Raw genomic sequence first — 57671 nt, 5'->3', positions numbered from 1 at the left:
CTGGCGGGCAAGACCTTGGCCTATCGAGACCAGGAGCTGACGCTTCATCGCCATGGACGCCCCGAACAGGTGTTCATGGATCTCGACTACTCGCCGGTGCTCGACGAAGACGGCAAGCCGGTCGGGGTTATCGCCATCGTCGTCGAGACGACCGAGAAGGTGATGGCTCAGCAGCGCATCCGCGGCGAAAGCGAGAGACTGCGGCGGATGTTCGAGCGCGCGCCCGGCTTCATGGCGACGACGTCCGGCCCCGATCACGTCTACGAAAGCGCCAACGCGGCCTATCTCGCTTTGATCGGCCGTCAGGACCTGACCGGCCGTCCGGTTAAAGACGTGCTGCCGGAGGTCGTCCAGCAAGGGTATATCGACATTCTGGACGATGTGTTTGCCAGCGGCCGGCGGTTCGTGGGCGAAAATGCGCGCGTCTTCTTTCGTCCCGTCGGCGAGGGTGAGGCTCAAGAGCGGTTCGTCGACTTCGTTCTCGAACCGCTTCAGGACGATCTCGGCGTGACCACCGGCATCTTCATGCAGGGCAATGACGTCACGCATCGCAAGCGCGCCGAAGACGAATTGCGCGAGAGCGAACTGCGCTTCAGATTGATTGCCGACAGCGCCCCGGTGATGTTGTGGATGGGAGACAAGGACGGCGCATTCGTCTACCTCAACGCGGCTCAACGGCGTTTCCTCGGCGTGTCGGAGGACGAACTGCCAGCTTTCGACTGGAAGGCGAGCATCCATCCGGATGATCTGGAGGCGATCAATCCCGAATATTCCGCCGCTATGGCGGAGCATCGAAGTTTTACGGTGGAAGCGCGATATCGCAACTCCGCCGGCGCATGGCGGCTTATTCAGACCAACGCCAAGCCGCGTTTCGATGCGACCGGGGACTTTCTCGGCATGATCGGCGTCAATGTCGACGTTACCGACCTGCGTAACGAGGAGCGGCGGCGGCTGGCGCTGATCGAGTTGAACGATCGATTCCGTCGACATGACGATCCCGCCGACATCGCTTACGCCGCGGGGGAAATTCTCGGCAAGACGCTGAAGCTCAGTCGCGCCGGATATGGAACCATCGACCCGGTGGCGGAAACCATCGTCATCGAGAGGGCCTGGACCGCCGACGGCGTGCCTTCTCTAGCCGGCGTGGTGCATTTCCGCGACTACGGAGACTTCATCGAAGACCTCAAACGCGGTGAGGCGGTCATTTTTTCCGATGCCGCCGCGGATCCGCGCACCCGCAACCACGTCGAGGCTCTCGAGGCGATCGGCGTCCGCTCCATGGTCAACCTGCCGATCAACGAACAGGGTGGCGTCGTCGCGCTTCTCTATGTCAACGACCGCAATGTGCGGGAGTGGACCGCCGACGAGATCAGCTTGATCCGGGATGTCGCCGAGCGGACCCGCACCGCCGTCGAGCGTCGGCGCGCCGAGATGGCGCTGGGAGAATTCGCAGAATCGCTGGAACGCCAGGTGGAGCAACGCACCGCCGAACTCGATCGCGTCTGGCGCAATTCGCAGGACATTCTGCTGATCACCGACGAGAGCGGAATCGTGCGCGCGGTCAATCCGGCCTGGACCTCAATTCTCGGCCATAGCGGAAGGCTGGTGAACGCCCATCTTCTCCAGAGTTTCGTGACGGCGGAGCATCGCGCCGCCTTTATCGCGACATTCGCCGACGTCAAGACCGGGCCCTACACCAAGGTGATCGAGGCGCGGATGCGCCATATCGACGGCTCGCCGCGCTGGATCGCCTGGCGATTGTCGTTCGAGGATAATCTCGTCTTCGCCTATGGCCGCGACGTCACGGCCGAAAAAGAGCAGGCTTTTGCGCTCAAGCAGGCCGAGGAGCAATTGCGCCAGGCGCAGAAGATGGAGGCGATCGGCCAGCTGACCGGCGGCATCGCGCATGATTTCAACAACCTGCTTCAGGTCATTTCGGGCAATCTGCAGATGCTCGCCCAGGATCTGCAATCCGACGACAAATCGGCGCGGCGCATCCAGAACGCGCTGGCGGGCGTGCATCGCGGCGCGAAACTCGCCAATCAGCTTCTGGCTTTCGGGCGCCGGCAGCCCTTGGAGCCGAAGGTCGTCAACATCAGCCGATTCCTCCAGGGCATCGGGGAAATGCTCCGCCGGACGCTCGGTGAGACCGTGGAGGTGGAAACGGTCACCAGCGGCGGTCTCTGGAACACATTCGTTGATCCGACACAGATCGAGAACGCGGTTCTCAACCTCGCGATCAACGCGCGCGACGCCATGGACGGGCAGGGCAAGCTGACGATCGAAGTGGGCAACGCCTTCATCGACGAAGTCTATTGTCGCAACCACCCCGAGGTCGAGCCCGGGCAATATGTCATGCTGGCCGTAACCGACACCGGCGTCGGCATGCCGCCGGAGGTGCTGGAACGGGTGTTCGAACCGTTCTTCTCCACCAAGCCGGTGGGCAAGGGCACCGGGCTAGGCCTTTCGATGGTCTATGGCTTCGTCAAACAGTCGGGCGGCCATGTGAAGATCTATTCCGAAGTCGGACACGGCACGACGATCCGCATCTACCTGCCGCGATCGATGCAGGCCGAGGACCTGTTGACCGACATGGAGCACGGTCCGCCGCGCGGCGGCACCGAGACCATCCTCGTCGCCGAAGACGACGACGAGGTGCGCGCCACCGTCGTCGATATTCTCGGCCATCTCGGCTATCGGGTGCTGAAGGCGCGCGATGCGGCCAGCGCGCTGTCGGTGATCGAAAGCGGCGCGCCGATCGATCTCCTGTTCACCGACGTGGTCATGCCGGGCCCGCTCAAGAGCACCGAGCTCGCGCGCAAGGCCAAGGAGCGGCTGCCGGATATCGCCGTGTTGTTCACGTCCGGCTATACCGAGAACTCCATCGTCCATGGCGGGAGGCTCGATCCCGGCGTCGAACTGTTGTCCAAGCCCTATAGCCCCGAGGCGCTGGCGCGGCGCATCCGGCATCTGCTCGGCAACCGCGCCCAGATGATCGACTCTCGCCGGCGTCTGGAAAAGATTGCGCCCGTGCCCATCGGCGGCCCCGAGCCGGTCGGGACCCCGGCGCCGCCCGATCCGCAACCGGTCGAGCCGGCGCAGAAATCGGTGTCGCTCCGCATCCTCGCCGTGGAGGACGAGCCGTTCATCCGCCTCGACCTCGTGGACATGCTGACCGACGACGGCCATTTCGTGGTGGAAGCCGGTTCGGGCGAGGAAGCGCTCGAACAAATGGAAAAAGGGCGCTTCGACATACTTCTGACCGATCTCGGCCTGCCCGGCATCAGCGGCGAAGACCTCGCGCGGCGCATCCGGGAGGTCGATGCGGGCATCGGCGTCGTCTTCGCCACCGGCAACAATGCCGCGCCCCCGCTCGAGACGGGGCGCCCGCCGGTGCTCCTGCGCAAACCTTACGATCCCAAGGATCTGGCCCGAGCCGTCGAAGAAGCCGCGTCGACGACCTGATTTCGGCGCCGACCGCCGGCGCCGTCAGTCCAGAATGTCCTGACAGAGGATCGCCGTGAGATGCGCGACGTTGCGCGCCTTGTAGCGATCCTTCAACTGGCTGATGCGGTGCTCCACCGTTCGGTGCGAGACCGCCATCTCGCGGGCGATCTCCTTCGCCGTCAGCCCCTCGCGCAGCATCTGGCTGATGATCGATTCTTCCACACTCAAATTTTCCAGCTGCGGAACCGGCTGCCGGACCGTGCGGATGTTTTCGAGACACAGCGCCCAGCGCGGCGCGGTCGCGCTCTTCTGCGGCAGTACGATGCGGTCGAGCGACAGGCGAAATCCGCGCAGGAACGTGACGCAGCTCTCAATGATCGGTTGTCCACTTGTTCGACTTTTTTCGATCGACGGAAGGAAATGTTCGCGCAAATAGACATGGTCTTCGAAGGCGCCGAGCGGGCCTGATTGCGGAAGATCGGTCTCCCTCAGGAAGGAGGAGAAAGGTCCGGCCCCGCGTATCATCCGCAGGTTCCAGAGGAGGGGGTCCATTCCCTCCAGCATGAGCACAAACAGGCGCATTTTCAGTGTCATGCGCGCTTCGATCCCGATGAGAACGCTCTCGGGATCCTCCGTCTGTGATGGATAATTTTCGACCCATCGGTCCATCAGACTCCGGCTGATGTCTCGAAAAAAAGCGTCCCTGATCATTCCCGTCCGCCTGGAATTGATTTTTGTCAAATTAGGAAAATCTACTTCTAAAATAGGCTGTAGAGTTTTTCCTAGTATCTTATTGGTTCTTTATAGGAATTCAATCTCCGGTTAAAGCGTCTTGTATGGATCGATTGCGGATAAATGTCGGGAAAATCATGATATTCGCGCCGAGGCTTGAGCAGACGCGCCCGCGTCGGGCCTGAGAGAAGGCGATGCGAAATATTTCCATTTGTTTGCGGCATGCTCTAAAGGTCGGGGCTCCAAAGACGGGATTCGAATTGATGAGCGAAAACAACCCCACCACGCCGCAGCAGCTTCCGGCTTCGGCCGATCTCGCCGAGCAGGCGCTGTTCTTCCACCGCTATCCGCGTCCGGGTAAGCTCGAGATCCAGGCCATCAAGCCGCTCGGCAACCAGCGCGACCTCGCGCTCGCTTATTCGCCGGGGGTGGCCGCGCCCTGTCTCGCCATCAAGGACGATCCGGCGGCCGCAGCCGACTACACCTCGCGCGCCAATCTGGTGGCGGTGGTTTCCAACGGCACGGCGGTTCTGGGGCTCGGTAATATCGGCCCGCTCGCCTCCAAACCGGTCATGGAAGGCAAGGCCGTCCTGTTCAAGAAGTTCGCCGGCGTCGACGTTTTCGACATCGAGATCGACGCGCCCGAGATCGACGAGATGGTGCAGGTGATCTCTGCGCTCGAGCCGACCTTCGGCGGCATCAATCTCGAGGATATCAAGGCGCCGGAATGTTTCGAAGTCGAACGCCAGCTGCGCGCCAAGATGAATATCCCGGTGTTCCATGACGACCAACACGGCACGGCCATCATCGTCGCCGCCGCCATCCTCAACGGATTGGAACTGGCCGGCAAGGACATCGCCAAGGTCAAGATCGTTGCGTCGGGCGCGGGGGCGGCCGCGCTCGCCTGCCTCAATCTGCTGGTGGAACTCGGCGCGCAGCGCGAGAATATCTGGGTCCACGATATCGAGGGTCTCGTCTACAAGGGCCGAGAAGTCCTGATGGATCCTTGGAAGTCCGTCTATGCGCAGGACAGCGACAAGCGCGTGCTGGCCGATTCCATCGGCGGCGCCGACGTGTTCCTCGGCCTGTCCGCCGCCGGCGTGTTGAAGCCGGAGCTTCTCAGCCAGATGGCCGAAAAGCCGCTGATCATGGCGCTGGCCAATCCCAATCCGGAAATCATGCCGGAAGAGGCCCGCGCCGTCAGGCCGGACGCGATGATCTGCACCGGGCGCTCGGATTTCCCCAACCAGGTCAACAACGTCCTCTGCTTCCCCTATATCTTCCGCGGCGCTCTGGATTGCGGCGCCCGGACGATCAACGAAGCCATGAAGATGGCGGCGGTGAAGGCGATCGCCGGCCTTGCCCGCGAAGAGCCCTCGGATGTCGCCGCCCGCGCCTATTCGGGCGAAACGCCGATCTTTGGGCCCGACTATCTGATCCCGTCGCCCTTCGACCAGAGGCTCATCCTGCGCATTGCGCCGGCCGTCGCCAGGGCCGCCGAGGAAACCGGCGTCGCAGCCCGGCCGATCCAGGATTACGAAGCCTATCTCGATCAGCTGAACCGCTTCGTGTTCCGCTCCGGTTTCGTCATGAAACCGGTCTTCGCCGCCGCCAAGGCCGCGCCGCAGACGCGGGTGATCTTTGCGGAAGGCGAAGACGAGCGCGTGCTGCGCGCCGCCCAGGTGATGAAGGAAGAAAACATCGCCCGTTCGGTGCTGGTCGGCCGCCCGCAGGTCATCGAGACCCGCCTCAAGCGCTATGGCCTGCGCATCCAGCCGGGCGAAGACTTCGACATCGTCAATCCTGAAAACGATCCGCGCTTTCGCGACTATGCGGATCTCTATTTTTCGCTGGTCGGCCGCCAGGGCGTCAATCCGGAAGCCGCGCGCACCACGGTGCGCACCAACAACACGGTCATCGGCGCGCTCGCCGTCAAGCGCGGCGACGCCGACGCCCTGATCTGCGGTCTCGAAGGCCAGTTCGACCGCCATCTGCGCGATGTCGAGCAGATCATCGGCCGCAAGCAGGGCGCCTGCGCCTTTTCCGGCCTCAGCCTGCTGATCACCGCCCAGAGCGGCGCGCTGTTCTTCGCCGACACTTTCGTGACGCATAATCCGACGGCGGCGGAAGTGGCTGAAATGACGGTGCTGGCGGCCGAGGAGATGCGGCGCTTCAACATCGCGCCCAAGGCGGCGCTGCTCGCGCATTCCAATTTTGGCTCGCGCGATTCCGAAAGCGCCAGCAAGATGCGCGAGGCCCTGGCCCTTGTGCGCGAACGCGCCCCCGATCTCGAAGTCGATGGTGAAATGCAGGGCGGCTCGGCGCTTAACGAAGCGCTGCGCAAACGCGCCATGCCCAATTCGACCCTGACTGGCGAAGCCAATCTGCTGGTCTTCCCCAATCTCGACGCGGCCAATATCTCGCTCGGCATCGTCCGGACCATGATGGACGCGCTGCATGTCGGACCGATCCTGCTGGGCGCGGCGCTGCCCGCCCATATTCTCTCGACCTCGGTGACCTCGCGCGGCGTGGTCAACATGGCCGCGCTGGCGGTGGTTGAGGCGACGAACAAGGGATGATGGAGTGTGAGGGCGCCGCGCGAGCGGCGTCCTCGATGGCGCGCGGTTGCAATCGGCTTGTTTTGCGCGTTGAACGGCGTCATCATGTCGAGATGGACCGATTAAAGAGCAACGCCCTAAAATTCACCATCCGCAATCCAGAGACCGGGCAAGTTGTTGTCGTGGAGGGCGCGGGGGCTCTAGCAGACTATCGCCTGTCTCTTCGGGACGATATTGACCTTACCAAACCTATCTTCGAACAAATTTTGAGACGTGAAGATGGTCGGAAGCGCTGTTAGCGATGAAGGATGTCCACCTGATGACAATACCGACCAGCTTGCCGGCTCTAATTGCCTGCGTCAGGCGTTCAGTCGGCTTTTCCTCGAAAACGCTTCTACTTAAAAGGCTCGAACATGGGTTTTAGGATTTGCTGGATCGCGCTGGAATCTGAGGATCGCCAGCGTTGCCTCCAAACATTTGGCATGGTCGAAACCGGCAGATCGGATGAAGAACTTGAGCTGCCTTTCTCTCTGGCAACCTTGCCCACCGGCTGGACAATCCTGTTCAGCAATGACGAGAGCAATCCTTCAGAGGCGCAGGCTGGCGTATATTCTCGGGCGGCGAGGGTCATACGGTGTCAGGTCAATGAAAACGAGATGACATCGGCTGTCACGTGCTACGCAGAGGGCGAACTGCTGTGGAGCTTGACGCATAATTCCGAACTCGGCTTCTATCATATCGCGCCAGCGGGCGCGGCGCCGTCATTCGTTCACGAGATCATTGCTCGCCTGACGGCCGAGCAGGACGCCAATGGCGGAGAGAAATCGGATGTCGATTTTCTCTTTGAGGCCCCGATCGAGCTTGCGGCTGAATTGACCGGGTTTCGTCATGACGAATCCGAGTTCGACTGGGGCGAAGCGAACTTCGTGGAAGTCAGGCCAATCGGCAAGAAGGCTGATCTCGGAAAAAAGTCTTTGTGGCGGCGCATTTTTTCCAGGGATCATGTCGGCTGATGCGGCGCGGTCTCTTTGTCGGGAAGCGATCAATCCGGATGAAAGGTCTACCCATCCGACCAACTTCGCATTGACCCCCGCTCTCCCAGGCGCGACACTCTCCCGCAAAGCATGAGAGGAGGACGTCATGGAGGCACTTGATCGCTGGCGGCATATGCGGAGCGCGCCGAGGGATGGCAGCCGCATTCTGGTGACCATTCGCGCCACCGAGCAGGGGCCGGGCGCGGTCGATCTCGCCTATTGGTCGAAGGGTGATCAGTATGGCGGCGAAGCCTGGCGGTCTTCGGACTCCGCGCCTGGCCGGATCATCGAATATGCCGAACCGGAATTGAAATGCTGGATGCCGTTGCCTTCGGCGGAGCTCGACAGTCTCGCTTTTCCTGCGCCCTGGAAGGGCAAGGATGACGAGGAACTGGACGGGTCTGGCATCTGATCGGCGCGGCGCTATGATCGGAGCCGGAATTTCCGGCTCCGCGCCAGCCGCCCGTCACTCGCCTGCCTGCAGCTCAAACCCCTCATCGATCCAGCCCGTCAGGCCGCCCGCCATGATCTTGACTGGCAGGCCAAGACGCGCGAGCCGGAGAGCGCCGCGGGCCGCGCCGTTGCAATGGGGGCCGGCGCAATAAGTGACGAAGATGGTCCCCTCCGGCCATTCGGCCATCTTGTTGCGGGTGATCTTGCCATGCGGCAGGTTGATTGCGCCGGGCACATGGCTCTTGGCGAAGAGGGCGGGCGAGCGGACGTCGAGCAGCACGAAATCGGCTCCGCGCGCCAGCGAGTCGTTTACGTCCCAACAATCGGTCTCGAAGGTGAACTCCTGGGAGAAATGGGCGATTGCGGCCTCGGGGGACGCGGGCGGGATCTCGGTCACGGCAGTGGTCATGGGTAGCTCCTTTCGTTGACCGGAACATGCCCGTTTCCCCATGAGGCTTGCAATTGGCGTGATTGACAATATACGTAAAGATCATGCCAAACCCCTCGGGTCCTCTCGTCGTCGCTCTTCTTTATGATGGTCTCTGCACCTTCGAATTCGGCATCGTGGCCGAAATCTTCGGGCTATCACGGCCGGAAATGGGCGAGGGCTGGTATCGTTACGCCAGTTGCGCCATCGAGCCGGGGCCTCTGCGGGCCCATGGCGGCTTCGTCATCCAGACCGAGGACAACAGCCATCTGATCGACGAGGCCGATCTCATCATCGCGCCCGGTTGGAAAGGGGCGGGGGTCCCCGTTCCGCAGGATCTGGTCGAACGGCTGAGAGCGGCGCATGCGCGCGGCGCGCGGCTCGCCTCGATCTGCTCGGGCGCCTTCGTGCTCGCCGCCACCGGGCTTCTCGACGGCGGCGTTGCGGCGACGCATTGGCGCTATGCCGAGGCGCTGGGCAAGGCCTATCCCGAGATCGAGGTCGACGCCGCCTCGCTCTATCGCGAACATGGCCGTCTGTTCACCTCGGCCGGCAGCGCCGCGGGCATTGATCTGATGATCGAGATCGTCCGGCGGGATTTCGGCCCGGACGCGGCCAATTCCGTGGCGCGGCGGCTTGTGATGCCGGCGCATCGCAGCGGCGGGCAGGCGCAGTTTCTCGAACGGCCGGTGCCGCGGCGCGAGGGCGCCGAGATCGCGCCGCTGCTCGACGCGATCAGGGCCGATCCGGCCTCCGCCTGGACGATTTCCCGCATGGCCGAATATTGTCGGATGAGCGAGCGGACCTTCGTCCGCCGGTTCCGCGACGCGACGGGCGTCTCTCCGGGCGACTGGATTGTCGCGGAGCGGGTGGAGCAGGCCAAGGAACGGTTGATCCGCGGCCGCGAAAGCGTCGACGAGATCGCCGTCCTGCTGGGCTTCGGCGGCGGACATGCGCTGCGCCATCATTTCCGTCGTCGGCTCGGCGTCAGTCCGGCGGACTATCGGGCGCGCTTTTCGGTCTCCGCATGATCGGGCGCGAAAAACACTCCCCACCACCGGAATTGCCGAACCAAGCATCGTCGTGGCGCGTTATGAGGCGTCTCGCCGCGCATGCTTGATGATGCGGGACGGCAATCCTATGTTCCTCCGGGACCTCCTCTCGCCCATGGGCCTGAATGTTAGACATCTTCAGAGATTACTGGCCGCATCTCCTGTTCGTCATCTCCATCGCCGCAGGCGCCGTTGCGGCGGCGCATGCGGCCATGACTAAGGAAGACGCCCGCGCCGCGATCGGCTGGGTCGGCGTCATCCTGCTGTCGCCGCTTCTCGGCGCCGGCCTCTATCTGGTGGCGGGGGTCAACCGCATTCGCCACAAGGCGCTGGCCAATCGCAAATCCGGCCATCGTCGCTTCGACAAGCAGATCCATGAACATGCGCTGTCGCCCAACCGCATCGTCGCCGAATTCGGCCAGCCCTATGGAGCGCTCAACCGGTTGGGCGACGCCATCACCCGCTTCTACATGACCTCGGGCAACACCATCGCCATGCTGGAAAACGGCGACCGCGCCTATCGCGAGATCATTGAGGCCATCGACGCCGCCCAGCATTCGGTTCTGCTCGAAAGCTATATTTTCGACAATGACGAGATCGGCCGTCGCGTCGCCGACCGGCTCCTGGCCGCCAAAGCGCGCGGCGTCGAGGTGCGGGTGCTGATCGACGCGGTCGGCGCGCGTTATTCCTTCCCGAGCATCGTCAACTATCTCCGTCAGCGCGGCCTGTATGCGCGGAGCTTCAACGGCAATGTCATCATGGGGTTGAGAATGCCCTATGCCAACCTCCGCACCCACCGGAAGATCGTCGTCATCGACGACGACCTTGCTTTCACCGGCGGCATGAATATCCGCGAAGCGTTCACCACCGAGTTTGCCGGCGACGAGAGCGCGCATGACACGCATTTCCGGGTGACCGGACCGGTGGTGCGCGACCTCTTCGCGGTGGCGTCGGAAGATTGGCATTTCGCCACCGGCGAACGCCTGGCGCCGATCGCCCGCAACGGTCTGAAGGAGATCGAGCCGACCTATATGCGCGTCGTTTCATCCGGGCCGGATGGCTCGATCGAGACCAATCGCAACGTCATCATCGGCGCGCTGTCGGTGGCGCAAAAGCATGTGCGCGTCATGTCGCCCTATTTCCTTCCCGACCGGGAAATGGTCAGCGCTTTCGCCACCGCCGCCAGGCGCGGGGTGCGCATCGACATTCTCGTGCCGCAGGAAAACAATCTCCGGCTCGTCGATCTCGCCATGATGGCGCAGTTCGATCAGGTGGTGAAGCACGGCTGCCACGTCTGGCGCGTCGGCGGCATGTTCAATCATTCCAAGCTGATGACCATCGACGGCGTTTGGTCCTATGTCGGCACGTCCAATATGGACCCGCGCTCGATGCGGCTGAATTTCGAGGTCGATCTCGAAGTTCTCGACAGCCGGTTCGCCGCCGAGATCGAGAGCCGTGTCGACGCAGCCTTGGGGCAGGCGCACGAACTCAGACTGACCGACATCCGCGATCGCCCGCTGGCCTATCGTCTGGCGGAAAAGGTGGTTTGGCTCGCGTCACCCTATCTTTAGAGAGGTCTGCGACACTGCAGCCGGAAACCGCAACGTCCCGGGCTGCGTTCTCTGATAATGACCATTTGGAATGACGACGCCATGATCCTCACCGCCTGGAAAAATCGCAAGAGCCGCCCCGTCATTGCGCCGGCGCTGCCGCGCGTCGGCGAGGAGCAGTTGATCGTAGCTTCCTACAACACCCATAAAGGGGTCGGGGGAGACCGCAAGCGCGACCCCAACCGCATCGTCGACGTCATCGCCGAGATCGCGCCCGACATCATCGCGCTCCAGGAGGTCGACACCCGCTTCGGCGAGCGCAAGGGGCTTCTCAATCTCTCGCGGCTGGAGCAGGATTGCGGCCTGACGCCGGTGCCGCTCAGCCGCGCCACGGCGGCGCATGGCTGGCACGGCAATATCGTGCTGGTGAAGAAGAGGATGGTCAGCGCGGTGCATGAACTGCATCTGCCGGGGCTCGAACCGCGCGGCGCGCTGCTGGCCGACATCGATCTCGAAGGCGGGCGCAGCCTTCGCATCATCGCCGCCCATCTGGGGCTGTTGGGCCGCTCCCGGCTGATACAGGCGCGACGGCTGATCGCCATCATGGCCGAACATGCGTCGAGGCCGACCGTGCTGATGGGCGACTTCAACGAATGGCGGCTGGGGTCGAAATCGGCGCTGAACGCCTTCCGCGACGCTTTCGGCCATCTGCCGCAGCCCGCGCCCAGTTTTCCGGCGCGGTTGCCATTCCTGGCGCTCGACCGCATCATCGCCGACCGTCCAGGGCTGGTGAGCGATGTGGTCGTGCATGACAGTCCGTTGGCGCGGGTTGCGTCGGATCATCTGCCGATCAAGGCGGCGCTGACGCTGCCGTCGCCGGTCTCCGTGTAGTCAGCCTCAGGTTGCGGCGGGTTTGCGTCCCGCCAGCCAGACGCCGAACACCACGACCACGGTCCCGATGATCATGTAGGGACCGAGCGGTTCGCCGAGAAAGATGAAGCTCTCGATCGCTACCGCCGGCGGCATCAGATAGATCAGCGAGGCGGCGCGCGACACCTGGCCACGCCGGATCATATAGAGCAGCAGGCCGACGCCGCCCATCGACAGCACGATCACCGACCAGGCGATGACCAGCCAGAGTTCCAGGCTGCCGTCGAAACGGGTTTCCTCGCCGAACAGCGCCAGGGGTCCGACGATCATCACGGCGCCGAGATATTGCCAGACCGCGGTGGTGCGCATGTCGCCGCCGGTCACGAAGCGCTTCTGATAGAGCGTGCCGAAGACGACGCCCAGCATCGCAGTGACGTTGATGGCGATCGGGACGATCCGCGCCGCGAGCATACCGGGCTCAACGTTTTCGAAACTCGGCACGAGCGCAATCAGGATGCCGGCGAAGCCGAGAACCAGGCCGGCGAGCTGAATGGGGCTCAGCCGCTCCTTGACCAGCCAGGGGGCCAGCGCCGCCGTCATCAACGGCTGCAGCGCGGCGATGACGCCGGACACCGAAGCCGGCACGCCATGAAAAATCGCCCACCACACGCCGCCGAGATAGCAGCCATGCATCAGCGCGCCGGAAACGAGTCCGTGCAGGATGGCGCGGGGGCTTTTCGGCCAGGCGGCGCCCATGGCGATGCTGAGTGTGGCAAAGGCCAGCGCGGCCAGGCCGAAGCGCACGGTGAGAAACAGCTCCGCCGTCGAATGCCAACTGCCGTAGACCGGGGCGATCCAGCCCGAGGACCAGAGCAGGACAAACAATGCGGGCGCGATGCGCTCGAGGGACACAGGCAAACTCCGGCAACGGGAACTCGCGGGTTCGGTTAAAGGAAGCCCTCAGGCGGCGCAAGCCGCGATGTCAGAGTTTCGGGGTCAACATGTCGAAGCGGTCCCGGATCGTGGCGCAAGTGTCGCCGCCCAGCCGGGCGATCGCATCGACGCCCGCAGGATCGACATGGAGTTTGTCGTCGACCAGGCCATCCCGAAAATGCGCGTAGAGAATTTCTCCCAGAATGATCTGGCGGGATTTGCCGAGCTCCAGCGTCACATGCCGGCGACATTCGAAGGCGGCCGGCGCTTCCCTGATCCAGGGCGAGGCGACCTTGACGCCGGGCGCGGCGGTAAGGCCGGCAGCCTTCAGTTCATCCTCGCCGCGCGGATATTTCGCGCCGCAGACATGCATCGCCTCCGCCATCGCGAAGGACACGATGTTGACGGTGAAGACTTCCGTCATGCGAATATTCTGCGCGGTGTCCTTGAAGGACATATCGGGATTGTTCTCCACGCCGATCGCGAGAATCGGCGGATCTGCGGACAGGCAGTTGAAGAAGCTGAAGGGAGCCGCATTGTGTCGCCCCGTTTCATCGATCGTCGTCACCAGCGCGATCGGCCGCGGGATAATGGCGCCGATCATCAGCTTATAGCGCTCGCGCGCGGAAATCGTCGTAAAGTCGAATTGGGCGCGCGGTGCGTCATCCCCGATCGGATCGCGTGGCGACATGTGGCGTCCCTCCAGTCTCGAGCGTCAGGCGGCGCCATCCCGCCTTCGGATGCGTCGACGCCACATGTCGGCAAGCAAGAGACGGGCCAAAAAAATCGGCCGCACGAGGCGGCCGGGGGAGGAAGCGTGGTGGGAGAACAGGCTCAGATGCCGACGAAAGGCTGCATCACGCGGGCGATCCAGCCATGCGGGATCATCTGTCCCTCGATGGCGGCGAGACAGATGCATTCGCCATCCATCTCGACCCGCGGCTGGTGATCGCCGTCATCATCCTCTTCTTCCAGATCGCCGCGGCCGTAACGGCCGTTTTCATCGCTGAAGGCGCCTTTCAGAACAAGCGTCAGTTCCGTGCCGGTATGTCCATGCTTGGGCAACGCCTTGCCGGCGCCGATGCGCAGAAGAACGACGTTGTAGGTCGGATCCTCCGGAACCTCGACTTTCGCGAAGCGCATCCCGGGCGCGACCCATTTCCACTTGCCGATCTTTCGCTCGCTCAAGGGAGCCGGAATGTCGACGCCCATGTCGAGGCCGCGGTGATCGTAGCCAAGGGAAATCGGCTCGGCGGAGGAGGGGGCCGCGAGCTTGCCCAACATGCGCTCGAAGAGATCGGGCGACACATCCGTCATCGGTTGTTCGTCGAGAAGCGCGCCGCCGAGCCTTTCGAACTCGGCGAGCCGCTTGTTGCTGTCCCGCGACATCGCCAGATGGCTCTGGAGCACCAGCGCAGGCGCAGGGCTGAGTTTGCCCGCGGCGAAGCTCAGCAGCAGATCATCACTGGCGTGATGCGTAATCGTCATTTTGCGTCTTCCATCATCATTTGGCGCAGGCGCTGCAAAGCAAGCCTCACCCGAGATTTCACCGTGCCCAGGGGAATGCCGAGGATCTGCGCGATTTCGGCCTGGGGATTCTCCGAATAAAACGACATGCGGATCACCGTCGCCTGCTCTTCCGGCAGTCGGGCGATCGCCGCCCGCACCGCCGTCTCGTCCTGCCAGCCGATCAGTCGCTCTTCGGCGGACGGATCTGTGTCGGGCTCGTTGACATCGGGCTCCACAGGCGTCGAAACGAGCCGCGACGTACGCCGCCGCCGGTCGATGCCGCAATTGCGGGCGATGGTGAAGATCCAGGTCGATACCCCCGCTTTGGACGGATCGAAACTTTCGGCTCGCCTCCAAAGGTTCAGCATGCTCTCCTGGATCAGGTCTTCGCTCTCCACATCCGTAAAGCCCTGCCGCATGAGAAAGGACTTCAGTCGCGGCGCGTAGAAGCGAAACAGCGCGGCGAAAGCCTGCATGTCCCTGTTCTCCGCAACCCGCCGCATCAACGCCGCGAGTTCCTCGGGCGGCGACATGGCGTCTCGATCCCCGGCCGCTACCATATAGGAGGCCTTGGATGGGCGTTGGTCGGGCCGCGTGGCCGGGATGGTTCTGATCTCATTCATGCCTCTCTTACGCCGGAGCCGGAAGCGCGGATCACGGTCTGTATATCAAGGTTAAGTAATTCATCTTCGGCGGGCTGGCAAACGGCTGCGAAGCCAAAGCCGCGACAAACCGGGGCGGGTGTGGAATTTCCACACCGGACCGCTCCAGCGGCGCTGCCGCTGTTTTACGCATATGCCTAATTCTCGCTCCGGTTTCATGCCCTTCAATTGAGCAGCGCTGAAGCCGTGGCGATAAAGCACGCAAAAAATACGCAGACGGGACTGCGCATGCTTCTTGCATTGCTTCCGACATTGGTTTCAAATGCCTGAACAATAAACGGGGAATTGAGATTTGGCGTTCGACGAAATGATCGACGCGGAGGGCAATCCGCGAGAGCCTTACCGCAAATACTTTGAATGGTTCAACGAGCAGGACCCGGCCTATCTGGCGGCGAAGGCGAGGGATGCGGAGAACATTTTTCGACGCACAGGCATCACTTTCGCCGTTTACGGCCATGAAGACGCCACCGAAAAGCTGATCCCCTTCGACCTCATTCCGCGCATCATTTCCGGCAAGGAATGGCGCAAGCTGGCCCTGGGCATCGAACAGCGCGTGCTGGCGCTCAACGCCTTTCTCGAGGACATCTATCACAAGCAGGAGATCATCAAGGCGGGCCGAATCCCGCGCGACCTGATCGAAAAGAATTCGGCCTTTCTGCCGCAGATGATCGGCATGCGGCCGCCAGGCGGCGTCTATACCCATATCATCGGCACCGACATCGTCCGCACCGGCGAAGACCAGTTCTACGTGCTGGAAGACAATGCGCGGACGCCGTCCGGCGTGTCCTATATGCTGGAAGACCGGGAAACCATGATGCAGATGTTCCCGGATCTGTTCCACAAGGTCCGGGTGCGCCCTGTCGAGGACTATCCGACGCAGCTGCGCCAGAGCCTCGATGCGCTCGCGCCTCCGGGTTGCAAAGGCAAGCCGAGGGTGGTGGTGCTGACCCCCGGCATCTTCAACTCCGCCTATTACGAACACGCCTTTCTCGCCGACCAGATGGGCGCCGAACTCGTCGAGGGGTCCGACCTCCGCGTTATCGACGGCAAGGTGTGCATGCGCACCACGCAAGGCTATGAATCGGTCGACGTGATCTATCGGCGCGTCGATGACGACTTCCTCGATCCGCTGACCTTCCGGCCGGACTCCTGTCTGGGCGTCGCTGGCATCATGGACGTCTATCGCGCCGGCAACGTCACCATCGCCAATGCGCCGGGCACCGGCATTTCCGACGACAAGGCCATCTATTCCTATATGCCCGAAATCGTCGAATTCTACACCGGCCGCAAGGCGATCCTCGAAAACGTGCCGACCTGGCGCTGTTCGGAGGCCGACAGCTTCAAATATGTGATGGAGCATCTGCCCGAACTGGTGGTGAAGGAAGTGCATGGTTCGGGCGGATACGGCATGCTGGTCGGACCCACCGCGACCCGCAAGGAGATCGCGCTCTTCGCCGAAAAGCTGAAAGCCAAGCCAGGCAACTACATCGCCCAGCCGACGCTGTCGCTGTCCACCGTTCCGATCATGGTCAAGAAGGGCATCGCGCCCCGGCATGTCGACCTCCGGCCTTACGTGCTGGTGTCGGACAAGGTGCATATCATCCCCGGCGGGTTGACCCGCGTCGCGCTCAAGAAAGGCTCGCTGGTGGTCAATTCCAGCCAGGGCGGCGGCACGAAAGACACCTGGGTGCTGGAGGACTAATCGATGATGCTCGGAAGAACCGCGAACGGCCTGTTCTGGATGTCCCGCTATCTGGAACGCGCCGAAAACACCGCCCGCCTCATCGACGCCGGTTTCCGCATGTCGCTGACGCGCTCCACCGAAAGCGAAGACGATTGGGACGGCGTGCTGCAGAGCGCCGGCGTCCGCGAACTCTACGCCGCCAAATATGAGAAACTGTCCGGCGCCGACGCGATGGATTTTCTCATGCGCGACAAGACCAATCCGTCTTCGGTGATCAACTGCCTGGAATTCGGCCGCAACAACGCCCGCATGGTGCGCACCGCGCTGACCCGCGAAGCCTGGGAAAGCATCAACGAGACCTGGCTCGAACTGAAGACCGTGCTGGCTAGAAAGGTGACGCACGCCACGCTGCCCGACGTCATCGACGCCATCAAGCGTCGGGTCGCGCATATGCGCGGCGCCTTTTCCGGCACCCAGTTGCGCGACGAACTCTACAATTTCGCCATGCTCGGCTCGTTCATCGAACGGGCAGACAACACCGCGCGCATTCTCGACGTCAAATATTACGTGTTGCTGCCGTCGCTCCTGCATGTAGGCGGCGCCATGGACAATTTTCACTGGCAGTCGATCCTGCGGTCGGTGTCGGCCTTCCGCTCCTATTCCTGGGTCTATGACGCGGAATACAAGCCGTCCAACATCGCCCATTTCCTGATCCTCAACCGGCGCATGCCGCGGTCGCTCGCCTTCTGCTACGAGCAGATCAATTCCAATCTCGCCCATCTCGCGCGGGATTACGGCAGCCAGGTCGCGGCGCATGATACGGCGGCGCGCACGCGCAACATGTTGCTGACCACCTCGATCGACGAGATCATGGACCAGGGACTGCACGAGTTCCTCGAAGACTTCATCCTGTCCAACGACACGCTGGCCAGCGAGATCAGCGACGGTTACCGGTTCTACAAGTGAGTTGAGACATGCGCCTGAAAATCAGCCACATGACGGAATACAACTATGATGAGCCGGTGGAGTTCGCGCTGCAACGACTCAGGCTGACGCCTCGGGACTGGCCGGGACAGAAAGTGCTGGCCTGGCAGACGCTGGTCACGGGCGCCGGGCACCAGGCATTCTACGACGATCACTTCGGCAATCGCGTCGAGCTGGTCAGCGTCATCGAAGGTCAGACCTCCATCCGCATCATGGCGCAGGGCGAGGTGGAGACGGAGGAGTTGCACGGCGTCTTCGGGCCGCACAAGGGCCATGCGCCGCTCTGGCTGTTCCGGCGTGAAACGACGCTCGCCAAGCCCGGCAAACTGGTGCGCGATCTCGCCAAGGGCATCGAAGGCGAAAGTGATCTCGCTCGCATGCATGCGCTGATGGCGGCGATCCATGACGCGGTGGCCTATAAGAAGGGCGTCACGACGTCCGAGACGACGGCCGAACAGGCTCTCGAACTCGGGGCGGGCGTCTGCCAGGATCACGCCCATGTCTTCATCGCGGCCGCGCGTCTGATCGGCCTGCCGGCCCGCTACGTCTCCGGTTACATGCTGGACGGTTCCGACATGGCCGCCGCAAGCCATGCCTGGGCTGAAGCCCATGTCGACGGCCTCGGCTGGGTCGGCTTCGACGCCGCCAACAAGATCTGCCCCGACGAGCGCTATGTCCGCGTCGCCAGCGGTCTCGACTATACCGACACCGCGCCGGTGTCGGGCATGAGGCTCGGAACGTCGCCGGAGATGATCATCGTCAATGTGACGGTCGAGCAGTAAATCCGTCCCGTCACACAGATTTTCAATGGTGTCGCCCGGCTTGCCGTCGGGCGCTCTGTCTGCGGAGGGGCGGGTCGCGCAGCGGTCCGACACGTATTCTCACGACGCTCGCCGATCGCGCGGCGCGAAGAGAACCCTGCCGTCAGAGAATGAAGTCGCCGCCGTTCATGCTGTTCACGTCCTTGAGTTCGATGGCCAGATCGGCTTTTCGGTCCCCGTTGACGTCGCCGAACACGAAGCCGTCCTCGAAGCGCAACTGACCGGCCGTCCCGGTGAAGTCTCCGCCGCCGATGAAGCGGAAAGACTGATTGCCGGATTGTCCGGTTTTGGCGTCGATCGCGGAAAGATCGACGTCGTCGTTCTGCCCGCGATTGAAGTCGCCGATGACGTCGTAATTGCCGTTGGCCCTGCTGTCGGAAGTCGCGACGAAGACGAAACGATCCGAGCCGCCGCCGCCGATCAACGCATCGGCATCGGCTCCGCCGATGAGGACGTCACGGCCGCCCAGGCCGTTCAGACCGTCTACTCCGGCCAGGCCGACCAGCGTGTTGCCCGTGTTCGAACCGATCAGCGTGTCGCCTTTGATCGTGCCTTCGGCATTTTCTATGCCGACCAGCGTTTCCTGCCGGTTGGCGCCGGTCTGGGCTATGCCCTGTGCGAGGCTGAGAGCGATGCCTCCGAGGCGCGGATCGTCGGACCGCGGCCTGTAGCTGATCGTATCGACGCCCGCGCCGCCGTTGAAGACATTGGCCCAACCTTCGGAGAAGAACACATCGGCGCCGTCCTCGCCGAAATAACGGCTCTTGAAGGTCGAAACGGCGATGGTATCGGCGCCGTCGCCGGCGCGGACCAAGTCGCCTGCTTCGGTCGCAAACGACGCGAAGCCGAGGCCGACATAGGTATCGGCGCCCGCGCCGAGCCTGATATCGTTGCCCTTTTCCTTGTGATTGACCACGCCGTCATCGCCGGAGCCGGCGTCGACGAAATTGCCGCCGCCCAGATCATCGTCGCGATTGAGCACAATCGCGTCGTCGCCGCCCTTGGCGAAGACCCGAATTTCGATGTTCGATCCCTGTTCGATGCGGTCGGCCTTGTTCGTGCCGTTGATCGTCTTGCCCATGCCGGTCGTCTCCTCGCTTGATCTGTTGGGGTGTCCCGTCTTATCAGGTTCGCTCTCGTGACGAGTTTCCCGGGGAACACCGGCCCGGTCTAAAGACCGCCGAGGGGCTGGCCGGGCGCCGCCGCAGTCTGTTTTGTCCCGTCAGCGGCAAACGTTTGGAATGTCGAGCTGATAAGTCGTCTTGCCGGGACCTTCGGGCAGCACCGGGATCAGATACACTTTGAGATCGCAGTCCTGAACCCGCACGGTCCATTCCTTCGCGCCGTCTTTGCGTGTCCCGGTGTTGGAAATCGCGCCGATAGGAGCCTGATGGACGGCGTTGGCGACTTCGCTGCTGCCGAGGATGATGCCGATCTGTTCGACGCTGTCGTAGTAACCCGACACCGCCGCCTCGGCGGAGCCGAAACCCGAAACCATGGCGATTGCCGCCCAGACCAGCCGTCTCATCTCAATCCTCGCCCAAGAGGTCGCCCCGCGACCGTTGCGGACGAGGATTAACACGGCGGAGGCCGATCGCGCCATGGGCGTTCGCGACGGTGGCGCCGCCTCAGGCGGCTCGGTCGCGTCTCGGCGCGCGCTCCGCATGGTCCGGTTCCCGTATCGTCTTGCGGCGATTGAGCTTGAACTGGTTGACGAGGTCGCTGAGTTTCGTCGCGCCGGATGCGAGGTGCTCGCTGATCGATTTGCTTTGCTTGACCATCGTGGCGTTCTGTTGCGTCATCGCGTCGATCTGGGAGACGGCGCTGTTGATGTCGGAGAGGCTGGAAGCCTGCTCCGCCGCGCCGGCGGTTAGCGCCTGCATGTTGTCGTCGATCGCCCGGACGATGCCGGCGATGCGCTGCAGACCGTCGCCCGTCGCGTCGACCAGCCGAACGCCGTCCTGCACCTCCCGACCCGAATTTTCGATCAGCGCCTTGATTTCCTTGGCGGCGTTGGCCGACCGTTGCGCCAGTTCGCGCACTTCCTGCGCCACAACGGCGAAGCCCTTGCCAGCGTCCCCGGCGCGGGCCGCCTCGACGCCCGCATTGAGCGCCAGGAGGTTGGTCTGGAAGGCGATCTCGTCGATGACGCTGATGATCTTGCCGATCTCGGCGGACGCGGTCTCGATGCGCTCCATCGCGGCGGTGGTGTCCTGAAGCACCTGGGTGGAGGCGTTGACGGAATTCATCGCGTTAATCACCAGATCGCGGGCGCCCTGCGTCGCGGTCATCGAAGAATTCACCCGTTCCGTCACCGCATCCAGGGAGCGTGTCGTCTGTCTCAGCGCGTCGGCCTGATCATGGGTGCGCAGCGACAGTTCGTCCGCGCCGCTGTTCATTCGCTGGCTGTTGTCCTTCAGCGTCTGCGTCTCGGCGAGCACGCTTTCCAGGGTTTTCTGAAAAGCGCCGAGCGAGGAATTGAAGTCGTGCCTCAGGGGTTCGAACTCCGCCGAGAACGGCGTGTCGATGGTCTGGCGAATATTGCAGTCGGCGAGCCGCGCCAGTCCGGCGCCGAGTTCCTTCACGACCCGCACGCGCGCCGTCACGTCGGTGGCGAATTTGACGACCTTGAAGACACGGCCACTGTCGTCGAAGACCGGATTGTACGATGCCTGGATGAAAACGGGGTTGCCGCTTTTGTCGAGGCGCATGAACTGGTCATGGGCATGCTCGCCGGAAGCCAGCTTCTTCCAGAATTGCCGATAGGCGTCGGAGCGCGCATAGTCGGGCTCGCAGAAGATGGCGTGGCGCTTGCCGACGATCTCGTTCAATGAATAGCGCATCGTCGAGAGAAAATTGTCGTTGGCGGTGAGGATCTCGCCGTCTGGCGTGAACTCGATGATCGCCTGGGTGCGCGACACCGCTTCCAATTTGCCCCTGTCCTCCGCGGCCTTCTTGCGCGAGGCGGTGATGTCGGTGGCGAACTTTACCACTTTATAGGGCCTGCCGCCCCGCAGGATCGGGTTGTAGGACGCCTCGATCCAGACTTCCCGACCGCCCTTGGCCAGGCGCCGATATTGATTCTGCGCGAAAGAGCCGGAGTTCAGGTCGCTCCAGAATTTCTGATAGTCGGGCGAGGAAGCATAAGCGGGATCGACGAACAGCCGATGATGCTTGCCGACGATCTCCTCGGCGCCGTAGCCCATGACCTTGAGGAAATTCTCGTTGGCTGACAGGATCTTGCCGTCCATCGAGAATTCGATCACCGCCAGAGATCGATTGAGGGCGTGGACGATGGCGGCATTGGACGTGAGATCAAATATCGAAAACATAGGACGGGTGAGCTCCCACTCAATTTGAGGAATGTTTGCGATAAATGAGTAAAATATTATTTAATTATGCAATAAAATCATACAATTGAAAAAAAGTCGTCGCGCAAGAAATGCGAGTGTCGGGGCAGCCTCGAGGGAGTTCTCCCGACACAAACCGGCAGCCGACCTGACGTCCGCAGGCAATTCGGAGGATAGCCCGAGTTCACGCCGCATACGAAAACGGGGGCGTCGCCGCCCCCGTCACAGTCCTCGTCATAAACTCGAATTCAACCGCGGGATTGGCCCTTGGCGCGGTTGGGGCGGCCGCCGTTCGGCCGGCCGTCGCGCTTTGCGCCCTGATGCGGCTTTGCGCCTTCGGGGCGCGCGTCGCCATGGGGACGGCGGTCGCGCTGCTGCGGGCGCTCCTCAGTCAGCAGATTGGCGTCTTCGGCGTAGCCGGCGAAGCGAGCCGGGCTGTGGCGCGAGGCGCCCGGAGCAGGCTTGGCGTCGCGGCGCGGGCCGCGATTGTCGCCTTCGGGACGCGGACCGCGATTTTCCGGGCGGGGGCCGCGGCCTTCGGGACGACGCTCGCCGTTCTGGCCCTGGCGGGCAGGACGTCCCTCATGGTCGCGCTTGCCTTCCGGACGACGGTCGCCGCGGGCCGGGCGTTCGCCCGTGACTTCGCTGCGGTCGCGCACCGGGCGGAATTCGCCGCCGTTCAATTCCTCGACTTCCGAGAAGCTCGAACGCGGCTGGCGCTGCGGGCGATCGCGACGCGGGCCACGCTCGTTGCGCTGTCCATCCTGGGCGCGCGGCTTGCGGGCGGGGCGTTCGCCGTCGTTCGGTTCGATTTCTGTCACTTCGGCGAAAGAGCCGCGGGCGATGGCCTGTTCACGGCGTTCGCTCGCCTGTTCACGGGCCTCGCGCGGCGCGCGGCTTTCGGGCCGGCGACCGCGATGGCTTTCGCCGCCGCCCTTCTTCTTGCCCTGCCACTCCGGACGTTCGCCCGAAGCGACCGGCACCGGCTGGCCCATCAGCTTTTCGATGTCGTAGAGCATCTTGAGTTCATCGGGCGCGCAGAAGGCGATGGCGATGCCCTCGCGGCCGGCGCGAGCCGTGCGGCCGATGCGGTGGACATAGGTGTCGGCCACGGTCGGGAGATCGTAATTGTAGACATGGCTGACGCCGGGCACGTCGATGCCGCGGGCGGCGACGTCGGTGGCGACCAGCGTGCGGATGTCGCCGTCACGGAAGCCTTTGAGCGCGCGGTCGCGCTGACCCTGGCTCTTGTTGCCATGGATGGAGGCGACGGAGAAGCCGGTCTGGTCGAGATGCTTCATCAGCTTCTCGGCGCCGTGCTTGGTCTTGCAGAACACCAGGTTCAGCGCGTCCTTGCCGTTGGCGCGCAGCTCTTCCTTGAGAAGCGCGGTCTTGTGGTCGCGGCCGAGCACGAAATGCACCTTCTGGACCACCTTGTCGGCGGCCTTGCCGGGAGGCGTCACGGACACTTCTTCCGGATCATGCAGATAATCGCCGGCGAGTTCGGCGATGGCCTGCGGCATGGTGGCGGAGAACAGCATGGTCTGGCGACGCTTGGGCACCAGCTTCACGATCTTCTTGAGATCATGGACAAAGCCGAGGTCCATCATCTGGTCGGCTTCGTCGAGAACGAGATAGCGAACGGCAGAAAGGTTGAGCGCGCGGCGATTGCAGAGGTCGAGCAGACGGCCCGGCGTGGCGATCAGGATGTCGACGCCCTTTTCCAGGATCTTGGACTGGACGTTGATCGAGGCGCCGCCGACCACAGAGGTCTGCTTGAGCGGCGACTTGCGGGTGAAGACCTTGATGCTTTCGCCGATCTGGTTGACGAGTTCGCGGGTGGGCGCGAGGATCAAAGCGCGGCAGGCCTTGGGCTCGGCCTTGACGCCTTCCTTGATGAGACGGGCGATGATGGGAAGGCCGAAGCCGAGAGTCTTGCCGGTGCCGGTCTGGGCGAGGCCGATGATGTCGCGGCCTTCGAGCGCCAGCGGAATGGCCTTGGCCTGGATCGGGGTCGGCGTGGTGAAGCCGGTTTCAGTCAGTGTGTTGAGAAGATATTGCGAGAGGCCGAGCGTTTCAAAGCTGGTCGTAGTGGTCACAGTCAGTCTACCTTTCGGGGGCCAAACGGCTCCGCCGGAAAGACATCATTGTCCATCCGGTGCGTCTGGCTCAAGAACCCCGCGTGACATGGGAACTTGTTGTTCGTTTATGAAATTCGCTTTCCGGCGCATCGAACGCATCGGGCGTTCGAGACCGCGCTTTGCCTTTATTGATCGACGCTCACCGGTTCCCCCATAACGAGGGCTCTCATCCGTGGTCGTGCGGGCAGCTCACGCGGCGCCCTTCAGGGGAAAGCTGGCCTGCATGTCGTGTATTTCACGATGAAAGTCAAGGACTGTTTCGCATGTGCGATATGCGCAGGGCGCAGATCGCGGCGCTGGTCGCCGCGATCGAGCTTCGGGGCCCGCCGATCAGAAGTCGGTCGGCACGCCGCCTTCCGCCTTGCGGCGGGCGACGAAAGCGTCGAGTTCTTCCTCGATGGCCGGATCGAGGGCCGGCTGCTCATAGGCGGCGAGCTTCTCCTTCCAGACGCGGTTGGCGTGCTGGAATGTCGTTGGGCTGCCGGCCTCGACCCAGGTCTCGTTGTTGCGCCAGTCAGACAGGATCGGCGAGTAGAAGGCGGTCTCATAGCGCGACAGCGTATGCGCCGTGCCGAAGTAATGGCCGCCGGGTCCGACATCGCGGATTGCGTCCAATCCGAGCGCATCGTCGGAGACGTCGAGCGGTTTCAGGAATTCCGCCACCATCTGCAAGAGATCGACGTCGAGGATGAATTTCTCGTAGGAGGCCGTCAGGCCGCCCTCGGTCCAGCCGGCCGAATGCATGATGAAATTGCCGCCGCCTTCGACGACGCCCCAGAGGGAGAACACCGATTCATAGGCGGCCTGCGCGTCGAGCGTGTTCGCGGCATTGGTGTTGGAGGTGCGGTAGGGGAAACCATAGCGACGGGCGAGCTGGCCGCCGGCGATCACCGCCTTCATATATTCGGGTGTGCCGAAGGCGGGGGCGCCGGTCTTCATGTCGACATTGGAGGTGAAGCCGCCATAGACGGCGGGCGCGCCGCGGCGAACCATCTGGGTAAACGCGATGCCGCACAGCGCTTCGGCGTTCTGCTGCACGACGGCGCCGGCGATCGTCACCGGAGCCATGGCGCCGGCCAGGGTGAAGGGAGTGAGGATGACCACCTGGTTGCGCGAGGACATTTCGATGATGCCTTGCAGCATCGGTCCATCCAGGCGCAGCGGCGACGACGAATTGATGATGGTGAAGAGCGAAGGCTCGCGCTCCATCTGCTCCCAGCTGATGCCGCGGCCGATGCGGGCGATCTCCAGCGCGTCCTCGTTGCGCTGCTTGCCGAGCGAATAGGCGTGGAAGGGCTTGTCGGTCAGCTTCACCATGTCGGACAGGCAGTCGAGATGGCGAACCGAGGCGTGGATATCGACCGGCTCGACAGGGTAACCGCCGGTGGTGTGGATGATGTCGTAGCACTGGGCGAGCTTGACGAGATTGCGATAGTCGGCCTGGTTGCCGGTGCGGCGGCCGCCATCCATGTCGGAGACGAAGGGCGCCGACGCGATCTGGGCGAAGACCAGGTTGTTGCCGCCCATTTTCACATGCCGCTGCGGATTGCGGGCATGCAGCGTAAATTCCTTCGGCACGGTGGCGATCATGTCCATGATCAGGCCGCGATCGAAGCGAACGCGCTCGGAGCCTTCGGTCACCTGGGCGCCATGGGCTTTCATGATTTCGCGCGCCTCGGGCAGCATGATGTCCATGCCGATTTCTTCGAGCACCGTCAGCGAGGCGTTATGGATGGCTTCCAGCTGATCGGCGGACAGGAGTTCGGTGCGCGGCCGGTCGTTGACGAGATTGAGATAGGACGGGCCCGTGGAGCGACGCGAGCGGTCTCCGCCCCTGCCGCCGGCGCGACGGCGACGGCCTTCGCCGGATGCGTCCTCTTGCATGATGACTGCCTGTGTGCCTTCCGCGCTCATGTCGTTCTCGCTTTTTGTCATTGCCTCACCGGGCGCGAACGGCGCCGCTCCCGCCTGCGGGGACAGGGCCTCGCCGGCTCACGGCATCATGTCAAACGCGGCTTCGGGACCCGCTTGTAAAAGCGACAGAAAAACGGCGCGGCTTGCCGCGCAAAGACCAGCGCCTGTTCTGCTTGCGGCAGTTGCAGAAAACGGTGGTTGCGCGGCGAAAATCCGTCAACGGCACAAAAAACCAATATGGTTCACCTCTTATTAAACGGCCTGCTGATAAAAAACGGCGATGATTTGCGCCGGCGCCGGAGAGATATGTGCGGCATTCTGAGGATCCATTGCTGAGGACGGTCTGCGATCGGGTTCTCGAACTCGACGCGCCCGCCTTCGTCAAGGACGGGGAACTCAGATATGTCGCGGTCAACGAGGCCTTTGCGCGCCTGTTCGACGTAAAGCCGGAAGAGCTCCGCGGGCGAACGGGCCGCGATGTCGGTCTCGACGCCGGTCTCGACCTGCATGACAAGGAACGGTCCTGCGTCGTGTTCGGCGACGAGCAGACCAGCCATTATCTCGATCCGGCGGGCAAGGGCTTCTTCCACATCGAGCTCGAGCGTTTCGAGCTCAATGACGGGCGGTTCTTCCTCTACTGTCGCTTTGCGCCTCAAGCGGACAAGAAAGGCGACATCCAGATCCCTGCAGCGGCATGGGCTCCGGAAATCGACCTCGGCCAATTCGATTCGATCCTCGACATTCTCGATGTCGGCGTGGTGCTCTGGTCGCCGGACGGGTGTCTCGCTTACGCCAACGAGCGGCTCTGGGCCTTCTATTCCGGCATAGACGGGCTGAAGGTCGGCATCGGCTTTCGCGACTTCAGCAGCCGGATGTACGACTATTTCGCCCGTATCTGGCCCGACGCCTATCCGCCGAACGAAGACGCCAAACAGGACTGGATCGAGACGCGGGTCGAATGGCATTCGCGCGACGTCGCGGCCGATCAGGTTCTGCTGCCGAACGGTCGCCATATCCAGTTCATGAACCGTCGTCTGGCCGACGGCTCCGTGCTCGGCATGCGGATCGACGTCACGGATATGAAGCGGCGCGAAGATCTGCTCGACCAGCACGTCCAGGAGATCTCGCTCTATCGGGAACTCCTCGACCGCCTGCCGGTCGCGACGTTCGCGCGCGACACGGAGCACAAGCTCGTCTACGCCAACAGACGGTTCAGCGAATTATGGGGCCTGGATCCTGACAAACTGATCGGCCTGACCGAACACGAGATGTTTCCCCCCGAACGGGCCGACTACCTCGCCGCATCCAACGCCATGACCCTGAGCGAAGGCGAGACCGTCCAGCATGAAATCGACATTCCGGTCCGCGACAGCATTCTCCGCGGCATGGCGCGAACGGATCTCATCCGCACCGAGCGCGGCTTGACCTTTCTCGTCGGCGCCATCACCGACATAACGGGTTTGCGCCAGCGCGAGTTGATGCTGGAAGAGGCGTCGCGCAAGACGACGGATCTGCTGAAGGACATCGAAGACATCATCTCCAACATCGACGTCGGCATCCTCGTGCTGGATTCGTCGCTGAACATTCAGATGATGAACGAGGCCTATCATCGGCATCTCTGGAAGGACATGCCGCGCGACAGGCTCGACGGCCTGAAGGGACAGTCGTTCACCGTTCTCCTCGAAGAGAGTCATCGTCGTCTGGGCATCGAGACGCCGTGGGAGGATTATCGTCGACAGCGTCTGACCGAAATTCAGTCTTCGCCCATCGCGCCGCGCGAAATCGTGCTGCATGACGGCATGAGCTATCTCTATTCCAGCATCCATCTGTCGCGCGGGCGGATCATGCTCTGCTATTTCGACGTCACCGATCTGCGGCGCCGCGACCAGGAAGTGAGCGAAGCGCGCGCCGAGGTGGACAGCGCCTATCGACTGATCAAGAATGCGACCGAAACGATGCCGCAGGGCGTCTGCGTCATCGAGAACGACCAGATCGTCTTCGCCAACAACGCGCTGGCCCGCATCTTCGAGGTGCCCGTGGACGCGGTCGCCGTCGGCAACGACTGGCGCGTCGGCTTCGACGCGATTCCGCTCGGCGGCGACGACGAGGACCCCGTCATGCTGCGGCGGGAAGCCGAGCAGGCCATCGGCAGCCGCCGCGATTTCACGCGTCTCTACCAGTTGCAAAGCGGCCGCTGGTTCAAGGTCGAGCTGCGCTGGAGCGACGCTCAGGGCGTCATGCTGGTTTCCGACCAGACCCGCACCGTCGAGCGCGAGAGCGAACTGCAGCGGCTCGTGGCGAAAGCCGAGACCGCCGACAAGGTCAAATCCGAATTCCTCGCCAATATCGGCGTGGAATTCCGCACGCCGCTCAACGGCATTCTCGGCATGGCGGAATTGCTCGGCAAATCGCCGCTCGACACCCGCCAGCGCGCCTTCATCGAAATCATTCAGAAATCCGGCAAGGCGTTGATGGCGATCATCAACGACATCATCGAATTCTCCAAGCTGGATTCCGGCCATATCCAGCTGAAATACGCGGCCTTCAATCCGGCCGAAGCCCTGGACGATGTCGCAACCCTGTTCGCGAGCCGCGCCGGCGAGAAGGATCTCGAGTTGATCGTCGAGCGCAAGGGCGAGTTGCCGGCCAAGGTGATGGGCGACGCCGGGCGCTTTCGCCAGGTGCTCACCAATCTCATCTCCAACGCCATTCAGTTCACCGACCGCGGCTATGTGCTCGCCTCGGTGCAGACGACGCCGGACAGCGCCGGCAATGTCATCCTGCAGGTCCGCGTCGAGGACACCGGCGTCGGCATTCCCGCCGAGAAACTCGATACGATCTTCGACAAGTTCTCGCAGATCGACCTGTCCATCTCCCGCACGGCCGGGTCCGGCCTCGGCCTGGCCATCGCCCAGCGCCTGGCGCAGATTCAGGGCGGGGTGATCACCGTCCACAGCGTCGAGGGCGTCGGCACCGAATTTTCCTTCGCCTTGCCGGCGCAGGTGGCGGCGGAGAGCCGCCGACAGGAGCCGCTGCCCGCCGATCTCGCCGGCGCGCGCATCGTTGTCATCGACGATCACGAGCAGACCCGCACCATACTCTGCGACAACATCGCCGGCTGGGGCTTCGATTGCGTCGGCGCGGCTGATGCGCTGACCGGCTATTCGATCATCCGCACGGCTTTCGAAAGCGGCCTGCCCGTCGATGCGATCGTGGTCGACGAAACCATGCCCGGCGAAAGCGGCTGCGATCTCGTCGAGAAGCTCCGCGCCGAAGCCGATTACGCCGGTCTGCCGGTGATCATGCTCGCGTCGGGCGAGCTCGCAAGCGGCGCTCCCGCCGCCTCGATCCCGGTCGACGCCTATCTTCCCAAGCCGGTGCGCATGCCGGTTCTCCGCGCCACGGTGATCGACGTCATCCGGGCGCGGCGGTCGACCCACGGCGTGACCCCCGTTGCGATCGAGGCGGCCGAGGCCCCCCGCGACGCCGAATGCGGACCCGACGTGCTGGTGATAGAGGACAACGACATCAACCGGATCTTCTTCGAACAGATACTCTCCGAAGCCGGCCTGACGCGCCGCATCGTCGCCGACGCCGCATCGGCCGAGACCGCCTGGCGCGAGAAACGTCCAGCGCTGACGTTGATGGATCTGACGCTGCCCGACGCGACGGGCCAGGCGCTGTTGTCGCGCCTGCGCGATCTCGATGCGGCGATCTATGGCGATGCGCCGCCGCTGATCATCGGCGTGGCGAGCCGAGGCGACGACGCCTGCCTGCAGGCCTGCCTGGCGGACGGCATGATCGACAGCATCGCAAAGCCGATGACGCCGGACAGGGTGATCGAGAAAATCCGCCAGCACGCGCCGGCACTGCTGGCGTTCTCGGAACGGGACGCGGCCTCCGGCTGACGACGCGACATTTTCGGCTTTTGCCCCCGGCCCGAAAATCATCTAGGAGTCGCGCGAACGCCGCCGATGGCGGCCTGTCGCTGGGGAATGATCATGCTTGTTTTTCTGCTTGGACTCGTATCGTTTGTCGGACTGCATCTCATGCAAGCCGTCGCGCCTGGCGTGCGAGACGCGGCGGTGGCGGCGTTGGGACGACCCGTCTATCGCATCGCGCATTCGGTTCTGTCGATCGCCACGCTCTGTCTGCTGATCTACGGTTTCGGCCAGGCGCGCCAGGAGACGGGCGTGCTCTATTATCCGCCGGTCTTCTTCAGCCATATCACGCTGACCCTGATGCTGATTGCGGTGATCTTGCTCGTCTCGGCTTTCCTGCCCGCCGGCTATATCGCGGCGAAAACCAAGCATCCGATGGTGACGGCGGTGAAGATCTGGGCCTTCGCCCATCTTCTGGCCAATGGCGAGACGGTGCAGGTGATCCTGTTCGCCGCCTTCCTCGCCTGGGCGGTCGTCGTCCGGATTTCCTACAAGAAGCGCATGGCGCGCGGTGAAGCGCTGCCGCGTCCTTATAAACCCTGGAAATACGATATCGCCGCCGTGGTCATCGGTCTCCTCGTCTATGGCGCCATCGTCGTGAAGCTCCACACTCTGCTGATCGGCGTCCCCGTGATGGCGATGGGTTAACCCCCGAGAATCTCGGCGTCGCCCCCTTACATTGCCGCCGAAATCGGATAGAAGCGGCCTTTGATGCGAAACCCGCGCCAAGACGGATGTCCACGATGACCATGATGAACGACAATGAGAGTTTCATTCGCGAAGTGAACGAGGAGCTGCGCTCGGAACAGATGCGCAGCGTCTGGAAGCGTTTTGCGCCTCTCATCATCGGCGGCGCGGCTCTGATCGTCGTCGGCGTGGCCGGAACCACGGCCTGGCAATGGTGGGAAGGCAAACAGTCGTCCGCCTCGGGTGATCGCTTCCTGACGGCGCTCAAGGACGCCGGCGACAACCGTACAGCGGAAGCAGAAAAGGAACTCGCCGCTCTGTCGAAGGACGGCTTCGGCGCCTATCCGGTGCTGGCGCGCATGCGTCTCGCCACGCTGAAGGCGGAAAAGGGCGATGTGTCGGGCGCGGTCGCCGACTTCTCGTCCATCGGCAAGGATAGCGCCATTCCCGAGTCGATGCGGCATGTGGCCCGCTTGCGCGCCGCCTGGCTGTTGATCGACAGCGGCGATTACGCCAAGGTGGCGGCGGAAGTGGAAGAGCTCGCGACTCCGGCTTCGGCGATGCGCCACGGCGCGCGTGAGGCGCTAGGCCTGACCGCCTTTAAATCGGGCGATTACGCCAAGGCGCGCGATTGGCTGCAACTGATCGTCGACGACGCGAATGCGCCAGCCGGCGCGGCGAGCCGCGCGCGCACGCTACTCGCCTTGATCACGGCCAGCGGCAAGCTGTCCTGATCCCAACTATATTACTTGTCCGGAGCGGTTCATGAGTTTCACAGTGGCTATCGTCGGGCGTCCGAATGTCGGCAAATCCACGCTGTTCAACCGGCTGGTGGGCAAGAAGCTGGCGTTGGTCGACGACACGCCGGGCGTGACCCGCGACCGCAGGCCGGGCGACGCCAAGCTGATGGATCTGCGCTTCAGGATTATCGACACCGCCGGTCTCGAAGAAGCCGACGAGGAGTCGCTGGAAGGCCGCATGCGCCAGCAGACCGAACTCGCCATCGACGAGGCCGATATCACGCTGTTCGTGGTCGACGCCAAGATGGGCCTGACGCCCGTCGACAGCACGCTGGCCGAAATGCTGCGCCGTCGCGGCAAGCCGGTGGTGCTGGTCGCCAACAAGTCGGAAGCGCGCGGCTCCGACGCAGGCTTCTATGACGCCTACGGTCTCGGACTGGGCGAACCTTGCCCTATCTCGGCCGAACACGGCGAGGGCATGATCGACCTGCGCGACGCGATCGTTGCGGCGATCGGCGAGGAGCGCGCCTTCGAAGAGGACGACGTCGCCGAAACCGATGTCGCCGTGCCGAGGGACGATGTCGACGACATCGAGGACGAGGATTACGAGCCGGAATATGACGACACCAAGCCGCTGCGCATCGCGGTCGTCGGTCGTCCGAACGCCGGCAAGTCGACGCTGATCAACCGTTTCCTCGGCGAAGACCGGCTGCTGACCGGTCCGGAAGCCGGCATCACCCGCGATTCCATTTCGGTGGAATGGGATTGGCGCGGCCGCAAGATCAAGATGTTCGACACCGCCGGCATGCGCCGCCGCTCGCGCATCACCGAAAAGCTGGAAAAGCTGTCGGTCGCCGACACGCTGCGCGCCGTGCGCTTCGCCGAGACCGTGGTCATCGTCTTCGACGCCACGATCCCGTTCGAGAAGCAGGATCTGCACATCGTCGACTTCGTCATCAAGGAAGGCCGCGCCGCCGTGCTCGCCTTCAACAAGTGGGATCTGATAGAAGATCGCCAGGCGGTGCTCGCCGATCTCCGCGAAAAGACCGAGCGTCTCCTGCCGCAGGCGCGCGGCATCCGCGCCATCACCGTCTCGGGTCAGACGGGTGACGGGCTCGACCGGTTGATGCAGGCGATCGTCGACACCGACAAGATCTGGAACAAGCGCATCTCGACCGCCAAGCTCAATCGCTGGCTCGATTACCAGACCCAGGGTCATCCGCCACCGGCAGTGTCCGGCCGCCGCATTCGCCTCAAATATATGACACAGGTGAAATCGCGTCCGCCGGGCTTCATGATCTCCTGCTCGCGCCCGGAAGCGCTGCCGGAAAGCTATACGCGTTATCTGATCAACGGCTTGCGCCAGGATTTCGGTCTCGCCGGCGTGCCGATCCGGATCTTCTACCGGAGTTCCGTGAACCCGTTCGAGGGCAAGAAGAACAAGAGGGACTAGAGACGTCGACCCGACGTCTTCGACGCAAGGCATGGGAGGCTCTGGCGTGACCGAAACCGGCAAATTCACCACGCCGTCCCCCGAGGACATCCGCAACTGGCGGCCCGAAACGCGCGCCGTCGACGCGGGGCTTGCCATAGACCCCTCGACGGGCGCCATCGCCCCCAATCTCTCCGCGTCGGTCAACAACGCGCTGCTGCCGGGCGAGGGCGCGTTTTCCGCCGATGGCGTCGAGGATCTCGCCGATCTGCCCTATCTCTACGCCCGTTGGACCAATCCGACCGTGCGTCAATTGGAAATGCGGGTGGCGGCGCTCGAAAACGCCGAGGCCGCGCTGTGCTCGGCCACCGGCATGGCGGCGATCGCCGGCGTGTTCTTCACCTTCCTGAAAGCGGGCGACCATCTGGTGGTCTCCGATGTCTGCTATGCCGGCGCCACCGAACTCGCCCAGCGCATCCTGCCGGATTACGGCATCGCGGTGACGCCGGTGAACATGTCGCGGCTGGACGAGGTCGAGGCGGCTATCCGTCCCAATACCCGCCTCATCCATTGCGAAAGCCCTTGCAATCCTATCCTCAGGCTCACGGATCTCAGGGCGGTCGCCGACCTCGCCAAGTCGCGGGGAATCAAGGTGTCGGTCGATTCCACCTTCGCCACGCCCGTCGCCACCCGCCCGCTCGATCTCGGCGTCGACCTCGTCATTCATTCGCTGACCAAGTTCATGAACGGCCATGGCGATGCGCTGGGCGGCGCGGTCGCCGGCTCCAAGGCGGATATCGCCCGCATCCGCGCCCGCGCCGGCGTCTATCTCGGTGCGACGCTCTCGGCCCAGAACGCCTGGCTGATCCTCCGCGGAATCGACACGCTCTACGCCCGCATGCGGATGATTTCAGACAGCGCCATGAAGGTCGCCGCCTTCCTTGAAACTCATCCCGCCATCGAGCGGGTCATCTATCCCGGTCTCAACAGCCATCCGCAGAAAGCGCTGGCCGACAGGCAGATGGACATTGCCGGCGGCATGATCGGCTTCCGCGTCAATGGCGACCGGCAGGCGCATGCCATGGCGCTCGCCACGCGGCTGAAGGTGGCGCATTACGCCTTTTCACTCGGCCATCAGCGTTCGATCGTGGTGCTGCTCGACACCGAGGAGATGATGGCCTCGACCTTCCGTCTCAAGGGCGCTGCCCTGGAAGACTATAGACGCTTCGCCGGCGATGGGATTTTCCGCCTGTCGATCGGGCTCGAGGCGACGGAGGACCTGATTGCCGATTTCGATCAGGCGCTGCGCATCTCCAATCCCGGCGCGTAGGCCTTTTCGATCTCGTCGGGCGACACGCCATTGGCGCGCATGACATTTTCCAGGAATTGCCGTGTGGCCGCCTCCCAGGTGTAGGTTTCAGCCAGCGCGCGGGCCGCCTCGCGTGAGCAGTCGAGCGCCTTGAGGCAGGCCAGGCGGAGATCGGAATCGAGCGCGCCAGCTTTCGGATGCCCACCGAGAATGTCGGCCGGGCCGGTCACCGGATAGGCGGCCACCGGCGCGCCGGCGGCCAGCGCCTCCAGAATGACATTGCCGAATGTGTCTGTCTTGGATGGGAAGACGAAGACGTCGGCCTGGGCATAGTGTTCGGCGAGTTCCTGGCCGAATTTGGCGCCGGTGAACAGCGTATCCGGATAGGCCTTCTGCAGCTTTTCGCGCGCCGGGCCGTCGCCGACCACGACTTTCGAGCCGGGTAGGTCAAGAGCGAGGAAGGCCTCGATATTCTTCTCCACTGCGATGCGTCCTACCTGCATGAAGATCGGACGCGGCAGGCCGAAGGGTCGGTCTACGAGCGGCTGCGGCTGGTAGAGGCTGTGGTCAATGCCGCGCGACCATCGCTTGAGATTTCTAAAGCCGCGCGCCGTCAGTTCCGCTTCGAGGCTGGCGGTCGCCACCATGCAGACATTGCCGGCATTGTGGAAATTGCGCACCAGGCCATAGAGCAGGCTCGCCGGGATGGGGATGCGGGCCGTGACATATTCGGGAAAGCGGGTGTGATAGCTGGTGGAGAAGGGCATCCTGTTCTTCAGGCACCATTTGCGGGCGTAAAAGCCCAGCGGCCCCTCGGTGGCGATATGCACATAAGAGGGCTGGAACTTGTCGATTTCCTTCTCGACCGTCCGGTAACGCGTCAACGCGATGCGGATTTCGGGATAGGAGGGCAGGGGAATGTTGCGGAAGCGGTCGGGCGTGACCAGCATGATCTCATGACCCAGTCGCCGCATTTCGTCGATCGTATTGTCCAGCGAGCGGACAACCCCATTCACCTGCGGATGCCAGGCATCCGTGACAATCGTAATCTTGGCCATATCGCCTCACAGGCCGGAGAATCCGGCGTCGCCCAGGTTCTCCGGGCCTTGTGCGACCGGCGTGTTACAGGCGTGTGACGGGCGCGTCAGAGACCCAGAGTCTGCCTCGGGATCAGCGCGCCGCGGTGGCGGATGACTTCGGCCGCGAGACGCGCAGCGAAGCGCGCGGCCTCTTCCGGGATGTCGCCGGCCGCCAGACGGGCGAGATAGCCGCCATTGAAACTGTCGCCGGCCGAGGTCGTGTCGACGATGGTCTCGACGGATGCGGCGGGGACATGGATCTGCCGATCCGCCGTGACGATGGTCGCGCCTTTCGCGCCGTCCTTGACCAGCACCGTGTCCACGCCCAGGGTCCTGTAGCGGGCGACGGTCGCCGCGACGCCCGCGTCGCCGAAATAAGTCGCTTCGTCATCGAAGCCCGGCAGAACCAGCGAGGCTGTGCGGGCGCCGTGGGTAATGCTCTCGCGCATCTCGTCCAGCGAGGCCCAGAGGCGCGGGCGAAGATTGGGGTCGAAGGCCACCAGCTTGCCGGCGGCGCGGGCCTTCGCCATGCGCTCGATCAACCGCGCGCGGGCGTCGGGCGAGAGGATCGCCAGCGTGATGCCGGAGAAATAGACGATGTCGGAGGCGGCGATGGCCGCGTCGAGCGCGGCGGCGTCATCGGCCAGCCGTCTGGCGGCGGAGTTTGAGCGCCAATAGGAGAAGGATCGTTCGCCATCCTTGAGATGGATCATGTAGAGGCCGGGGCTGAGGCCCTGCAAACGCTGGATGAAACCGGTCTCGACGCCCGCATCGGCCATGAACCCCGCCATGTCGCTGGAGGCTTCATCGTCGCCGAGCGCGGTGAAATAGGCGACCGACCATTTCTCGGGCATGAAGGCCCGGGCGTACCAGGCGGTGTTGAACGTATCGCCGGCAAAGCCCTTGCGGAACGTGTCGCCGCCGAGGCTCGCAAGTTCGATCATGCATTCGCCGATGCACAGCAGTCGCGCCATTTTGACAAAATCCTCCACTAATCCCGATCGCGGTTTACGGAAGCGGCGGCAGCCGGTAAAGCGTAAAGACGTGTCAAATCTGGATTTACAGACGGAGACTTTGCATGGCGACTTCGGGTCCAATCAAAAAGAGCGGCGCAGACTGGTGGCGTGGGGCGGTGATCTATCAGATCTATCCGCGCTCCTACCAGGCGCCGGACGGATCCGGCAGCGGCACGATCAAGGGCATCACGCGGCGGCTGCCGCATATCGCCTCGCTCGGCGTCGACGCCATCTGGCTGTCGCCTTTCTTCAAGTCGCCGATGGCCGATATGGGCTATGACGTCTCCGATTACTGCGATGTCGATCCGCTGTTCGGCACGCTTGCCGATTTCGACGAGATGGTGGCGGAAGCCCATCGCCTCGGCCTCAAGGTGATGATCGACCAGGTGATCTCGCATTCGTCGGACCAGCATCCCTGGTTCAAGGAAAGCCGCACGAGCCGCGACAATCCCAAGGCCGACTGGTATATCTGGGCCGATCCCAAGCCCGACGGCACCGCGCCCAACAACTGGCTGTCGATCTTCGGCGGTCCGGCCTGGGAATGGGATGGCGTGCGCCGGCAATATTACATGCACAACTTCCTCACCTCGCAGCCCGACCTCAACTTCCACAATCCGGACGTCCAGGACGCGCTGCTCGACACGGTGAAATTCTGGCTGGAGCGCGGCGTCGACGGCTTTCGTCTCGACACGGTCAATTACTATTTCCACGACAAGACGCTGCGCGACAATCCGCCGATGCAGATCCAGGTGGAAGGGGCGGCGCAGGATGCGCCCGACACCAATCCCTACACCTATCAGAACCATCTCTACGACAAGACCCAGCCGGAGAATATCGAGTTTCTCAAGCGCCTGCGGGCGCTGCTCGACCAGTATGACGATCGCGCCACGGTGGGCGAAGTCGGCGACGGCTATCGCTCGCTGGAGACGGTGGCCGCCTATACCGCCGGCGACGACAAGCTGCATATGTGCTACACGTTCGACCTGTTGTCGCCCGACTTTTCCGCCGCCCATATCCGCAAATGCGTGACGGCGGTGGAAACGCAGGCCGCCAACGGCTGGATCTGCTGGGCCTTTTCGAACCACGACGTGCCGCGTCATGTCAGCCGCTTCATGGCGCCCGGCGACAGTCAGGACCGCGTCGCCAAGATCGCGCTCACCACGCTTTTGTCGTTGCGCGGCTCGGTCTGCCTCTATCAGGGCGAGGAACTCGGCCTGACCGAAGCCGATATCGCTTACGAGGACCTGCAGGACCCCTATGGCATGCGCTTCTGGCCGGCCTTCAAGGGTCGCGACGGATGCCGCACGCCGATGGTGTGGGATGCGGGCCAGCCCTATGGCGGCTTCTCGACCGTCAAACCCTGGTTGCCGGTGCCGGAGGAACACCGCATCCGCGCCGTCGACGCCCAGCAGGGCATGACGGGTTCGGTGCTGAGCCACTACCGCGACACGCTGGCCTTCCGCGCCGGCCATCCGGCCATGACCGAGGGCGATTTTCATTTCCTGCAGGTCAATCAGGATCTGCTCGCCTTCACCCGCCGCCAAGGCGATCAGGCGCTGCTGTTCGTCTTCAACCTGACGCGCGAGGCCCAGAGCTTCATCGTGCCCGACACCGTGTCGGTGAAGGAACAACTGGCGCTACCCGGCTTCAAGCCCGGCTTCGACGGCGCCATGGTCAAGCTCGACGGGTTCGACGCTTTCTGCGCGACGATCGGATGAGGTTGGCGCTGAGGGTGGGGCCACCCCCCCTCTGGCCTGCCGGCCATCTCCCCCTCAAGGGGGGGAGATTGACCTGTGGTAGCGCCTCGCTCCAACGATCTGCCGAGTTTGCGGCGTTGTCTACGTTTGAGGCGCAGGAAGACGATCCGCCCATCCAATCTCCCCCCTTGAGGGGGAGATGCCCGGCAGGGCAGAGGGGGGTAACCCCACGCAGCAGCTTCTCAATCATCAAATCACCCCATTTCCGGCGCAATCGGCTTTCCCCCTGAACTGCCCGGAATTGCCATGCGACTGAAATCCTGCCTCGCTCTCGCCGTTGCTCTCACCACTGCCCCGGCGCTCGCCGATCCGCCGCATCGGCCCAAGCAACTGGTGCTGATTTCCTTCGATGGCGCGCATGACAACAGGTTGTGGGAAAGGTCGCTGGCGCTGGGGAAACGGACCGGGGCGACGTTCACCTATTTCCTGTCCTGCACCTATCTCATCAATCCGGCCGACCGGAAAAGCTATCGCGCGCCGCATCACGCGGCGGGGAAATCGGCGACCGGTTGGGCGCTGACCGTGCCGGAGATCCAGGCGCGGCTCGGACATATCTGGCAGGCGCATCTCGATGGCCATGACATCGGCTCGCATGCCTGCGGTCATTTCGACGGCAAGGATTGGGCGCGGGCCGACTGGTCGGCGGAGTTCGACGCCTTCGACGATGCGCTTCTCAACGCCTGGGCCCGCAATGGCGTCGAGGACAAGGAGCCGGACGGCTGGGCCGACTTCGTGCGCAAGGACATCACCGGCTTTCGCGCGCCCTATCTCTCGACCAGCCCGGGTCTCGCGCCCGCGCTCTCCGATCACGGCTTCCGCTTCGACGCCAGCCTCGTCTCCAAGGGGCCGGCGGAGCCTGAGCGCGATGGCGGCCTGATGCGCTTCGCTCTGCCGCGCATTCCCGAGGGACCGGAGGGACGGCCGGTCATCGGCATGGACTACAATCTCTATGTCCGCCATTCCGGCGGGTTGAATTCGCCCGGCCGCGCCCGGCAATTCGAGGTGCGGACGCTTGCCGCCTTCCGCAACGCCTTCGAGACGCAATATCAGGGCAAGCGCATTCCGCTGCAGCTCGGCTTCCATTTCGTCGAGATGAACGGCGGCGCCTATTGGGATGCGCTGGAGACGTTTCTCGGCGAGACCTGCTCCAAAAATGACGTCGCCTGCGTGAGCTACACGCAGGCGATGGAGATGCGGGGGATGGCCGGCGCGAGCGGGCTTTAGACCTTCTCCTCTCCGCCGGATTCGATGAATTTCTGATCGAGCGAAGGCAGAGGCTCGTCATTCATGGCGGCTTCGAAGGCCTGGAGACGCTTGTAGATCGAGATCAGCTCGATCATCGTCGGCCAGCTGTTGACCAGATACTGGAAGGAACTGGTGACGTTGCCGAAAGCGTCCCGGATCTGCTGGAAAGCTCCGAAGGTGATGACGCCGGCCGCGAACGACGGCACGAGGATCAGGATCGGGAAGATGTTGTCCGTCTGAAGGTAGAGATATCGGAAGAAATTGAAGTAGCTGTAATGCCAGAACATTCGGAAGTTGTTCTTCCGGATATTCGCGAACAGCTCACGCACGGTCACGGGTTCTGCCCTCTCGGGCGAGTCTTCTCCGTAGACGAGTTCCTTACGATAGGCCGCTTCGACGCGCTGATTTTGAAACTCGAGGCCTGGCAGCTTGATACCGGCGACGATCATCAGAAGCGTACCGAAAATCGACCAGAAGATCGCCGCGAACATGAGCGGATGCGGGATCTCGCCGATGATCGGCAATTCCTTCACGTTCTCGGAAAGCGTCGCCAGGAGCGGCAGGTAGACGATCAGCGTCATAAACGAACCGATGAGGCTGGTGCCCAAGCCCTCAACGGTGCGCGAGAAGCGCATCGTGTCTTCCTGAATACGCTGTGACGCGCCTTCGAGATGGCGCACCTTGGTCCAGCGATCGTAGTAATAGTCGGTCATGGCATTGCGCCAGCGAAACAGATAGTGACTTGTGAAGAACAGCGTGAAGACCGCTGCCGTAATGCTGACGCTGGCGATCTGGAAAAACTTGAAGGCGCCGTAGTAGATTTCGGCCTGGCTGACCGTCCCCGGCTTGTTCAACGCTTCCACGATCATGTTGTAGAACGGGCCGCGCCAATAGGTGATGGCGACGCTCGTATCCACCGAGAAATAAGTGAAAAACGTGATGTAGATGCTGCCCCAGATCGACCATCTTTTCCACGGGTGATCGCCGCCGATGATGGTCCAGAAGACGCCGAAGCTGATCAGGAATGTCAGGAAATAGGCGTAGAAGAAGATGTTATCGGGGGTGACGAAGTAGCTGAGATCATCCGGCGGTGTGCCCGGTCGCGCCTGCATGCCCAACCATGCCTGGAGATCCGGAGCGATTGTGAACCAAACTGCGAGGCCGACCGCGAACCAGACGAAGGCAGCGATCAAAGCCAGCTTCGGTTTCGGGAAAAAGGATTCAAACAAGGCTGGGATCTCCGCTTGCCGGCTTTGCCGGACGTCATTTTCGCGCGACCCTAATAGAGTTCGATTCCGCTCGCAATGGCGGGCGAGCCGCCTAACGAGAATGTAATTTCCCGGTCAGGCTCCGGTCATTTTTCGCTCAGTCGCAGCGGCAGCGCGATCAGCGCCGAGAACGCCAGAGCGCCCGCCGCCAAGAGGCTCGGCAGGGTGAATCCGCCGCTCCATTCGGCGACGCTGCCCGCCACCAGCGGGCCGGCGATCTGGCCGAGGCCGAAAGCGGCGGTCATCAGGGCGAAGGCGCGGCGAGGACTGTCGGGGGCGAGATCGCGGGTGAGCCGCAGGCCGTAGGCGGTGATGACCATGAAGGTCGCCCCGAGCGCGACCCCGCCCAGCAAAGGCGCGACCGGTCCGCGCAGCAGCACCGAGGCTGCGACGCCCACGGCTTCCAGCGCGAGCGCGGCGAGATAGGCGCCGCCGAGACCCAGCCGCTGCATCAGCGGTCGCCAGGCGATCAGCGACAGCGTCGCGGCGCAGCCGGTGAGGAACCAGCTCAGGAATTCGACGCTTGCGCCGAGATTCGCGAGCCGGATCATCGCGACGATGAATGTGGCGGTGACGACATAGCCGAAGCCGAACAGGCCATAGGACAATACCAGCCTCGAGAACTGGCGCGTCCAGACGAGACGCGGCTCTCGCTGTGGCGCCGAAGAGCCTGAAACCATCGGCGGTAGAAGGACGAGGACCAGAACGAAGGCCGCAAGGCTGACCGCCCCGCCGGCCAGCCAATCGAGCCGCCAGGCGCCGGGTGCAATCCGGCCGAGCGCATAGACCAGCGCCGATGAGGCGGCGATGCCGACCCCGACGCCGCCGAAATGGGCGGACTGGATGCGTTCGCCGCCGATGCGGGCGGCATGGCCCAGCACCACGGAACTGGTGAAAATCATCGCAAAGGCGCTGGCGACGCCAGAGAGAAAGCGGATGAAGGTGAAGACCAGCACATTGTCGGTCGCGGCCATCAAAGCGAGGAGCACGGCATTGGCCGCAAGCGCCGCGAGCGCCGTTTGCCGCTCCCGTCCAGTCGCCCAATGGAGCGCGGCGAGCAGCGCTCCGACGAGATAGCCCGCGAAATTGCCTGCCGCGATCAGGCCCGATGCGCTGGCGCTCAGGCCGAGCTCCGAGATCATGCCCGGCAAGATGGGGGTGAAGGAAAAGCGGCCGAAACCCATGGCGGCCGCCATGGCGACAGCGCCGGACATGGCTGCGGCGCGCGCATGGTCGTCGCGAAAAACTGGAGAAGTCGAGGACATCATCGCCGGTCCTGTTGCAGTGCAGCGGATATGGTCCCGAGGGCCTGGCGTGACAAATGACAATTTGTGAAGCATGCATAACAATTTCGAAGGCCAAAACACGGATGGCGGCCGAAGCCGCCACCCTAGAGCCTCAATTCCCTGATCAGGGACGCGCCACCTGGGCGCGATAGCTGCTGCGATCCGGCCGGATCGCGGGGGCGGCGTCGAGCGGAAATGCCGCTTCTACGCCGCGCCAGCCTTCGTCGAGATAGAGCTTGCGACGGTCATCGGCGTCGATGGCGTCATGACGCGCCATGACACGCTTCACCTCGCCCTCGCGATCGTCGTGGATGCGAACCGCCAGCAGCACGCCGCCGCGCTTGACGCTCTCGGCATAGACATGCGCGTGGTCTTCGACCACATCTGCGCCGATCAGGCCGTTCAGAAGACCTTTGGCGCTGTTGAACATCGAGTTGAAAGCGGGCAGATCGCCGGCTTCCGCAGATTGCGCCTGGTCGAGGCGTTCCGCCTCGGCTTGACTGGTGATGACGGAAATATCATCCGAGGCGATGCCGGTCATCTTCAGCGCCGTCACGGTGTCCTGTGCTTGGGCGTAGGCGTCAAAAAGTCCTATCACGGTCTTCATCGGCGTTCCTTTCGTCCTGTTCACGAGGCTTCAATTGAGATCGATCCGTGGTCTCGCGGCTACCTTTCCCTGATTGTCCAGGCTCACATCGACGCGTCTTGCGCCTGATGTCGCCACTCCCCGCCACACGCCCTTGTTGTCGAGCCATAGCTCGCCGATCGCGACAAAGCCCATGGCTTCCATGCGGGCGCGCGCCTGCGCTTGCGAGTATGAACTTGTCCCTTGGTGCAAGCCAGGCGCCGGGATCGATCCGGTGGTTTCTTCCCTCGGGGCGAGCGTTTGCGCATGCGCCCCGCTGTAGAGTAGCAGCGATGACAGCGCCAACGCAAGCCGCGACGAGCGAATTGGGTCTATCATCATGAAAACCAAGCTCCCTTTTCGCCCTCACGTCAAACGTGCGCAGCGGGGAGTGGTTCCGGATTTTCGAGTGGTCAATCGACGAGAGTGAGAATCACCGGCGCGGTCCGGGTGGCGATGAGCGTGTGTTCGAACTGCACGGTGAGCGCGCGTGGCTCGCTATACAGCGTCCATGGATCGTCGCCGCCCTCGGCCCAACTGGCGCCGAGCGACAGGAAGGGTTCGACGGTGAAAACCTGGCCGTTCTCGATCAGCCGGCGCTCCGACGGGTCGGGCCAGGTAGAGAGTTCCGAGGGTTCCTCATGCAGCGAACGGCCGACGCCGTGGCTGGCGAGGTTCTGGATCAACGTGTAGCGGTTCTTTCGGGCGAACTCGCCGATAGCGTTGCCGATCTTCGCATATGGCTGGCCGGCGCGGACCTGGTTGATGCCGGTCCACATGGCGCGCTTGCCGTCGCGGCAGAGCTTTTCCGTGCGCGAGGCGATCGGCGCCATGATGAAGGAGGCGCCGGTATCGGCGAAGAAACCATCCTTGACGGCCGAGACGTCGATGTTGACGAGATCGCCCGGCTTGAGCGCCCGGTCGCCCGGGATGCCGTGGGCGACCTCTTCATTGACGCTGATACAGGTGGCGCCGGGGAACTTGTAGCATTCCTCGGGCGCGGATTGCGCGCCCTCCTGCTCCAGAAGCCTGCGGCCGATCGCGTCCAGTTCCGCCGTGGTCATGCCGGGCTGGATGGCCTCCGACATCTTCTTCAGCGTCAGCCCGCAGATCCGGCCGATTTCCTTCAGCTTCTGCAGCTCATCATCCGTTTCGACAACCATACGCCACGTCCTTTCGCGCCAAAGCCTATCGACGCTTCGGCGCGAAACGTCAACCGCCGATCGCGTCGCGGACGATGGGGGCGACCTTGGTTCCATAGAGTTCGATGCCGCGCATCAACTGGTCATGCGGCATAAGGCCGATCGCCATCTGCAACAGGAACCGGTCGTTGCGGAAGATCTCGTGGTGGGCGATGATCTTGCGCGCCAGCGTTTCCGGATCGCCGATGAACAGCGCGCCTTCTGGCCCCGTGGAGCGGTCATATTGCGCCCGGCTCGACGGACCCCAGCCGCGTTCGCGTCCGATGCGGTTCATCACCGCGCTCGAGGGACCGTAGAACTGGTCCACGGCGGTCTGATCCGTATCGGCGACGAAGCCGTGGACATTGATCGACGTCTTCAGTTGCGCCGGATCATGGCCGCCTTTCTCCGCCGCCTGCCGGTAGAGATCGAAGAGCGGCGCAAACCGCGCCGGTTCGCCGCCGATGATGGCCAGGGCCATGGGCAGGCCGAGATAGCCGGCGCGGGCCACCGATTGCGGCGTTCCGCCGACGGCGATCCAGATCGGCAGCTTGTCCTGAAACGAGCGGGGATAGACGCCGCGGCCGTTGATCGGCGCCCGCGTCTCGCCGCCTTGCCAGGTGACGATCTCGTTGTCGCGCACGGTCAGCAGCAGGTCGAGCTTCTCCTCGAACAACTGGTCGTAATCATCCAGGCTCTGGCCGAACAGCGGGAAACTTTCGATGAAGGAGCCGCGGCCGACCATCAGTTCCGCGCGCCCCCTGGCGATCAGGTCGAGCGTGGCGTATTGCTGGTAGACGCGCACCGGATCATCGGAACTGAGCACCGAGACGGCGCTGGTCAGACGGATCTTGCTCGTGCGGGCGGCGATGGCCGCGAGAATGACGCCGGGCGCGGACGCCGCGTAATCGCGGCGATGATGCTCGCCCAGACCGAAGACGTCGAGGCCGACCTGATCGGCGAGTTCGATTTCCGCGATCAACTCCCGAATGCGCCGCTCCGCATCCTTCCCGCGCTCGCCGGGAGCCGGATCTGGATTGACGTCGGCGAAAGTGTAGAGGCCCAGTTCCATCGTAAACTCCTGTTTGCAACGGATATGGCCATTTTCGCGCGACGAGGAAAGGGGCGGGGAAGCGAACACTGTGTCAGACGCGGCTCAGCGCCGACCCCAGGGGGCGATCAGGGGGAGGGGGAGATCCACCGCGACGGAAGCGACAATTTCATATGCGGCCTTGAAGACACGGGTTTCGTATGATGATATACAGCGTAGCAATGTATATCAAATTCAACTGAGGAGCTGTGCATGCAGGTTTCTAAATGGGGCAACAGTTTGGCTCTGCGTCTGCCTGCCTCTGTGGTCGAGGAACTGGGATTGAAGCCGGGGGATGAGGTTAAGGTTCGGGCGATATCCGCACATGACTTTGAAGTTGCTCGCGCGCCAAGCCGAGAAGATCTCATGGAAAAGCTTCGGACATTCGAAGGGAAGCTCCCGGCTGACTTTATCTTCAACAGGGATGAAGCGAACGAGCGACGGTGAGCGAGGTGAGGCGCATTTTTGTTGACACGAATATCGTACTCTACATGCTTTCACGCGATAGAGCCAAGGCGGAGCGAGCGCGCCAAGTCGTGAACGGTGGTTGCGTGATCAGCGTTCAGGTCTTGAATGAGGCTTGCAACGTCATGCTTCGCAAGAAGTCGTTGCCATGGAGCGATGTGAGGTCCTTCCTCGCCGTTTTAAGGCAAGTGGCGGAGGTGGCGTCGATTGACCTGACGACACACGAGATCGCGCTAAATATTTCAGAACGTTATCGCTTTTCGATTTACGACGCGATGATTGTGGCAGCCGCCGTCCAAAGCGGCTGCGATACGGTTTACAGTGAGGACATGCAAGATGGCCAGTCCATCGACGGGCTAGTTCGAATTGTTAATCCCTTTCGCGTGTCAACTTAGACCTCCAGCGTCTTCCTCACCGCCTTGTTCCAGCCCTCGACCTTAGCTTTTCGGGTCTCATCATCCATCTCAGGCGTGAACTGCCGGTCGAGCGCCCAGTTGGCCGAGAAGCCGGCCATGTCGGGCCAGACGCCGGCGCGGGAGCCGGCGAGCCAGGCGGCGCCGAGCGCGGTGGTTTCGAGGATCTGCGGACGGTCGACGGGCGCGTCGAGAATATCTGAAAGCGCCTGCATGGTCCAGTCGGAGGCGACCATGCCGCCGTCGACGCGCAGCACGGTTTCCTTGCCGTCGGCCTGCCAGTCCTTGTGCATGGCGTCGAGCAGATCGAGCGTCTGATAGCAGACGCTTTCGAGCGCGGCGCGGGCGAATTCTGCGGGGCCTGAATTGCGGGTGAGGCCATAGATCGCGCCGCGCGCTTCGGCGTCCCACCAGGGTGCGCCGAGCCCTGTAAAGGCGGGCACGAGATAGACCTGCTGGTTGGGATCGGCGCTTTCGGCGAGTTCGGCGGTTTCGCCGGCGGATTTGATGATCTTCAACCCGTCGCGCAGCCATTGCACGGCGGCGCCGGCGATGAAGATCGACCCTTCCAGCGCATAGGTGGTTTTGCCGTCCAGGCGATAGGCGATGGTCGTCAGAAGACGGTTCTTCGACGGCACGCGGTCGGCGCCGGTGTTGAGCAGCGCGAAGCAGCCGGTGCCATAGGTGGATTTCAGCATGCCCGGTTTGAAGCAGGCCTGGCCGATGGTCGCCGCCTGCTGGTCGCCCGCGACGCCGAGGATCGGGATTTCAGCGCCGAAGAGATCCGCCGTGGTGACGCCGAAGTCGCTGGCGCAATCGCGCACCTCGGGCAGCATGGCGGCGGGAATGTCGAGCAGGTCGAGAAGTTCTTCGTCCCAGGCATTGTCGGCGATGTTGTAGATCAGCGTGCGGGAGGCGTTGGTGGCGTCGGTCAGGAAGCTCTTGCCGCCGGTCAGCCGCCAGAGCAGGAAGGCGTCGACGGTGCCGAAGCAGAGCTCGCCCTTTTTCGCCCGCTCGCGCGCGCCCTCGACATGACCGAGCAGCCATGAAAGCTTGGTGCCGGAGAAATAGGGATCGAGCAGCAGGCCGGTCTTTTCGGTAAACAGTGGCTCATGACCAGCGGCCTTCAGGTCTTCGCAGAATTTCGCGGTGCGGCGGTCCTGCCAGACGATGGCGTTGTGGATCGCCTTGCCGGTGGCGCGATCCCAGACGACGACCGTCTCGCGCTGATTGGTGATGCCGATCGCCGAGATGTCGGAGGCCTTGAGCCCGCTCTCCGTAAGCGCGGTGCGCACCGACCAGAGCGTCGATTCCCAGATCTCTTCGGGATCGTGCTCGACCCAGCCGGATTGCGGGAAGATCTGGGTGAATTCCTTCTGGCCGCGCGCCACGGCCTTCATCTCGCCATTGAAGACGATAGCCCGGCTGGACGTGGTGCCCTGGTCGATCGCCAGAATGTAACCGCTCATTGGATCCTCCCATCCTTTTTCCAATTTTCAATCTGAACTCAAAACGAAAGTCAAAGGAAAACAAACGCGCCTTCCACATCTGCGCGCTCGCGAGAGTTTGATCAAAAGGTAAACACGGGCAAAATTGACTCTTGCGCTTTTGTGCATCTGCGCACAGGCTGCTGCGTTAAGATCAAATCGCGACTGGCGGCATCATGACTTCACGCACCACAATCCGCTTCCTTCTGAATGGCGAAACGGTCGAACTCGGCGCAATCTCGCCGCGTTTGACCCTGCTCGATTGGCTTCGGCTCGATCGGCGGCTGACCGGCAGCAAGGAAGGTTGCGCGGAGGGAGATTGCGGCGCCTGTACGGTGCTGGTCGGGCGGCTGTGGCAAGGACGCCTGGTGTATGAGAGCGTCAACGCCTGCATCCGCTTCATGGGATCGCTCGACGCGACGCATGTTGTAACGGTCGAACATCTCAAAAGCCCCGAAGGCATGCTCAATCCGATCCAGCAGGCGCTGGTCGATTGTCACGGCTCGCAATGCGGCTTCTGTACGCCTGGTTTCGTGATGTCGCTCTATGGCCTGTGGCTGTCCGAGGACAATCCGTCCCGCGCCCGCATCGAGCAGGCGCTGCAAGGCAATCTCTGTCGCTGCACAGGCTATGAGCCGATCGTGAAGGCGGCGGAGCAGGCGGCCCGTCTCAGGCCCTCCGACGTCTTCGATCCCATCGAGGCGACGCGCCACCGGGTGACGGAGGAACTCGCCGCGATCAAGGAGCTGGGTTCGGTCGAGGTGATCAAGGGCGACGACGCCTTCTTCATTCCCTCGACGACGGCTGAACTCGCCGATTATCTCGCCCGGCATCCGCACGCCACCATCGTCGCAGGCTCCACAGATGTCGGCCTCTGGGTGACCAAGCAGATGCGGCCCATCAATCCGGTAGTGTTCATCGGCGGGCTCGACGCGCTCCAGGCCATCACGCGTCAGGACGGCGCGACGCGGATCGGCGCCGGCGTCACCTACTCGCAGGCGCTGAGCGCGCTGTCGGCCTCGCATCCGGCCTTCGGCAAGCTTTTGCCGCGCATCGGCGGCGAGCAGGTGCGCAATATGGGCACGATCGGCGGCAATATCGCCAATGGCTCGCCGATCGGCGATACGCCGCCGGCGCTGATTGCGCTCGGCGCCAGCGTCACGCTGGCGTCTCGGGAAGGTCCACGAACGCTGGCGCTCGAAGATTTCTTCATCGACTATGGCAAGCAGGATCGGCAGCGCCACGAATTCGTCGAGAGCGTCAGCGTTCCCGACCTTCCTGAAAACGCCCATTTCTCGGTCTACAAACTCTCCAAGCGCCGCGACGAGGACATCACCGCCGTGCTGGGCGCATTTCTCCTGCAGCTCGACGGCGAAGGCAAGGTCGCCGAGATCAGGCTCGCCTTCGGCGGCATGGCTGGCACGCCCAAGCGGGCGGCTTCGGTCGAGGCTCACCTGTTGGGCCAAGAATGGACTGAAGCCAACGTTGTCTCTGCTGCCGCGCTGATGGCAGAGGACTTTTCGCCGCTCAGCGATTGGCGCGCGAGCGCAGACTATCGCATGACCACGGCGCGCAATCTGTTGACGCGCTTTTATCTGGAAACGCAGGGCGAGGAAGCAGAACTCGTCCGCCGCGTTGCGGGAGGCTCCCGATGAACAAGATCGACATGACCTTCAAATCCGAGATCTCGGGCTCGATGCACCGGGATCGCCGGCATGACAGCGCGCATAAGCATGTCACCGGCGAGGCCGATTATATCGATGACATGCAGGCGCCCGAGGGCACGCTGCATATGGCGGCGGGCCTCACCGATCGCGCCCATGCCGAGATCCTGGAAATGGATCTGTCCGAGGTCGAGGCGATGCCGGGCGTCAAGCTCGTGCTGACCCACAAGGATATCCCGGGCCATAACGATATCGGTCCCGGCCATACCGGCGACGAGCCGCTGCTGGCCGAAAAGAAAGTCGAATTCCACGGCCAGATGGCCTTCGCCGTGGTGGCCGAGACCCGCGAGATCGCCCGCGCGGCGGCCCGCAAGGCCCGCTTTACCTATCGCGACCTGCCGCACGCAACCGACATCCTCGACGCCCGCGCGCTCGATTATCCCACCGTGACCAAGCCGATGACGCTGAAGCGCGGCGACGTCGTTTCAAGCCTCGAAAAGGCGCCGCGGCGGCTCAAGGGGCAGATGCGCATCGGCGGACAGGAGCATTTCTATCTCGAAAGCCATATCGCGCTCGCCATTCCCGGCGAGGACGACGAGATGACCATCTGGTCCTCCACCCAGCATCCCTCAGAAGTACAGCATATGGTGGCGACCATCCTGCATGTGCCCAATAACGCCATCACCGTGATGACCCGACGCATGGGCGGCGGCTTCGGCGGCAAGGAGACGCAGGGCAACCAGTTCGCAGCGCTCGCGGCCATCGCCGCCCGCAAGCTGAAGCGCGCCGTGAAATTCCGTCCCGACCGCGATGAAGACATGACCATGACCGGCAAGCGTCATGACTTTCTCGTCGAGTATGAAACCGGCTTCGACGACGACGGCAATATTCTCGCGGTGAAGGCCAATTACGCCGCCCGCTGCGGTTTCGCCGCCGACCTTTCGGGACCGGTGACGGACCGCGCGCTGTTTCACGCCGACAACGCCTATTTCTATCCCGACGTGCTGCTGACCTCGGAGCCGATCAAGACCAACACCGTCTCCAACACCGCCTTTCGCGGCTTCGGCGGCCCGCAGGGGCTGGTGGGCGCCGAACGCATCATCGAGGAAGTGGCCTATGCGCTCGGCAAGGACCCGCTCGAGATCCGCAAGAAGAATTTCTACGCGATCGAGGGCGACGAGCGCTGCCTGACGCCCTATCACCAGAAGGTCGAGGACAATGTCATCCACCGGATCGTGGATGAGCTGGAAACCAGCGCCGATTATCAGGCGCGCCGCGCCGCGATCGTCGACTTCAACAAGACCTCACGGGTCATCCGCAAGGGCATCGCGCTGACGCCGGTGAAATTCGGCATCTCCTTCACCTTCACGCCCTATAATCAGGCGGGCGCGCTGGTGCATATCTATCAGGACGGCTCCATCCATCTCAATCACGGCGGCACGGAAATGGGGCAGGGCCTCTACACCAAGGTCGCCCAGGTGATCGCCGACGAATTCCAGATCGATATCGAACGGGTCAAGATCACCGCCACCACCACCGGCAAGGTGCCGAACACGTCGGCGACGGCGGCATCCTCCGGCTCGGATCTCAACGGCATGGCGGCCTATGACGCGGCGCGCCAGCTGAAAGACCGGCTCTATTCCTTCGCGGCGGAAAAATGGGGCGTGCCGGCGGCGTCGGTCGAGTTTCTGCCCAACCGCGTGCGGGTCGGCGACGAGGAAATCCCGTTCCCGACTTTCATCAAGCAGGCCTATATGGCGCGGGTGCATCTGTCGGCGGCGGGCTTCTACAAGACGCCGAAGATCCATTGGGATCGCGCCAAGGGCATGGGCCGGCCGTTCTTCTATTACGCCTATGGCGCGTCCTGCTCGGAAGTCTCGATCGACACGCTGACCGGCGAATACATCATCGACCGCACCGATATTCTTCACGATGTCGGCAAGTCGCTGAACCCGGCCATCGACAAGGGCCAGGTCGAAGGCGCTTTCGTGCAGGGCATGGGCTGGCTGACCACCGAGGAATTGTGGTGGGACGGCAAGGGACGCCTCAGGACGCATGCGCCGTCGACCTACAAGATCCCGCTCGCCTCCGACCGTCCCGCCGTCTTCAATGTCGATCTCGCCGAATGGTCGGAAAACCGCGAGATGACCATCGGCCGCTCCAAGGCGGTCGGCGAGCCGCCCTTCATGCTGGGCGTGTCCGTGCTGGAAGCGCTGTCGATGGCGGTAGCCTCGGTCGGCGATTACACGCGCTGCCCGCAGCTCGACGCGCCGGCGACGCCCGAGCGCGTGCTGATGGCGGTGGAGCGGATGCGGAAGGCCTGACCATCAATGCCTGACGCCCATCTACCCGCCGGCGACCTCGTTCTGATCGAGGTCGTCTCCGCCAGGGGCTCGACGCCGCGCGAGGCGGGGGCCTTCATGCTTGTGGGCGCAGCGTCCATTCACGGCACCGTCGGCGGCGGGCATCTTGAATTCGACGCCATCGATCTCGCCCGCGCGATGCTGAATGACGGTCGCGCTGAGCAGCGCATGGATTTCACCCTCGGCCCCGACACCGGACAATGCTGCGGCGGACGCGTGACGCTGAGACTGCGGCGGCTGGATCAGGCGCTGAGGGATGAGATCGAAGCGCGGCTGACGCGCGAGGCGGCCGGCGCGCCGGATGTCTATCTGTTCGGCGCCGGTCATGTCGGGCGCGCGCTCGCGCGGGCGCTCGCAGTTTTGCCGTTGCGGCTCACCGTCATCGAAAGCCGGCCGGAAGAGCTCGATCTTCTCGATCCTGGGATCAATAGGCGTTTGCTGGCCATGCCGGAAGAGGCGGTGGCGGCGATCCGGCCGGGCGGGGCGGCGGTCGTTCTCACCCATGACCACGCGCTTGATTTCCTGATCGCTTCGGAAGCGTTGTTGCGGGACGATCTCGCCTATGTCGGCATGATCGGCTCCAAGACCAAGCGCGGCGTCTTCGCCTCCTATCTGCGCGATTCAGGCCATGGTCCCGACCTGATGGACCGTCTGATCCTGCCGATCGGCGGCGAGCGGCTGCGAGACAAGCGGCCGGACGTGATTGCGGCGCTGGTTGCTGCGGAACTACTCGAAACGCTGCTTTCGCCTGATCAATCCAACAAGGGGCAATAGGCTCGGGCAAGTCTCGAACGGCAAAGCTCGGCAATGGCCATGCAGGAAAACGGAATGAACCATATCGACGCGGTCCGCGCCCAGCGCGACAGATTGGCGCCGCTCGTCGAGGCGGCGCTCGATTTCGCCAAGCGTCGCGACGCGCCGATGCTGGCCGAAGATCGCGCGCGCGGCGATCAGCTCGTGGCGACCGCCCATCAGGCGTCGTTCAATATCGCCGAACTCTTCCTGCGCCTGGGCCAGGTCAACGAGGCGGCGGATCTCTTTTCGCAGACATTGAGCCTCGGCGTCGAGGTCGGGCTGCTCAACGCCCGCATCGGCGCGATCCATCTCCGCAACCAGAATTATGTCGCCGCGGCCGCGCATTTCGAAAACGCGGCGCGGCTGGAGCCCGGCGTGGCCGAACATGCGATCCAGTTGGGCCGCGCCCTGTTTCGGGCGGGCAAGATCTGGAAGGCGCGCGAAGCGCTCGAGGCGGCGCTGGCTTTGGAGCCGGACAGCGTCGCCGCGCTTACGGAACTGGGCTCGATCTGCATAGCCTGCCGCGACGCCCGCCGCGCCGCCGATCTCGGACAGCGGGCGCTCACGCTCGATCCCGGCAATGTCGAAGCGCTGCGTCTGCTCGATCTGATCGAGGCGTGACGGATAAGCTCAGTTCGAAGCGCTGAACTGAAGCGGCCAGGACGGGGGCTCGCTCACCACACCGTCGCAGTTCACCTTTTCGCGATATTCCATCAGCTGAAATTCCAGAGTTTCTCCCGGCGCATCCATCAGGCGGAAGACGCGATAGACGCCGCAATCGCCGCCGCCGCTGCCGAGCTCAGTCGAGATGAACAGGCCGCGCTCCGGCTTCAACTCGGCGCTCATCATCTGGACATTGTTTTCGCCTTCCAGCGCCGGCGGATTGGGCAGGGTCAGCAGCGTCGCCCAGTCGCCGGGCGGATCCTGGGTAATGGCGAAGACGCTCGATCCCTGATAAGCGCCGAGGAAGCAGGGGACTTCCCAGAGTATGGAGCTTTCCGACAGCTGATAGCGCTGGCCGGGATAGGCGAGCGTTTCGGGGTCGCTGCATTGGTCGGGCGCGTAAGTGGCGATCTCCTTGCGGACGGCGGCCGGCACGTCCTGGGTCGAGGCCAGGAGTTTCGGCGCGCCGATCGGAAGTCCATCGGGTCCGGCATAGGCAAGGGCGGCGGGCGCGGCCGGCGTGCTTTCCGCCGGGGGATCTGTCTGCGATGGCGTCGCGTCGGAGCTCGCCGATCCGGGACAGCCGATCACGCCCTTGGCGCTCGCGACGAAAGGCGGCAGATCCTCCCGAACCACGATGATGCGGGCCCTGTCGACGGTCACCAGCGATCCTTCTTCCGACGCCTCCATGATGTGCAGGACGACATGGGTAGCGTCATCGTCGCTGGAATACAGGCGATAACCGAGCCGCGAGGGAAGGTTGATGTCGCCGCGCGCCGTCTCCGTCAGCGCAAGCCGCTCCTTGCCGATTTCGATCCGCGCCTGGGTCGGCTTTCCCTCGCCGTCATAGGGCATGTAGAGGATATAGGCGTATTGGTCGGCGTCCGGGTTTTTGTTGCGTTGCCAGAAGGCGAGATGGCAGGCGCTCAGGCCCCCCTCGATTTCCTGCTTGCCGAACAGTTTCAGATCGATCGACGGCTCCTCGGCCTGCATAGTTTCAGTCGTGGCCGAAATCATCAGCAACGCGGCGCACGCCCTCGCAAATAGCCTCATTGTTTCCTCACCCCCGAGCGATCCTCAATCCCCACGACAGGACCATTCTCCAATTTCAGGCTATCGTCATAAAGGCGTCGCGACAAGCGACTTCGCCAAGGCGCGCCCCGGCTCGGCGAACGGGCTCCCGGATGGAGGGAGGGCGCCGGGATCACGCTAATTTCTGTGCGCTGCATCAACGGGTCTTTTCAGGACCCCCGCTCTTCTGCAAAGTTGCGAGTCGAATAAAAGAGGGGATTGGAATGTACGATTACGCCATGGCCTGGGAATGGTTGGCTTTCGCGGTGCGCTGGCTGCATGTCGTCGCGGCAATCGCCTGGATCGGCTCGTCTTTCTTCTACATCGCCGTCGATCTCGGACTGGTCAAGCGGCCGGGCCTTCCCGCCGGCGTCTATGGCGAGGAATGGCAGGTGCATGGCGGCGGCTTCTACCAGATGCAGAAATATCTGGTGGCGCCCAAGGAAATGCCCGAGCATCTCACCTGGCACAAATGGGAGAGCTATACGACTTGGCTCTCCGGCTTCGCCATGCTGGCGGTTGTCTATTACGGCGGCGCCGATCTCTTTCTCATCGACCGGCATCTTCTGGACGTGCCCAACTGGGCAGCGATCCTGATCTCGATGGGCTCGCTGTCGATCGGTTGGATTTGTTACGACACGCTCTGCAAGTCGCCGCTCGGCAAGCACACCTGGTGGCTGATGGCGATCCTGTTCGTGCTGCTAGTGGCCATGGCCTGGGGCTATATGCAGATCTTCACCGGCCGCGCCGCCTTCCTGCATCTCGGCGCCTTCACCGCCACGATCATGTCGGCCAACGTGTTCTTCATCATCATTCCCAACCAGAAAATCGTGGTGGCCGATCTCAAGGCAGGCCGCGCCGCCGATCCGAAATACGGCGTGATCGCCAAGCAGCGCTCGCTGCACAACAATTACCTGACGCTGCCGGTGATCTTCTTCATGCTGTCGAACCACTATCCGCTGGCGTTCGCCACGCAGTATAGCTGGATCATCGCCGGCCTCGTCTTCCTGATGGGCGTATCGATCCGCCACTGGTTCAACACCGTGCATGCCCGCAAGGGGCATCCGCACTGGACCTGGCTGGTGACGATCCTGCTCTTCGTGCTGATCATGTGGCTGTCGACCGTTCCCAAGGTCCTGACGGGGGAGGATGACGCCAAGCTGTCGCCGATGTTCGAGAAGTTCCGCAACGACGCGCATTTCGCCCAGGTGGTCGAGACCGTGTCGTCGCGCTGTTCGATGTGCCACGCCGCCGAGCCCGTCTGGGACGGCGTGGTGTTTCCGCCCAAGCAGGTGATGCTGGACACGGACAACCGCATCGCCATGCATGCCCGCGAGATCTATCTGCAGGCCGGCCGCAGCCACGCCATGCCGCCGGGCAACGTGACCGAAATCTCGCCCGAAGAGCGCAAGCTGCTGACGGCCTGGTATGAGAACGCGATCGCCAGGAGGACGAACTGAGGTTCGGTTGAGGCGCGGAAGCTCTTCGGAACAGGTCCGCGCCAGCTTGCGGCTTTAGCTCTCGGTCTTCCTCCGTTCCGCGCGGTCTCCGCGCGATCCGACGATGATTGACAGGAAGCGCGACCCCGCCATGACCTCTCCCAGCCCGCAATCCGGCGTCGACGCCCAGGCGATCATCCAGCAAATGGTCGCCAAGGTGGTGAATATCACGGATCCCGTCAAGCTGTCGGCGACGGTTGCCGAGTTGATGACTGGCCTTCCCGATCCTCTCCAACGGCAGATCGCCTGCTCGGTGGGACTGTCCAATCCGCTCTATGCGCCCGATGACGCCTATGCCGCCCGCATGTGGCGCGGCCAGCAGATCGGGTTGACCGAATTTGCAGACATCGTCCTGCGATTGAAAAAGGCAGTGAAGACCGTGCGGGCGCCGCGCATATTGCTGGCCTGCCCGCGCAAGACGGCGTCGACCTTCCTGTCCGCCGTGCTGGTCCATGCGCTCGGCGCGCAGGAGTCGCTGCTGACGCTGCCTGTGGCGCGGCTGCAGAACGCCGGCGCCCTGGGCGCCGCCATGCGCGAACACGAGATGGACGAATTGGCTCTTCTGCGCGCCTGCTTCATTCCCAACGGCTTCGTGTCGCAACAGCATGTCCGCTGCACGCCCTATCTCGCCGCGCAATTGGCTCTCTATCAGGTCAAACCGATCCTTCTGAAACGCAATCTCATGGACTCGCTGGTCAGCCTCGACGACATGTGCCTTGAGGCGGCGCGCTCGCACCCCGCCGACAAATTCTATTTCTATACGCATCTGCCGCATGCCTATAAGGACATGCCGGACGACAGGCGGATGGCGACGCTGATCCGTCTCTACCTGCCGTGGTATCTGTCCTTTTATGCTTCCTGGAGAAAATGCGAGGCGATGGGACAGGTTGCCCCGCTCTGGATCTCCTACGAAGACGACATCAAGGGCGAACCGGCCGAGCTCGCCGAAAAGCTCGCCGGCTACATTGGCGGGGCGGCCACCGCCGAGCGCATCGCCGCGGCCATCGTGGCCAATACGGGAAAGCCGACGTTGAAATTCAACAAGGGCGTCGTCGGGCGTGGGAAACGTATGTCGGACGCTAACAGGGATATGGTTCGCGACTATGTCGACCTGTTCAAGGACGAGGTCGATTTTTCCGATCTGATCGACTGATCCGACGTCTTCACGCAGGATGTTGCGCTGTTTGCGGACCCGATAGGGATGCTGCTTGAGCATTGCGCCCCGTTTCGCTAGGCTTTCCTCATATTCTGTTCCAGCCAAGGGTTTTCATGAAACCGCTCCTTATCCGCGCGCGCCTGTTGTCCTTCCATCATGAACCGCAGGGTCTCGGCGACGCCGCGTCCTATCGCTATATCGAGGACGGAGGCGTGTTGGTCGCGGAGGGCAGGATTGCCGATCTCGGCGAATACGCCGATGTCGCCGCGCGGGCGGCTGCGGATGTGGGAACCGTCGATCATCGTCCGCATCTCCTGACGCCCGGCTTCATCGACATGCACCTGCATTTCCCGCAAATGCAGGTCATCGGCTCCTACGCCGCCAATCTCTTGGAATGGCTGAACACCTACACCTTCGTCGAGGAGCAGCGTTTCGCCGATCAGGCGCATGCCGCGCGCATCGCCATCCGTTTCTTCGACGAGCTGATCCGTCACGGCACGACGACGGCGGTCGCCTATTGTTCGGTCCACAAAGTGTCCGCCGACATGTTCTTCGCCGAGAGCCTCAGGCGCAACATGCTGATGGTCGGCGGCAAGGTGATGATGGACCGCAATGCGCCCGAAGGGCTGCGTGACACCGCCCAGCAGGGCTATGATGAAACCAAACAGGTGATCGCCGACTGGCATGGCAAGGGGCGCAACCATGTCGCCATCACGCCCCGCTTCGCCATCACCTCGACGCCCGAGCAGATGGAGGCGTCGCAGACGCTGGCGCGGGAATATCCGGACCTGCACATCCAGACGCATCTGTCGGAAAATCACGACGAGATCCGCTTCACCGAGGAGCTTTATCCGGTGGCGAAGGACTATACGGACGTCTACGCCCATTACGGACTTCTGGGGCCGAAGAGCCTGTTCGGCCATTGCATCCATCTCTCCGACCGCGAGGCCGACGCCATGAGCGAGAGCGGTTCGGTCGCGGTGTTCTGCCCGACCTCCAACCTGTTTCTCGGCTCGGGCCTTTTCGGTCTCAAGCGCCTGACACAGCGGGAGAAGCCGGTGCGCGTGGCGGTGGCCACCGATATCGGCGGCGGCACCTCCTATTCCATGCTGAGGACGCTGGATGAAGGCTATAAGGTGCTGCAGTTGCAGGGCGAGCGCATGACGCCGTTCGAAAGCTTCTACCGCATGACGCGCGGCAACGCAGAGGCGCTCGGGCTTTCCCATCGCATCGGCGCGCTGGAGATTGGCCACGACGCCGATTTCGTGTTGCTGAACGCGCAGGCCACGCCGGCCATGGCGCTGAAGATGGAAGTCGT

At 63.1% G+C, this 57671-nt stretch carries 47 protein-coding genes (2 of these 47 cut by a window edge); 26 read left to right on the top strand and 21 right to left on the bottom strand.

What is annotated here, in order from left to right; all coding sequences use genetic code 11:
* Window positions 1-3465: the 3' portion of a PAS domain S-box protein gene (locus OCK01_RS05110; protein ID WP_263822957.1), read on the top strand. 315 nt of this gene lie to the left of the window's left edge; 3465 of the gene's 3780 nt are visible here — the last part of the coding sequence; its start codon lies off the left edge, out of view; it ends in the stop codon at window positions 3463-3465.
* A gap of 24 nt (window positions 3466-3489) precedes the next feature.
* Here the strand turns inward: OCK01_RS05110 and OCK01_RS05105 are convergent, their stop codons facing one another.
* Window positions 3490-4041 (bottom strand): helix-turn-helix transcriptional regulator, encoded by a 552-nt coding sequence (locus OCK01_RS05105; RefSeq protein WP_263822956.1) that lies wholly within the window; start codon window positions 4039-4041, stop codon window positions 3490-3492.
* Window positions 4042-4442: 401 nt separating this feature from the next.
* Here OCK01_RS05105 and OCK01_RS05100 point away from each other — a divergent pair, with 401 nt between their 5' ends.
* From OCK01_RS05100 to OCK01_RS05090, 3 genes are all read left to right on the top strand, one after another.
* Complete coding sequence (locus OCK01_RS05100; protein ID WP_263822955.1) at window positions 4443-6758, top strand: NADP-dependent malic enzyme; 2316 nt, start codon at window positions 4443-4445, stop codon at window positions 6756-6758.
* A gap of 392 nt (window positions 6759-7150) precedes the next feature.
* Window positions 7151-7750 (top strand): hypothetical protein, encoded by a 600-nt coding sequence (locus tag OCK01_RS05095; protein ID WP_263822954.1) that lies wholly within the window; start codon window positions 7151-7153, stop codon window positions 7748-7750.
* Between the two features lie 127 nt (window positions 7751-7877).
* Entirely contained in the window at window positions 7878-8183 is a 306-nt protein-coding gene (locus OCK01_RS05090) for a hypothetical protein (protein ID WP_263822953.1), read from the top strand.
* A 54-nt stretch (window positions 8184-8237) separates the two neighbouring features.
* Here OCK01_RS05090 and OCK01_RS05085 read toward each other — a convergent pair whose 3' ends face one another.
* On the bottom strand, window positions 8238-8633 hold the full coding sequence (locus OCK01_RS05085; protein WP_263822952.1) for a rhodanese-like domain-containing protein: 396 nt from the start codon (window positions 8631-8633) through the stop codon (window positions 8238-8240).
* 83 nt (window positions 8634-8716) lie between these two features.
* On the opposite strand from OCK01_RS05085, the gene ftrA reads away from it, so the two are divergent.
* From ftrA to OCK01_RS05070, 3 genes are all read left to right on the top strand, one after another.
* Window positions 8717-9682 carry a transcriptional regulator FtrA gene (gene ftrA, locus OCK01_RS05080; protein WP_263822951.1) on the top strand — a complete coding sequence of 322 codons (966 nt, stop codon included), beginning with the start codon at window positions 8717-8719 and terminating at the stop codon, window positions 9680-9682.
* A 146-nt stretch (window positions 9683-9828) separates the two neighbouring features.
* Entirely contained in the window at window positions 9829-11274 is a 1446-nt protein-coding gene (locus OCK01_RS05075; protein ID WP_263822950.1) for a phospholipase D-like domain-containing protein, read from the top strand.
* Window positions 11275-11331: 57 nt separating this feature from the next.
* Window positions 11332-12144 carry an endonuclease/exonuclease/phosphatase family protein gene (locus tag OCK01_RS05070; RefSeq protein WP_263822949.1) on the top strand — a complete coding sequence of 271 codons (813 nt, stop codon included), beginning with the start codon at window positions 11332-11334 and terminating at the stop codon, window positions 12142-12144.
* A 6-nt stretch (window positions 12145-12150) separates the two neighbouring features.
* Here OCK01_RS05070 and OCK01_RS05065 read toward each other — a convergent pair whose 3' ends face one another.
* The 4 genes from OCK01_RS05065 to OCK01_RS05050 form a co-directional block, all read right to left on the bottom strand.
* Window positions 12151-13035 (bottom strand): DMT family transporter, encoded by an 885-nt coding sequence (locus tag OCK01_RS05065; protein WP_263822948.1) that lies wholly within the window; start codon window positions 13033-13035, stop codon window positions 12151-12153.
* A 70-nt stretch (window positions 13036-13105) separates the two neighbouring features.
* Entirely contained in the window at window positions 13106-13747 is a 642-nt protein-coding gene (locus OCK01_RS05060) for a flavin reductase family protein (RefSeq protein ID WP_412178967.1), read from the bottom strand.
* A 143-nt stretch (window positions 13748-13890) separates the two neighbouring features.
* Window positions 13891-14544: a ChrR family anti-sigma-E factor gene (locus OCK01_RS05055; protein WP_182828703.1), complete on the bottom strand. Its 654-nt coding sequence runs from the start codon at window positions 14542-14544 to the stop codon at window positions 13891-13893.
* A complete protein-coding gene (locus tag OCK01_RS05050) occupies window positions 14541-15188 on the bottom strand; it encodes a sigma-70 family RNA polymerase sigma factor (RefSeq protein WP_263822947.1) in 648 nt (215 codons plus the stop codon). Before OCK01_RS05050 ends, OCK01_RS05055 begins: the two co-directional genes overlap by 4 nt.
* Window positions 15189-15519: 331 nt before the next feature.
* Between OCK01_RS05050 and OCK01_RS05045 the strand changes: the two genes are divergently transcribed.
* From OCK01_RS05045 to OCK01_RS05035, 3 genes are read left to right on the top strand one after another with little or no spacing between them, the layout of a single operon-like run.
* Complete coding sequence (locus OCK01_RS05045; RefSeq protein WP_263822946.1) at window positions 15520-16929, top strand: circularly permuted type 2 ATP-grasp protein; 1410 nt, start codon at window positions 15520-15522, stop codon at window positions 16927-16929.
* Window positions 16930-16935: 6 nt separating this feature from the next.
* On the top strand, window positions 16936-17877 hold the full coding sequence (locus OCK01_RS05040) for an alpha-E domain-containing protein (protein ID WP_182829427.1): 942 nt from the start codon (window positions 16936-16938) through the stop codon (window positions 17875-17877).
* A gap of 8 nt (window positions 17878-17885) precedes the next feature.
* Window positions 17886-18677: a transglutaminase family protein gene (locus tag OCK01_RS05035; protein ID WP_263822945.1), complete on the top strand. Its 792-nt coding sequence runs from the start codon at window positions 17886-17888 to the stop codon at window positions 18675-18677.
* Window positions 18678-18819: 142 nt separating this feature from the next.
* Here OCK01_RS05035 and OCK01_RS05030 read toward each other — a convergent pair whose 3' ends face one another.
* From OCK01_RS05030 to OCK01_RS05010, 5 genes are all read right to left on the bottom strand, one after another.
* Window positions 18820-19797, bottom strand: a complete 978-nt coding sequence (locus tag OCK01_RS05030; protein WP_263822944.1) for a calcium-binding protein — start codon at window positions 19795-19797, stop codon at window positions 18820-18822.
* A gap of 141 nt (window positions 19798-19938) precedes the next feature.
* Entirely contained in the window at window positions 19939-20244 is a 306-nt protein-coding gene (locus tag OCK01_RS05025) for a hypothetical protein (RefSeq protein ID WP_263822943.1), read from the bottom strand.
* 100 nt (window positions 20245-20344) lie between these two features.
* Window positions 20345-22048 (bottom strand): methyl-accepting chemotaxis protein, encoded by a 1704-nt coding sequence (locus OCK01_RS05020; protein ID WP_263822942.1) that lies wholly within the window; start codon window positions 22046-22048, stop codon window positions 20345-20347.
* Between the two features lie 266 nt (window positions 22049-22314).
* Window positions 22315-24165 carry a DEAD/DEAH box helicase gene (locus OCK01_RS05015; RefSeq protein ID WP_263822941.1) on the bottom strand — a complete coding sequence of 617 codons (1851 nt, stop codon included), beginning with the start codon at window positions 24163-24165 and terminating at the stop codon, window positions 22315-22317.
* A gap of 372 nt (window positions 24166-24537) precedes the next feature.
* Window positions 24538-26091, bottom strand: a complete 1554-nt coding sequence (locus OCK01_RS05010; protein ID WP_412178966.1) for a trimethylamine methyltransferase family protein — start codon at window positions 26089-26091, stop codon at window positions 24538-24540.
* Window positions 26092-26429: 338 nt separating this feature from the next.
* On the opposite strand from OCK01_RS05010, the gene OCK01_RS05005 reads away from it, so the two are divergent.
* The 5 genes from OCK01_RS05005 to OCK01_RS04985 all read left to right on the top strand — a co-directional run bounded on the left by OCK01_RS05005 (window position 26430) and on the right by OCK01_RS04985 (window position 34251).
* Window positions 26430-30029 carry a response regulator gene (locus OCK01_RS05005; protein WP_263822939.1) on the top strand — a complete coding sequence of 1200 codons (3600 nt, stop codon included), beginning with the start codon at window positions 26430-26432 and terminating at the stop codon, window positions 30027-30029.
* 93 nt (window positions 30030-30122) lie between these two features.
* Window positions 30123-30710 carry an NnrU family protein gene (locus OCK01_RS05000; RefSeq protein WP_263822938.1) on the top strand — a complete coding sequence of 196 codons (588 nt, stop codon included), beginning with the start codon at window positions 30123-30125 and terminating at the stop codon, window positions 30708-30710.
* A 101-nt stretch (window positions 30711-30811) separates the two neighbouring features.
* Entirely contained in the window at window positions 30812-31483 is a 672-nt protein-coding gene (locus OCK01_RS04995; RefSeq protein ID WP_263823162.1) for a tetratricopeptide repeat protein, read from the top strand.
* A 31-nt stretch (window positions 31484-31514) separates the two neighbouring features.
* Window positions 31515-32942: a ribosome biogenesis GTPase Der gene (gene der / locus OCK01_RS04990; RefSeq protein WP_263822937.1), complete on the top strand. Its 1428-nt coding sequence runs from the start codon at window positions 31515-31517 to the stop codon at window positions 32940-32942.
* Between the two features lie 46 nt (window positions 32943-32988).
* Window positions 32989-34251 carry a trans-sulfuration enzyme family protein gene (locus OCK01_RS04985; RefSeq protein ID WP_263822936.1) on the top strand — a complete coding sequence of 421 codons (1263 nt, stop codon included), beginning with the start codon at window positions 32989-32991 and terminating at the stop codon, window positions 34249-34251.
* Here the strand turns inward: OCK01_RS04985 and OCK01_RS04980 are convergent.
* The gene (locus tag OCK01_RS04980; RefSeq protein WP_263822935.1) at window positions 34218-35288 is read right to left on the bottom strand and encodes a glycosyltransferase family 4 protein; all 1071 of its coding nucleotides are present in this window, start codon (window positions 35286-35288) and stop codon (window positions 34218-34220) included. The two genes, OCK01_RS04985 and OCK01_RS04980, sit on opposite strands and share 34 nt — an antisense overlap.
* Before the next feature lie 86 nt (window positions 35289-35374).
* A complete protein-coding gene (locus OCK01_RS04975; RefSeq protein ID WP_263822934.1) occupies window positions 35375-36283 on the bottom strand; it encodes a sugar kinase in 909 nt (302 codons plus the stop codon).
* 104 nt (window positions 36284-36387) lie between these two features.
* Between OCK01_RS04975 and OCK01_RS04970 the strand changes: the two genes are divergently transcribed.
* The gene (locus tag OCK01_RS04970; protein ID WP_263822933.1) at window positions 36388-38043 is read left to right on the top strand and encodes an alpha-glucosidase; all 1656 of its coding nucleotides are present in this window, start codon (window positions 36388-36390) and stop codon (window positions 38041-38043) included.
* Between the two features lie 285 nt (window positions 38044-38328).
* A complete protein-coding gene (locus OCK01_RS04965; protein WP_263822932.1) occupies window positions 38329-39306 on the top strand; it encodes a polysaccharide deacetylase in 978 nt (325 codons plus the stop codon).
* Here the strand turns inward: OCK01_RS04965 and sbmA are convergent.
* From sbmA to OCK01_RS04935, 6 genes are all read right to left on the bottom strand, one after another.
* Window positions 39303-40556 (bottom strand): peptide antibiotic transporter SbmA, encoded by a 1254-nt coding sequence (gene sbmA / locus OCK01_RS04960; RefSeq protein ID WP_263822931.1) that lies wholly within the window; start codon window positions 40554-40556, stop codon window positions 39303-39305. The genes OCK01_RS04965 and sbmA overlap by 4 nt on opposite strands.
* Window positions 40557-40681: 125 nt before the next feature.
* On the bottom strand, window positions 40682-41860 hold the full coding sequence (locus OCK01_RS04955) for an MFS transporter (RefSeq protein ID WP_263822930.1): 1179 nt from the start codon (window positions 41858-41860) through the stop codon (window positions 40682-40684).
* 145 nt (window positions 41861-42005) lie between these two features.
* Window positions 42006-42488 carry a general stress protein gene (locus OCK01_RS04950; RefSeq protein WP_263822929.1) on the bottom strand — a complete coding sequence of 161 codons (483 nt, stop codon included), beginning with the start codon at window positions 42486-42488 and terminating at the stop codon, window positions 42006-42008.
* A gap of 30 nt (window positions 42489-42518) precedes the next feature.
* The gene (locus OCK01_RS04945; RefSeq protein ID WP_263822928.1) at window positions 42519-42848 is read right to left on the bottom strand and encodes a hypothetical protein; all 330 of its coding nucleotides are present in this window, start codon (window positions 42846-42848) and stop codon (window positions 42519-42521) included.
* Window positions 42849-42919: 71 nt separating this feature from the next.
* Window positions 42920-43669 carry a type I methionyl aminopeptidase gene (gene map / locus OCK01_RS04940; protein ID WP_263822927.1) on the bottom strand — a complete coding sequence of 250 codons (750 nt, stop codon included), beginning with the start codon at window positions 43667-43669 and terminating at the stop codon, window positions 42920-42922.
* Between the two features lie 49 nt (window positions 43670-43718).
* The gene (locus OCK01_RS04935; protein ID WP_263822926.1) at window positions 43719-44759 is read right to left on the bottom strand and encodes an LLM class flavin-dependent oxidoreductase; all 1041 of its coding nucleotides are present in this window, start codon (window positions 44757-44759) and stop codon (window positions 43719-43721) included.
* A gap of 231 nt (window positions 44760-44990) precedes the next feature.
* On the opposite strand from OCK01_RS04935, the gene OCK01_RS04930 reads away from it, so the two are divergent.
* On the top strand, window positions 44991-45224 hold the full coding sequence (locus OCK01_RS04930) for an AbrB/MazE/SpoVT family DNA-binding domain-containing protein (RefSeq protein ID WP_263822925.1): 234 nt from the start codon (window positions 44991-44993) through the stop codon (window positions 45222-45224).
* Window positions 45221-45637 carry a PIN domain-containing protein gene (locus OCK01_RS04925; protein ID WP_263822924.1) on the top strand — a complete coding sequence of 139 codons (417 nt, stop codon included), beginning with the start codon at window positions 45221-45223 and terminating at the stop codon, window positions 45635-45637. Before OCK01_RS04930 ends, OCK01_RS04925 begins: the two co-directional genes overlap by 4 nt.
* Here the strand turns inward: OCK01_RS04925 and glpK are convergent.
* Window positions 45634-47124 (bottom strand): glycerol kinase GlpK, encoded by a 1491-nt coding sequence (gene glpK, locus OCK01_RS04920; RefSeq protein ID WP_263822923.1) that lies wholly within the window; start codon window positions 47122-47124, stop codon window positions 45634-45636. The two genes, OCK01_RS04925 and glpK, sit on opposite strands and share 4 nt — an antisense overlap.
* A 194-nt stretch (window positions 47125-47318) precedes the next feature.
* Here glpK and xdhA point away from each other — a divergent pair, with 194 nt between their 5' ends.
* From xdhA to OCK01_RS04900, 4 genes are read left to right on the top strand one after another with little or no spacing between them, the layout of a single operon-like run.
* Window positions 47319-48797, top strand: coding sequence for a xanthine dehydrogenase small subunit (gene xdhA / locus OCK01_RS04915; RefSeq protein ID WP_263822922.1), 1479 nt, complete (start codon window positions 47319-47321; stop codon window positions 48795-48797).
* The gene (gene xdhB, locus OCK01_RS04910; protein ID WP_263822921.1) at window positions 48794-51130 is read left to right on the top strand and encodes a xanthine dehydrogenase molybdopterin binding subunit; all 2337 of its coding nucleotides are present in this window, start codon (window positions 48794-48796) and stop codon (window positions 51128-51130) included. Before xdhA ends, xdhB begins: the two co-directional genes overlap by 4 nt.
* A gap of 6 nt (window positions 51131-51136) precedes the next feature.
* Window positions 51137-51943 carry a xanthine dehydrogenase accessory protein XdhC gene (gene xdhC / locus OCK01_RS04905; protein WP_263822920.1) on the top strand — a complete coding sequence of 269 codons (807 nt, stop codon included), beginning with the start codon at window positions 51137-51139 and terminating at the stop codon, window positions 51941-51943.
* A 54-nt stretch (window positions 51944-51997) separates the two neighbouring features.
* On the top strand, window positions 51998-52585 hold the full coding sequence (locus tag OCK01_RS04900; RefSeq protein WP_263822919.1) for a tetratricopeptide repeat protein: 588 nt from the start codon (window positions 51998-52000) through the stop codon (window positions 52583-52585).
* Between the two features lie 9 nt (window positions 52586-52594).
* On the opposite strand, the gene OCK01_RS04895 is transcribed toward OCK01_RS04900, so the two are convergent.
* Window positions 52595-53644 carry a DUF1176 domain-containing protein gene (locus tag OCK01_RS04895; protein WP_263822918.1) on the bottom strand — a complete coding sequence of 350 codons (1050 nt, stop codon included), beginning with the start codon at window positions 53642-53644 and terminating at the stop codon, window positions 52595-52597.
* A 278-nt stretch (window positions 53645-53922) separates the two neighbouring features.
* On the opposite strand from OCK01_RS04895, the gene OCK01_RS04890 reads away from it, so the two are divergent.
* The 3 genes from OCK01_RS04890 to guaD all read left to right on the top strand — a co-directional run.
* Window positions 53923-55158, top strand: coding sequence for a urate hydroxylase PuuD (locus OCK01_RS04890; protein WP_263822917.1), 1236 nt, complete (start codon window positions 53923-53925; stop codon window positions 55156-55158).
* Window positions 55159-55261: 103 nt separating this feature from the next.
* Window positions 55262-56350 carry a hypothetical protein gene (locus OCK01_RS04885; RefSeq protein ID WP_263822916.1) on the top strand — a complete coding sequence of 363 codons (1089 nt, stop codon included), beginning with the start codon at window positions 55262-55264 and terminating at the stop codon, window positions 56348-56350.
* Between the two features lie 116 nt (window positions 56351-56466).
* Window positions 56467-57671, top strand: partial view of a guanine deaminase gene (gene guaD, locus OCK01_RS04880; RefSeq protein WP_263822915.1) — the 5' portion only. Its footprint extends 109 nt past the window's final position; 1205 of the gene's 1314 nt are visible here — the first part of the coding sequence; its start codon is at window positions 56467-56469; the stop codon falls past the right edge of the window.

It is taken from the genome of Rhizobium sp. TRM95796, from assembly GCF_025779995.1.
GTDB lineage: Bacteria > Pseudomonadota > Alphaproteobacteria > Rhizobiales > Rhizobiaceae > Rhizobium_E.
This window is presented reverse-complemented; position numbering and strand designations above follow the sequence as displayed.

Coding starts and splice junctions, on each gene's coding strand:
- OCK01_RS05105 (WP_263822956.1), bottom strand. CDS start 4,041: ATGACACTGAAAATGCGCCTGTTTGTGCTCATGCTGGAGGGAATGGAC.
- OCK01_RS05100 (WP_263822955.1), top strand. CDS start 4,443: ATGAGCGAAAACAACCCCACCACGCCGCAGCAGCTTCCGGCTTCGGCC.
- OCK01_RS05095 (WP_263822954.1), top strand. CDS start 7,151: ATGGGTTTTAGGATTTGCTGGATCGCGCTGGAATCTGAGGATCGCCAG.
- OCK01_RS05090 (WP_263822953.1), top strand. CDS start 7,878: ATGGAGGCACTTGATCGCTGGCGGCATATGCGGAGCGCGCCGAGGGAT.
- OCK01_RS05085 (WP_263822952.1), bottom strand. CDS start 8,633: ATGACCACTGCCGTGACCGAGATCCCGCCCGCGTCCCCCGAGGCCGCA.
- ftrA (WP_263822951.1), top strand. CDS start 8,717: ATGCCAAACCCCTCGGGTCCTCTCGTCGTCGCTCTTCTTTATGATGGT.
- OCK01_RS05075 (WP_263822950.1), top strand. CDS start 9,829: ATGTTAGACATCTTCAGAGATTACTGGCCGCATCTCCTGTTCGTCATC.
- OCK01_RS05070 (WP_263822949.1), top strand. CDS start 11,332: ATGACCATTTGGAATGACGACGCCATGATCCTCACCGCCTGGAAAAAT.
- OCK01_RS05060 (WP_412178967.1), bottom strand. CDS start 13,747: ATGTCGCCACGCGATCCGATCGGGGATGACGCACCGCGCGCCCAATTC.
- OCK01_RS05055 (WP_182828703.1), bottom strand. CDS start 14,544: ATGACGATTACGCATCACGCCAGTGATGATCTGCTGCTGAGCTTCGCC.
- OCK01_RS05050 (WP_263822947.1), bottom strand. CDS start 15,188: ATGAATGAGATCAGAACCATCCCGGCCACGCGGCCCGACCAACGCCCA.
- OCK01_RS05040 (WP_182829427.1), top strand. CDS start 16,936: ATGCTCGGAAGAACCGCGAACGGCCTGTTCTGGATGTCCCGCTATCTG.
- OCK01_RS05035 (WP_263822945.1), top strand. CDS start 17,886: ATGCGCCTGAAAATCAGCCACATGACGGAATACAACTATGATGAGCCG.
- OCK01_RS05030 (WP_263822944.1), bottom strand. CDS start 19,797: ATGGGCAAGACGATCAACGGCACGAACAAGGCCGACCGCATCGAACAG.
- OCK01_RS05025 (WP_263822943.1), bottom strand. CDS start 20,244: ATGAGACGGCTGGTCTGGGCGGCAATCGCCATGGTTTCGGGTTTCGGC.
- OCK01_RS05020 (WP_263822942.1), bottom strand. CDS start 22,048: ATGTTTTCGATATTTGATCTCACGTCCAATGCCGCCATCGTCCACGCC.
- OCK01_RS05010 (WP_412178966.1), bottom strand. CDS start 26,091: ATGCAAGAGGACGCATCCGGCGAAGGCCGTCGCCGTCGCGCCGGCGGC.
- OCK01_RS05000 (WP_263822938.1), top strand. CDS start 30,123: ATGCTTGTTTTTCTGCTTGGACTCGTATCGTTTGTCGGACTGCATCTC.
- OCK01_RS04995 (WP_263823162.1), top strand. CDS start 30,812: ATGATGAACGACAATGAGAGTTTCATTCGCGAAGTGAACGAGGAGCTG.
- der (WP_263822937.1), top strand. CDS start 31,515: ATGAGTTTCACAGTGGCTATCGTCGGGCGTCCGAATGTCGGCAAATCC.
- OCK01_RS04980 (WP_263822935.1), bottom strand. CDS start 35,288: ATGGCCAAGATTACGATTGTCACGGATGCCTGGCATCCGCAGGTGAAT.
- OCK01_RS04975 (WP_263822934.1), bottom strand. CDS start 36,283: ATGGCGCGACTGCTGTGCATCGGCGAATGCATGATCGAACTTGCGAGC.
- OCK01_RS04970 (WP_263822933.1), top strand. CDS start 36,388: ATGGCGACTTCGGGTCCAATCAAAAAGAGCGGCGCAGACTGGTGGCGT.
- OCK01_RS04965 (WP_263822932.1), top strand. CDS start 38,329: ATGCGACTGAAATCCTGCCTCGCTCTCGCCGTTGCTCTCACCACTGCC.
- OCK01_RS04955 (WP_263822930.1), bottom strand. CDS start 41,860: ATGTCCTCGACTTCTCCAGTTTTTCGCGACGACCATGCGCGCGCCGCA.
- OCK01_RS04950 (WP_263822929.1), bottom strand. CDS start 42,488: ATGAAGACCGTGATAGGACTTTTTGACGCCTACGCCCAAGCACAGGAC.
- OCK01_RS04945 (WP_263822928.1), bottom strand. CDS start 42,848: ATGATGATAGACCCAATTCGCTCGTCGCGGCTTGCGTTGGCGCTGTCA.
- map (WP_263822927.1), bottom strand. CDS start 43,669: ATGGTTGTCGAAACGGATGATGAGCTGCAGAAGCTGAAGGAAATCGGC.
- OCK01_RS04935 (WP_263822926.1), bottom strand. CDS start 44,759: ATGGAACTGGGCCTCTACACTTTCGCCGACGTCAATCCAGATCCGGCT.
- OCK01_RS04930 (WP_263822925.1), top strand. CDS start 44,991: ATGCAGGTTTCTAAATGGGGCAACAGTTTGGCTCTGCGTCTGCCTGCC.
- glpK (WP_263822923.1), bottom strand. CDS start 47,124: ATGAGCGGTTACATTCTGGCGATCGACCAGGGCACCACGTCCAGCCGG.
- xdhA (WP_263822922.1), top strand. CDS start 47,319: ATGACTTCACGCACCACAATCCGCTTCCTTCTGAATGGCGAAACGGTC.
- xdhB (WP_263822921.1), top strand. CDS start 48,794: ATGAACAAGATCGACATGACCTTCAAATCCGAGATCTCGGGCTCGATG.
- xdhC (WP_263822920.1), top strand. CDS start 51,137: ATGCCTGACGCCCATCTACCCGCCGGCGACCTCGTTCTGATCGAGGTC.
- OCK01_RS04900 (WP_263822919.1), top strand. CDS start 51,998: ATGAACCATATCGACGCGGTCCGCGCCCAGCGCGACAGATTGGCGCCG.
- OCK01_RS04895 (WP_263822918.1), bottom strand. CDS start 53,644: ATGATTTCGGCCACGACTGAAACTATGCAGGCCGAGGAGCCGTCGATC.
- OCK01_RS04890 (WP_263822917.1), top strand. CDS start 53,923: ATGTACGATTACGCCATGGCCTGGGAATGGTTGGCTTTCGCGGTGCGC.
- OCK01_RS04885 (WP_263822916.1), top strand. CDS start 55,262: ATGATTGACAGGAAGCGCGACCCCGCCATGACCTCTCCCAGCCCGCAA.